The 57,109-nt window shown below is 63.2% G+C and carries 52 protein-coding genes and 3 pseudogenes; 30 read left to right on the top strand and 25 right to left on the bottom strand.

The window, feature by feature from the left end; translation table 11 throughout:
- The 12 genes from CN311_RS17585 to CN311_RS17530 form a co-directional block, all read right to left on the bottom strand.
- Window positions 1–1,941, bottom strand: a 1,941-nt coding sequence (locus CN311_RS17585) for a xanthine dehydrogenase family protein molybdopterin-binding subunit (protein ID WP_097575013.1), incomplete at its 3' end; no start/stop codon positions are given.
- Window positions 1,942–1,944: 3 nt separating this feature from the next.
- Window positions 1,945–2,403 carry a (2Fe-2S)-binding protein gene (locus tag CN311_RS17580; protein WP_097575012.1) on the bottom strand — a complete coding sequence of 153 codons (459 nt, stop codon included), beginning with the start codon at window positions 2,401–2,403 and terminating at the stop codon, window positions 1,945–1,947.
- Window positions 2,404–2,433: 30 nt separating this feature from the next.
- On the bottom strand, window positions 2,434–3,291 hold the full coding sequence (locus CN311_RS17575; RefSeq protein WP_097575011.1) for an FAD binding domain-containing protein: 858 nt from the start codon (window positions 3,289–3,291) through the stop codon (window positions 2,434–2,436).
- A gap of 69 nt (window positions 3,292–3,360) precedes the next feature.
- Window positions 3,361–3,963 (bottom strand): biotin transporter BioY, encoded by a 603-nt coding sequence (locus CN311_RS17570; RefSeq protein WP_097575010.1) that lies wholly within the window; start codon window positions 3,961–3,963, stop codon window positions 3,361–3,363.
- Between the two features lie 32 nt (window positions 3,964–3,995).
- Window positions 3,996–5,039 carry an ABC transporter permease gene (locus CN311_RS17565; RefSeq protein WP_097575009.1) on the bottom strand — a complete coding sequence of 348 codons (1,044 nt, stop codon included), beginning with the start codon at window positions 5,037–5,039 and terminating at the stop codon, window positions 3,996–3,998.
- Window positions 5,036–6,553 (bottom strand): sugar ABC transporter ATP-binding protein, encoded by a 1,518-nt coding sequence (locus CN311_RS17560; RefSeq protein WP_208866520.1) that lies wholly within the window; start codon window positions 6,551–6,553, stop codon window positions 5,036–5,038. Before CN311_RS17560 ends, CN311_RS17565 begins: the two co-directional genes overlap by 4 nt.
- Window positions 6,554–6,617: 64 nt before the next feature.
- The gene (gene torT, locus CN311_RS17555) at window positions 6,618–7,688 is read right to left on the bottom strand and encodes a TMAO reductase system periplasmic protein TorT (RefSeq protein ID WP_097575008.1); all 1,071 of its coding nucleotides are present in this window, start codon (window positions 7,686–7,688) and stop codon (window positions 6,618–6,620) included.
- Between the two features lie 77 nt (window positions 7,689–7,765).
- Window positions 7,766–8,737 (bottom strand): 5-oxoprolinase subunit C family protein, encoded by a 972-nt coding sequence (locus CN311_RS17550; RefSeq protein ID WP_097575007.1) that lies wholly within the window; start codon window positions 8,735–8,737, stop codon window positions 7,766–7,768.
- Window positions 8,727–9,602, bottom strand: coding sequence for a 5-oxoprolinase subunit B family protein (locus CN311_RS17545; RefSeq protein ID WP_097575006.1), 876 nt, complete (start codon window positions 9,600–9,602; stop codon window positions 8,727–8,729). Before CN311_RS17545 ends, CN311_RS17550 begins: the two co-directional genes overlap by 11 nt.
- On the bottom strand, window positions 9,602–10,987 hold the full coding sequence (locus CN311_RS17540) for an acetyl-CoA carboxylase biotin carboxylase subunit (protein WP_097575005.1): 1,386 nt from the start codon (window positions 10,985–10,987) through the stop codon (window positions 9,602–9,604). Before CN311_RS17540 ends, CN311_RS17545 begins: the two co-directional genes overlap by 1 nt.
- A complete protein-coding gene (locus tag CN311_RS17535; RefSeq protein WP_097575004.1) occupies window positions 10,984–11,226 on the bottom strand; it encodes an acetyl-CoA carboxylase in 243 nt (80 codons plus the stop codon). The genes CN311_RS17540 and CN311_RS17535 overlap by 4 nt, the downstream gene beginning before the upstream one ends.
- Window positions 11,223–12,053 carry a 5-oxoprolinase subunit PxpA gene (locus tag CN311_RS17530; protein WP_097575003.1) on the bottom strand — a complete coding sequence of 277 codons (831 nt, stop codon included), beginning with the start codon at window positions 12,051–12,053 and terminating at the stop codon, window positions 11,223–11,225. The genes CN311_RS17535 and CN311_RS17530 overlap by 4 nt, the downstream gene beginning before the upstream one ends.
- Before the next feature lie 267 nt (window positions 12,054–12,320).
- Between CN311_RS17530 and CN311_RS17525 the strand changes: the two genes are divergently transcribed.
- The gene (locus tag CN311_RS17525) at window positions 12,321–13,226 is read left to right on the top strand and encodes a LysR family transcriptional regulator (protein WP_097575002.1); all 906 of its coding nucleotides are present in this window, start codon (window positions 12,321–12,323) and stop codon (window positions 13,224–13,226) included.
- A 33-nt stretch (window positions 13,227–13,259) separates the two neighbouring features.
- On the opposite strand, the gene CN311_RS17520 is transcribed toward CN311_RS17525, so the two are convergent.
- From CN311_RS17520 to CN311_RS17490, 7 genes are all read right to left on the bottom strand, one after another.
- On the bottom strand, window positions 13,260–14,138 hold the full coding sequence (locus CN311_RS17520) for an SMP-30/gluconolactonase/LRE family protein (RefSeq protein WP_097575001.1): 879 nt from the start codon (window positions 14,136–14,138) through the stop codon (window positions 13,260–13,262).
- A gap of 35 nt (window positions 14,139–14,173) precedes the next feature.
- On the bottom strand, window positions 14,174–15,136 hold the full coding sequence (gene kce, locus CN311_RS17515) for a 3,5-dioxohexanoate:acetyl-CoA acetone transferase (protein WP_097575000.1): 963 nt from the start codon (window positions 15,134–15,136) through the stop codon (window positions 14,174–14,176).
- Complete coding sequence (locus CN311_RS17510) at window positions 15,133–16,080, bottom strand: 3-hydroxyacyl-CoA dehydrogenase (RefSeq protein WP_097574999.1); 948 nt, start codon at window positions 16,078–16,080, stop codon at window positions 15,133–15,135. Before CN311_RS17510 ends, kce begins: the two co-directional genes overlap by 4 nt.
- A gap of 11 nt (window positions 16,081–16,091) precedes the next feature.
- Window positions 16,092–16,898 carry an SDR family oxidoreductase gene (locus CN311_RS17505; protein WP_097575017.1) on the bottom strand — a complete coding sequence of 269 codons (807 nt, stop codon included), beginning with the start codon at window positions 16,896–16,898 and terminating at the stop codon, window positions 16,092–16,094.
- Between the two features lie 13 nt (window positions 16,899–16,911).
- Window positions 16,912–18,993, bottom strand: a complete 2,082-nt coding sequence (locus tag CN311_RS17500) for an ABC transporter permease subunit (RefSeq protein WP_097574998.1) — start codon at window positions 18,991–18,993, stop codon at window positions 16,912–16,914.
- A complete protein-coding gene (locus CN311_RS17495) occupies window positions 18,990–20,522 on the bottom strand; it encodes a sugar ABC transporter ATP-binding protein (protein ID WP_097575016.1) in 1,533 nt (510 codons plus the stop codon). Before CN311_RS17495 ends, CN311_RS17500 begins: the two co-directional genes overlap by 4 nt.
- 144 nt (window positions 20,523–20,666) lie before the next feature.
- The gene (locus CN311_RS17490; protein WP_097574997.1) at window positions 20,667–21,794 is read right to left on the bottom strand and encodes a sugar ABC transporter substrate-binding protein; all 1,128 of its coding nucleotides are present in this window, start codon (window positions 21,792–21,794) and stop codon (window positions 20,667–20,669) included.
- A 342-nt stretch (window positions 21,795–22,136) separates the two neighbouring features.
- Between CN311_RS17490 and CN311_RS17485 the strand changes: the two genes are divergently transcribed.
- Together CN311_RS17485 and CN311_RS17475 are read left to right on the top strand one after the other, a co-directional pair.
- Window positions 22,137–22,817 (top strand): GntR family transcriptional regulator, encoded by a 681-nt coding sequence (locus CN311_RS17485; RefSeq protein WP_097574996.1) that lies wholly within the window; start codon window positions 22,137–22,139, stop codon window positions 22,815–22,817.
- 167 nt (window positions 22,818–22,984) lie between these two features.
- Complete coding sequence (locus tag CN311_RS17475) at window positions 22,985–24,262, top strand: MgtC/SapB family protein (protein ID WP_097574995.1); 1,278 nt, start codon at window positions 22,985–22,987, stop codon at window positions 24,260–24,262.
- A gap of 6 nt (window positions 24,263–24,268) precedes the next feature.
- Here the strand turns inward: CN311_RS17475 and CN311_RS33460 are convergent, their stop codons facing one another.
- Window positions 24,269–24,535 (bottom strand): beta-propeller fold lactonase family protein, encoded by a 267-nt coding sequence (locus tag CN311_RS33460; protein ID WP_245440858.1) that lies wholly within the window; start codon window positions 24,533–24,535, stop codon window positions 24,269–24,271.
- A 310-nt stretch (window positions 24,536–24,845) separates the two neighbouring features.
- Here CN311_RS33460 and CN311_RS17465 point away from each other — a divergent pair, with 310 nt between their 5' ends.
- The 4 genes from CN311_RS17465 to CN311_RS32625 are packed head-to-tail and all read left to right on the top strand — an operon-like array spanning window position 24,846 to window position 27,790.
- Window positions 24,846–25,274: a hotdog family protein gene (locus tag CN311_RS17465; RefSeq protein ID WP_097574994.1), complete on the top strand. Its 429-nt coding sequence runs from the start codon at window positions 24,846–24,848 to the stop codon at window positions 25,272–25,274.
- A gap of 2 nt (window positions 25,275–25,276) precedes the next feature.
- On the top strand, window positions 25,277–26,437 hold the full coding sequence (locus CN311_RS17460; protein WP_097574993.1) for a CaiB/BaiF CoA transferase family protein: 1,161 nt from the start codon (window positions 25,277–25,279) through the stop codon (window positions 26,435–26,437).
- Window positions 26,434–27,594, top strand: coding sequence for an extracellular solute-binding protein (locus tag CN311_RS17455; protein ID WP_097574992.1), 1,161 nt, complete (start codon window positions 26,434–26,436; stop codon window positions 27,592–27,594). The genes CN311_RS17460 and CN311_RS17455 overlap by 4 nt, the downstream gene beginning before the upstream one ends.
- A gap of 37 nt (window positions 27,595–27,631) precedes the next feature.
- Window positions 27,632–27,790: a hypothetical protein gene (locus CN311_RS32625; protein ID WP_208866521.1), complete on the top strand. Its 159-nt coding sequence runs from the start codon at window positions 27,632–27,634 to the stop codon at window positions 27,788–27,790.
- Between the two features lie 19 nt (window positions 27,791–27,809).
- Here the strand turns inward: CN311_RS32625 and CN311_RS17450 are convergent, their stop codons facing one another.
- A complete protein-coding gene (locus tag CN311_RS17450; RefSeq protein WP_097574991.1) occupies window positions 27,810–28,649 on the bottom strand; it encodes an amidohydrolase family protein in 840 nt (279 codons plus the stop codon).
- Window positions 28,650–28,712: 63 nt separating this feature from the next.
- The gene (locus CN311_RS17445; RefSeq protein ID WP_097574990.1) at window positions 28,713–29,498 is read right to left on the bottom strand and encodes an IclR family transcriptional regulator; all 786 of its coding nucleotides are present in this window, start codon (window positions 29,496–29,498) and stop codon (window positions 28,713–28,715) included.
- Between the two features lie 134 nt (window positions 29,499–29,632).
- Here CN311_RS17445 and CN311_RS33875 point away from each other — a divergent pair.
- From CN311_RS33875 to CN311_RS17420, 5 genes and pseudogenes are all read left to right on the top strand, one after another.
- Window positions 29,633–29,860, top strand: a pseudogene (locus CN311_RS33875) (sugar ABC transporter ATP-binding protein); the annotation flags it as partial.
- Between the two features lie 51 nt (window positions 29,861–29,911).
- Window positions 29,912–30,098 (top strand): annotated as a pseudogene (locus CN311_RS17435) (mandelate racemase/muconate lactonizing enzyme family protein); the annotation flags it as partial.
- A 10-nt stretch (window positions 30,099–30,108) separates the two neighbouring features.
- Window positions 30,109–30,438, top strand: coding sequence for an L-rhamnose mutarotase (locus CN311_RS17430; protein ID WP_097574989.1), 330 nt, complete (start codon window positions 30,109–30,111; stop codon window positions 30,436–30,438).
- Entirely contained in the window at window positions 30,431–31,507 is a 1,077-nt protein-coding gene (locus CN311_RS17425) for a Gfo/Idh/MocA family protein (protein ID WP_097574988.1), read from the top strand. Before CN311_RS17430 ends, CN311_RS17425 begins: the two co-directional genes overlap by 8 nt.
- Window positions 31,504–31,965 carry a MaoC/PaaZ C-terminal domain-containing protein gene (locus CN311_RS17420; RefSeq protein ID WP_165779736.1) on the top strand — a complete coding sequence of 154 codons (462 nt, stop codon included), beginning with the start codon at window positions 31,504–31,506 and terminating at the stop codon, window positions 31,963–31,965. Before CN311_RS17425 ends, CN311_RS17420 begins: the two co-directional genes overlap by 4 nt.
- A 72-nt stretch (window positions 31,966–32,037) precedes the next feature.
- On the opposite strand, the gene tssH is transcribed toward CN311_RS17420, so the two are convergent.
- Entirely contained in the window at window positions 32,038–34,803 is a 2,766-nt protein-coding gene (tssH, locus tag CN311_RS17415; RefSeq protein WP_097574986.1) for a type VI secretion system ATPase TssH, read from the bottom strand.
- Between the two features lie 332 nt (window positions 34,804–35,135).
- Between tssH and tssA the strand changes: the two genes are divergently transcribed.
- The 18 genes from tssA (at window position 35,136) to CN311_RS17325 (ending at window position 55,903) form a co-directional block, all read left to right on the top strand.
- Window positions 35,136–36,317: a type VI secretion system protein TssA gene (tssA, locus tag CN311_RS17410; RefSeq protein ID WP_097574985.1), complete on the top strand. Its 1,182-nt coding sequence runs from the start codon at window positions 35,136–35,138 to the stop codon at window positions 36,315–36,317.
- A 6-nt stretch (window positions 36,318–36,323) separates the two neighbouring features.
- On the top strand, window positions 36,324–36,863 hold the full coding sequence (gene tssB, locus CN311_RS17405; protein ID WP_097574984.1) for a type VI secretion system contractile sheath small subunit: 540 nt from the start codon (window positions 36,324–36,326) through the stop codon (window positions 36,861–36,863).
- Window positions 36,864–36,866: 3 nt separating this feature from the next.
- Window positions 36,867–38,372 carry a type VI secretion system contractile sheath large subunit gene (gene tssC, locus CN311_RS17400; protein ID WP_097574983.1) on the top strand — a complete coding sequence of 502 codons (1,506 nt, stop codon included), beginning with the start codon at window positions 36,867–36,869 and terminating at the stop codon, window positions 38,370–38,372.
- Between the two features lie 48 nt (window positions 38,373–38,420).
- Window positions 38,421–38,882, top strand: coding sequence for an Hcp family type VI secretion system effector (locus CN311_RS17395; protein WP_008875170.1), 462 nt, complete (start codon window positions 38,421–38,423; stop codon window positions 38,880–38,882).
- Window positions 38,869–39,624 (top strand): type VI secretion system baseplate subunit TssE, encoded by a 756-nt coding sequence (tssE, locus tag CN311_RS17390; RefSeq protein WP_097574982.1) that lies wholly within the window; start codon window positions 38,869–38,871, stop codon window positions 39,622–39,624. Before CN311_RS17395 ends, tssE begins: the two co-directional genes overlap by 14 nt.
- A gap of 3 nt (window positions 39,625–39,627) precedes the next feature.
- On the top strand, window positions 39,628–41,502 hold the full coding sequence (tssF, locus tag CN311_RS17385; RefSeq protein ID WP_097574981.1) for a type VI secretion system baseplate subunit TssF: 1,875 nt from the start codon (window positions 39,628–39,630) through the stop codon (window positions 41,500–41,502).
- Window positions 41,466–42,569, top strand: a complete 1,104-nt coding sequence (gene tssG / locus CN311_RS17380; protein ID WP_097574980.1) for a type VI secretion system baseplate subunit TssG — start codon at window positions 41,466–41,468, stop codon at window positions 42,567–42,569. The genes tssF and tssG overlap by 37 nt, the downstream gene beginning before the upstream one ends.
- On the top strand, window positions 42,566–44,026 hold the full coding sequence (tagH, locus tag CN311_RS17375; protein ID WP_097575015.1) for a type VI secretion system-associated FHA domain protein TagH: 1,461 nt from the start codon (window positions 42,566–42,568) through the stop codon (window positions 44,024–44,026). The genes tssG and tagH overlap by 4 nt, the downstream gene beginning before the upstream one ends.
- 3 nt (window positions 44,027–44,029) lie before the next feature.
- Complete coding sequence (tssJ, locus tag CN311_RS17370) at window positions 44,030–44,485, top strand: type VI secretion system lipoprotein TssJ (RefSeq protein ID WP_097574979.1); 456 nt, start codon at window positions 44,030–44,032, stop codon at window positions 44,483–44,485.
- A 39-nt stretch (window positions 44,486–44,524) separates the two neighbouring features.
- Window positions 44,525–45,859 carry a type VI secretion system baseplate subunit TssK gene (tssK, locus tag CN311_RS17365; RefSeq protein ID WP_097575014.1) on the top strand — a complete coding sequence of 445 codons (1,335 nt, stop codon included), beginning with the start codon at window positions 44,525–44,527 and terminating at the stop codon, window positions 45,857–45,859.
- Window positions 45,860–45,863: 4 nt separating this feature from the next.
- Complete coding sequence (gene icmH, locus CN311_RS17360; protein WP_097574978.1) at window positions 45,864–47,186, top strand: type IVB secretion system protein IcmH/DotU; 1,323 nt, start codon at window positions 45,864–45,866, stop codon at window positions 47,184–47,186.
- A 1-nt stretch (window position 47,187) separates the two neighbouring features.
- Window positions 47,188–50,724, top strand: coding sequence for a type VI secretion system membrane subunit TssM (gene tssM / locus CN311_RS17355; protein ID WP_097574977.1), 3,537 nt, complete (start codon window positions 47,188–47,190; stop codon window positions 50,722–50,724).
- The gene (gene tagF, locus CN311_RS17350; protein ID WP_097574976.1) at window positions 50,721–51,248 is read left to right on the top strand and encodes a type VI secretion system-associated protein TagF; all 528 of its coding nucleotides are present in this window, start codon (window positions 50,721–50,723) and stop codon (window positions 51,246–51,248) included. The genes tssM and tagF overlap by 4 nt, the downstream gene beginning before the upstream one ends.
- A gap of 137 nt (window positions 51,249–51,385) precedes the next feature.
- Window positions 51,386–52,444, top strand: coding sequence for a DUF2169 family type VI secretion system accessory protein (locus CN311_RS17345; protein WP_097574975.1), 1,059 nt, complete (start codon window positions 51,386–51,388; stop codon window positions 52,442–52,444).
- Window positions 52,441–53,499, top strand: a complete 1,059-nt coding sequence (locus CN311_RS17340) for a beta-ketoacyl synthase N-terminal-like domain-containing protein (RefSeq protein ID WP_245440856.1) — start codon at window positions 52,441–52,443, stop codon at window positions 53,497–53,499. Before CN311_RS17345 ends, CN311_RS17340 begins: the two co-directional genes overlap by 4 nt.
- The gene (locus CN311_RS17335) at window positions 53,499–54,467 is read left to right on the top strand and encodes a DUF4150 domain-containing protein (protein ID WP_097574973.1); all 969 of its coding nucleotides are present in this window, start codon (window positions 53,499–53,501) and stop codon (window positions 54,465–54,467) included. Before CN311_RS17340 ends, CN311_RS17335 begins: the two co-directional genes overlap by 1 nt.
- 21 nt (window positions 54,468–54,488) lie before the next feature.
- Window positions 54,489–55,004 carry an SMI1/KNR4 family protein gene (locus CN311_RS17330; protein WP_097574972.1) on the top strand — a complete coding sequence of 172 codons (516 nt, stop codon included), beginning with the start codon at window positions 54,489–54,491 and terminating at the stop codon, window positions 55,002–55,004.
- Window positions 55,001–55,903 carry a type VI immunity family protein gene (locus CN311_RS17325; protein WP_097574971.1) on the top strand — a complete coding sequence of 301 codons (903 nt, stop codon included), beginning with the start codon at window positions 55,001–55,003 and terminating at the stop codon, window positions 55,901–55,903. Before CN311_RS17330 ends, CN311_RS17325 begins: the two co-directional genes overlap by 4 nt.
- Before the next feature lie 41 nt (window positions 55,904–55,944).
- Here the strand turns inward: CN311_RS17325 and CN311_RS17320 are convergent, their stop codons facing one another.
- Both CN311_RS17320 and CN311_RS33870 read right to left on the bottom strand, forming a co-directional pair.
- Entirely contained in the window at window positions 55,945–57,033 is a 1,089-nt protein-coding gene (locus CN311_RS17320) for a HEAT repeat domain-containing protein (RefSeq protein ID WP_245440855.1), read from the bottom strand.
- Window positions 57,033–57,109 (bottom strand): annotated as a pseudogene (locus tag CN311_RS33870) (DUF6484 domain-containing protein); the annotation flags it as partial. The pseudogene CN311_RS33870 and the gene CN311_RS17320, both read right to left, overlap by 1 nt.

Below are 57,109 nucleotides of genomic sequence, written 5' to 3'. Positions count from 1 at the left end.
CTGCACCACCTTGTAGCTCAGGATTTCGACATGGCCGGTCTCGGGGTCCACGGCGACCTCGCAGTCGTGGACGTTGAAGACGGGAATATCGATGGCGTCGATGAAATGGCCCGCCGCGCAGCCGGGCATTGCCGGAGCGCCGGGATTGGCGAACGAGCCGCTGCCGACCACCGGGCCCGTAACCTGGTGCGCGCGCTGGACGACCTTGGCAATGGTCGTCCCCGATCCCTCGATCCCGGCGATCTCGACCCGCCCGTCGCGCAGTACCAACCGGTCCGGCGGGGTTTGGAGCAACTCGCTCGCAATTTTCAGGATCTTGTTGCGAACGTCCGCCGCGGCGGCGACGCTCGCCGCGCCGACCGAGACGGTCGTGCGTCCGCCGCCAACGCCGAGATCGAAACCGGCTGCATCCGTGTCGGCGTTGCGGACGACGACATCATCCGGGTGGATGCCGAGTTCGTGGGCGACGATCTGCGGCAATGCCTGTACCATCGTGCCCTGACCAAGTTCCACGCCGGCGGTGATGAGCGTCGCGCTGCCGTCGGCATTGAGGTTGATGGTCGCCGTCGAGGGACCGACGAAGATGAACCAGGTCCCCACCACGGTGGCGCGGCCGTACAGGCGATCGCCCGCCAGATGTTTCCTGGAGGGCGACTTTTCACGTAGGCGTTCCATGCGGTCGAGCATCGGTCCGAGCACATCGCCCTCGAAGACCTGACCCGTCGCGCCGAGGTCGCCGTCGCCCAGCACGTTCCGCCGCTTGAATTCGAGCGGATCCATGCCTATGGCCTCGCAGATCTCGTCGGTATGGCACTCCAATGCAAAGGTGTTGTAGACGCCATTGCAGGCGCGAAAGGCACCATTGGGTGGGGTATTGGTATAGATGGCGCGTGTCGCCAGCTTGATCGATCCGAGCTTGTAGTTGCCGCCGAGCGTGTGCGCCGTCATCGTGGTCAGGAAGATCTGCTCGCCACCATAGGCGCCGCAATCCATCAGCACCACAGCTTCACGGCCGACGATCTCGCCTTCCTTCGTCACCGCCGAACGAATCTTGATGTCGGCATTCTCGCGGCAGAGGCAGGTCAGCATCTCCTCCTGCCTGGAATAGACGAGACGTACCGGCTGCCCGGACTTACGCGCCAGGATCGCGGCGTAAGGTTCGAGCGTGCAGTCGAATTTCTGGCCGAAGGCACCACCCACCGGCGGCACCGTGACATGCACCTGGGAGGCCGGAACGCCGAGAAGCTTCGAGGTCATGTTCCGCACCGTCCACGGCACTTGTGTCGACGTCTCGATGTGGTAGCGCCCGTCCTCGTAGGTGGCGACGACGGCCCGGCCTTCGAGCGAAACATGGTTCTGCCGGCCGACCCGAAAGCTGCTCTCGACAATGACGACGTCGTCTCGCGCAAATGCCGCGTCGGTGTCTCCCCGGATCACGGTCGCCTCCCAGGCGACATTGCCGCCGCGCGCACCGCCTTCGAACAGAATTTCGTAACTCTTCCAGTCGGGGTGAACCAATGGCGCGCCGGGCGCCAGCGCGTCGGCCATGGTGAGCACGGGAGGAAGAGGTTCAAGCTCAACCTCGATCGCGCGCGCGGCCGCTTGGGCCTGCTCGTAGGTGTCGGCGGCGACCGCGGCAATCTGCTCGCCGTGAAAGCGGATGACGCCCGAGGCGAAGAGCGGATGATCGGCGATGCCGATACCGTGCATTCCCGGCGCGTCTTCGGCAAGGGCTATGGCGCGCACGCCCGGCATCCGCCTGGCGCGCGTGGTGTCGATCCTTATGATACGCGCCGACGCGATCTCCGAGCGAAGCACCGCCGCGTGGAGCAGCCGTGGAGGCATACGGTCGACCGTGTAACGCGTGCGGCCGAGCAACTTGTCGCGCGCGTCGCGACGGGGCAGGTTCATCACGGCGCCTGATGGGTCAGCGGTCGCCATCTTTCAGCTCCGCCTCGCCAATGCAACGGCTGCATCGACCAGACGCTCATAGCCTGTGCACCGGCAGATATTGCCGACGAGCGCCGCCTTGATCTCGTCTCTTTCGGCGTGCGGGCGCTCTTGGAAGAAACTCGTGAGCACCATCAGGATGCCGGGAAAGCACATGCCACACTGGACGACGTCGTGCTCCTCCATGATCAGTTGCAGAGGCGACGGCTCGCCGGCAACCGCGAGCGACTCGACGGTGCGCACGTCCCGCCCCTCGACGGTACCGAGCGGCACCAGGCAGGACACGACCGGCCGGCCGTCGAGATGCACGGTGCATGCGCCACAGACCCCTTCCCGGCACGCCACCTTCGCGCCGGTGAGAAAAAACTCATCGCGCAGCACATCGATGAGCGGCGTCATCGAACCGCGAGACGAGATCCGGTCTTCGCCATTTATCACCAGGTTTGTCGGCATGGCCGTTCGCTTTCAAGCTTGTTCGTACTGCTACGCTGCAAGAGCGGCTTGCGCCGCCCGCCGCACCAGGGTCGACAGGACCTGTACCCGATACCATCCCGGCGCTTCGACGCTCTCACGCCCGGCGAAGACGCCGGCGCCGGCCTTGGCCAGTTCGTGCGCCCTGGCCGGGTCCAGCGGACGCCCCAAAAGCTGCTCCTCCAATTGCGGCCAGCGCCGTGCCGAAGCTTCGACGGAACCCACGGCCACCTTGATATCTTCGATCGACCCCTCCGACCCTAGCGCAACAGCCATGCTGACGATCGCCACGGGGTAGTCGCCCGCCTTGCGCAACGGCAGCCGGGCATGGCCGGTTCGCAGGGACTTGCGCGCGATCACCACGCCGGTCACCAGTGTGCCCGGTTCGAGCGTGCGGCGGACATCCAGCAGGCGGCCAACCGGCATGCGCTCCCGACCGCCCGGCGTGCGAAGCTCCACTGATGCGTCGAGGCACAGCAGAGCAGGCGAAAGATCGGAAGCTGGAAAGTCCGAAGCGCAGAGATTGCCACCCACGGTCGCCATCTGCCGTACGGCCGGGTTTGCGGCTCCGCCCGCGGCCGCGACCAGGCCGTCGCATCCCTCGACACCGGCCAGTGCCGCGATCAGGCCGGCATGGGTGACGCAGGCGCCGATGCGGATTTCGCCATCCGTCAATTCGACGGCACACAACTCTGCGATCCCACCGATGCCGACATAGGACGAGCGTAGCTCTTCACGCCGGATCGGCGCCCGCATGATCCATGTGGCGCCGGCAAGCGGTGCGCCGGCCGATCCCCGATCAGCCAACGCCGCAACGGCGTCGGCGAGCGACGTGGCGACGTAGAGACGCTCCCCTGTGCTGGCTGGCATACGGCGAAGTCCTCCTGCGGCATGTGCGGACGCCGCCGGCCCGGATCGGCGATCGGCCGGCGATATCGATCAGAGGCTGGCGCTCGGCTGGCCGCCGGAAAGCCGCCACGCCATCGGCAACACCGCCGCGGCAAGCGCGAGCTTGAGCAGGTCGCCGAGGACGAACGGATAAAGTCCCCAGGCAAGCACCGGCTTGTCCCATCCGACGACGGTGCCGAGCCAGGACAGACCGAAGGCGTAGATGACGACAGTCCCCACAAGCATGGAAAGCGCCATGGTCGCGATCCTGCGGTCCCAGCCGCGGCTGGCGAGGAAGCCGCACAAAGCCGCGGCGGGCAGATAGCCGAGCAGATAGCCGCCGGTCGGGCCGACCATATAGGCGAGGCCGATGCCCTTTTCGGGCGCTCCGGCGAAAACCGGAAGTCCGACCGCGCCTTCAGCGAGGTAAAGCGCCACCGTCGCCGCACCGAGACGCCATCCGAAGGCCGTTCCGATCACGAGGACGACGAAGGTCTGCATGGTCATCGGCACCGGATAGAACGGAACCTGCAGCTTGGCCGACAGCCACAGCGCCAGCGATCCGGCAACGACCAGCACGGCGTTGCGCAGTGCCGTGTTGGGCCCGGAGAAAGTTCTGTCGGCCAGTGTAGGGTAAAGCGTCGTGGAGGACATGTCTCGTTCCTTTCTGGATTGGGCGGATGCCGTCAGCGGCTGCCGACCAGCATGCGATAGCGGACCTGATCGAGGATGACGGCGAGCACGAGCAGCGACCCCAGCAGCACCATCTGCAGGTAGGAGCCGATCTGCGCGATGTTCATGCCGTTCTGGAGAAGCACGATGAAGAACGCGCCGAGCACAACATTCTCGACGCGGCCGATACCGCCGCGCAGCGACACGCCGGCAATGACGCAGGCGGCGATGGATTCAAGCGCGATGGTGCCGCCGAGATTGGTCTCGCCGGACTCGACGCGCGCCGTCATCAGCACGCCGGCAAGGGAGGCAAGCAGTGCACAGAGAGCGTAGGCGAAGAACAGCACCTTCCTGGTGTTGACGCCCGACAGATTGGCCGCCTTGAGGTTGCCGCCGACCGCATAGACATGGGCGCCGAAGATGGTGCGGTTCATGATCAGCCACATGACGATAATGGCGACGATGGCGAACAGCACCGGGACCGGCACGCCGAAAACCCGGCCAAAGCCGAAGAAATTGCCGAAATCGAACGGCAATCCCGACACCGGAACGCCGCCGGTCAGGAACAGGGCAATGCCCGCGCCGATCGATTGCAGCCCGAGCGTCATGATGAAGGGCGACACGCCGAACTGGGCGACGCCAAGCCCGTTGAGGCAGCCGACAAGCAATGCGGCGCCGAAGCCGGCGAACGCGCCGAGAAGGATCGCCAGCCAGACGAGGTCGGGCATTGCGGCGACAAGCGCGACCATGGCGAGCGCCGACACGACCGATGTCAGCGCAATCGCCGTGCCGACCGAAAGGTCGAACCCGCCGGTGATGAGCACCAGCATCTGCCCGAGCGAAACGAGCACGAGGTAGACCGACTGGCGCGCGACATTGGTCAGGTTCTGGATCGACAGGAACTGCGCCGAGACCAGAGCGAACACGACCAGCGTGGCGGCAAGGAAGAACGGCAACACGCCGACCCTCAGGAACAGGCCACGGATGGCCGCGAGCACAAGATTTCGTTTCGGCGCTTCGGTTTCGGTCAGGACCGGGGAGCCTTGGGAGACGGTCATGCCGGTACCCTCGTGTCAGCGAAGAAGTGTTTGAGGACGTTCTCTTCCGAGATGGCGGCGCCGGTCAGCTCGGCGGCGATCCGGCCCTTGGAGAAGACGACCAGGCGATGGGCCAGATGCATGACTTCCGTCAGGTCGGACGAGACGACCACGACGGCCTTGCCGGCCTCGGCGATTTCCTTGATGAGCCGGTAGAGCGCCGACCTGGTGCCCATGTCGACGCCTACGGTCGGCTCGTCGAAAATATAGATGTCGTGTTCCTTGGCGAAGCCCTTGCCGAACAGCACCTTCTGCTGGTTGCCGCCGGACAGCTTGGATACGGAACGGTTCAGATAAGATGGTGAAACATCGACGCGCGCGGCGATGCCGTCGGCAAGTTCGCGGCTGCGGCGCGGCGAGATGAAGCCGATGCGGTTCGAGACATCGTCGCGGCCGAGCAGCGAAAGCGCGATGTTGTCGCGGGCCGTCGCGGTCAGCTGCAGGCCTTCGGTCTTGCGGTCGGGCGGCAGGTAGAATACGCCGCCGCGCAGGAGCTCGCGCGTCGCCTTGCCGGTCACGTCCCTGCCCTTCAGTATGACGCGGCCCGCCCGTATCGGCTGGAGGCCGAGCACGCTGCGCCAGAGCCGCGACTTGCCGCTGCCCACAAGGCCGGCGACGCCGAGGACTTCGCCGGCGCGCACGTCGACGGAAACGCCATGCACGCCGGCGCTGACGATGTCGGTCAGGGACAACACGATTTCCCCATCAGTGCGGCGCGCGATCTCGGGATAAATCTGATCGATCGCGCGACCGGTCATCAGTTCGACCAGCGCGTGTTCGGAAGTCTCCTTGGCGGAGACCGTGGCGATCATCCTGCCGTCGCGCAGCACGCTGATCTGGTCGGCGATCTCGGCGAATTCCTGGATGCGGTGGGAAATATAGATGATGCCGACGCCCTCGGCCCTTGCCCTGGCGATGAAGCCGAACAGTTTGCGCGTCTCCTTTTCGGTCAGCGACGCGGTCGGTTCGTCGAGGATCAGGACGCGCGCCTTGGCCAGGAAAGCCTTGGCGATCTCGACCATCTGCTGCTCGGCCCGAGAGAGAGCAGAGACGGGACGCCGGACGTCGATCTCGAAGTCCAGTTCGTCGAAGAGATTTTGCGCGCCGGCGATCATGGCGCGACGGTCGAGGAACAGGCCGCGCCTGGGCTCGCGCCCGAGATAGACATTCTCATAGACCCGCAGTGTCGGCACCAGCGAGAACTCCTGGAACACGGTGCCGATGCCGAATTTCGCGGCATCGTGGACCGATTGCAGTTCGACCTCCTGACCGTCGATCCTGAGCGAGCCCGATGTCTGCTTGTAGACCCCCGACAATATCGAGATCAGCGTCGACTTGCCGGCACCGTTCTCGCCGAACAGCACATGCACTTCCCCAGGCAGAAGCCGGAAGTCGACATTGCTGAGCGCCTTGACGCTCAGGAACGTCTTGGTAATTCCGGTCATCTCGACAAGAGGCGGCATTGGGGGCGGCATCAGCGCATCCATCGGTTCCCACCGGAGAACCGGCCCCTCATGTGGGGGGCCGGCCCGTTTGGGATCATTCCACGTTGAAGACCGGTTTGTAACCTTCCGGCGGCAGGATATTGGTCTGCGGAACATCGTTGACGTTGGCGGAGTCGACCACGAAGATCTTGGGGCCGACATGCTTGATGTATTCCTTCTTCTCCAGGATGCGGACGGCCTGGTCGATCGCGATACGGCCCTGGATGACCATGGAGTCGGCGGGTGCTGCCAGGATGAGGCCGCGCTTGATGCCTTCATAGACGCCCGGCGTCATGTAGAAGGCCAACAGATCCACCTTGCCTTGCAGCCCTTGCTCACGAATGATGCCTTGCGCGGCTTCGGCGGTGACCGCGGTTCCGGCGATGTAGCGGATCTTCGGATTGGCCTGCAGCTCGTCCTCGACGAGTTTGAGTTGCACTTCCTTGCCGGTGTCGCCGAACTTCGGGTCAAGGACCTTCACGGCCGAACCCTTCACCGCATCGAGGAAGCCCTTGTTGGCGGCCTCGACCCAGCCCGCTCCAGCCGGTCCCGGAAACCAGCCGACCTCGACTTCCTCGCTGCCTGCGGGATGTTTCTTGGCCAGATATTCGCCGGCCGAGGATCCCATCGTGTAGAACGAGACCAGCGACTTCGCCGAGACATCCGGCGATGAGATGCCGTTGATGACGTCGATGACCGGGATGCCCTTCTTGTGGATCTCGGAGACGAGATTGTTGAGGCCATCGAAGGAGATCGCGCCGATGACGACGGCCTGCGCGCCGCTCGCCACGCAGTCCTCGATCTGCGAGATCTGTTTGTTGAGTTCGGTGTAACCGCCGGCCTCGACCAGATTCATCTTCACGCCGAGGCGCTTGGCTTCCTCGGCAACGCCATAGTCGACGCCCAGCCAGTAGGCGTCCTTCATGTGCGGGAATGAAACGCAGATCTTCCAGGGTTGCGAAGCCTTGTCCAGCGCCACGTAGGAGACGTCCATCGGCTTGCCATCGGCGGCGAAGGGCGGTTCGATCTTCTCGGCGTCATAGGGCGACCAGTCGGCGGCATAAGCGGCGCCCCCGGCGATCAAGGCTGCCGCCGTCACTAGCATCATTTTTTTGAGATTTCTCATGTCATTCCCCTTTCTTGTTATCGGCCGCCGCCTTCCGACGGTTCGGCCGCACTTACCCAAATGTCGGTTGCCCTTTCTCAGGCGAAAACGCTCCTGATCCTGTCGAGCAATGCTGCCCGGTCGGCGCGGGCTTTCAGCGCGCCGTCCATATCGACCTTGGCGAATCTGGTGGGCGTGTTCGGCTGCAACTGGCCGATCAGGTCCATGTCCGCTGAAACGACGGTGCCGACCATGAAGTAGCCGCCGCCGGAGACCGCGTCGCGATGCAGGATGATCGGCTCGGTGCCGCCCGGAACCTGGATCGAGCCGTAGGGGTAGCAGCTGTCGACGATGTTCGATGGGTCCGACCCGGCGCCGAAGGGCTGGTCGCGCTCGACGAACTGCAAGGGACGGCCGCCACGGAAACGATAGCCCATGCGGTCGGCCTCGGGCGCCACCTTCCATTGGTCATCGAAGAAGTTCCGGTGCGATTGCTCGGTGACCCGGTGCCAGTAGAGGCCAGGCAAGACCCGCAGTTCGGCCGGCATTCCCGGTCGCCGGCGCAACGCTTCGGGAATGCTGCGCCCTTCCTTGCCGCCAGCGGCATTGCCGACAGGCAATTCGTCGTCCTTGGCGATGGCGCGGCCCTTGAAGCCGCCCAGCGCACCGATCGGGTAGGTCGAGCGGCTGCCAAGTGCGAGCGGCACATCGATGCCGCCGGCGATCGCGATGTAGATACGCGCGCCAGTCTGCAGGAAACCGAAACTCAGCACCTGGCCTGCTCTGACCTTCAGCGCGGTCCAGGACGGCTTTTCCTCGCCGTCGAGCTTGATCGGCATGTCGGCGCCGGTCATCGCGATCACCGCGTCGCGGGTGAATTCGAGATGCGGTCCGACGAACACTGCTTCCAGGCCGGCAGCGCCCTCGTCATTGCCGACGAGCAAATTTGCCGCGCGCAGCGCCAGCCGGTCCATGGCACCACCGATCGGGATGCCAAGGTGAAAGTAGCCGGGACGGCCAAGATCCTGAACCGTGGTCGAAAGCCCCGGGTTGAGTACTTTAACGGCCATTGATCATGCCCTCCAGCCTGGCGTTGTAGCCGTCTATGTCCTTCTGGAATTCACGCAGGTCGAAAGTGACGTCGCTGATTGCGGGGGTGAACCGGCCTGCGGCGACTTGCTCGACGGTGTGGTCGTATTCATCGCGGCCGATCGGCTTGAACTTGACGATGTCGCCCGGACGGAAGAACACCATGAAGTCGCGGAGGTAGCTGGTCTTCTGCTCCGGATCGAAGATCGGCATCGGCGTGATGCCGAACATCTGGTAGCCGCCGGCGCCGCGGACCGAATAGATGCAGGAAAAACAGCCGCCATAGCCGATGGTCAGCTTTGGCGTATCGGTGCGCGGCCTGAGGTATTTCGGCACTTGGATCTGCCGTGGCCGATCGACCATCTGATACATGAACGGCAGTCCGGCGACGAAGCCGACCATCGAGACGAACCATGGCGATCCAGCATGGGCGGCGATGAAGTCGTCGACGGTTGCATAGTTGTTGATGCGGGCGGCGTATTCGAGATCGGTGGCCTTGGGATCCTGGTGGCGCTCGCGAAAGCGCATCAGCGTCTCGTGTGTCCAGGGATCCTGGTAGAACACCGGGATCTCGATGATCCTTGTCGCGATCACCGGATCGGTCTTGCTGGCCGCACTTTCAATGGCCTGCACTTCGCGCAGCATATCGTCGGGCCGGATGATGTCGGGATTGAACTTGATCTGGAACGAGGCGTTGGCCGGGCAGATCTCGGTCACCCCCTTGATCTGGCTGTCGCGCACGGCATTGGTCATCGACAGGCTCTTGAAGAATGCCTCCAGCGACATGCTCTCGTCGCACTCGACGAAGAGATGCTCGTCGCCTCCGAATGAATAGCGGTTCTTCATCAGGCCACCTCCCTCGCGCCGCTCGGCGAAGCGGCGAATTTCGTTTCCAGCCAGTTCTCGAGAAAACGCGTGTGGAAGCGTCCCGCCGCCACGTCGACATCGGCGGCGAGCGCCTCGTGCAGTGGTACGGTCGTCGGAATGCCGATGATCTTGAGACCGGCAAGAGCGGTGCGCAGCCTCGCCAGGCAGGCGGCGCGATCGGGGCCGTGCACGATCAGCTTTCCCAAAAGCGAATCGTAGAAAGGCGGCACCGTGTAGCCGGCAAAGAGCATGGTGTCGAAGCGGATGCCTTCGCCTTCCGGCACGGCAAGCGTCTCCACCGTGCCCGGACCGGGCATGAAACCCTTGTAAGGGTCCTCGGCATTGATCCGGCACTCGATCGCGTGGCCGGCAATTGCGATATCTTCCTGCCTGACCGACAAAGGCTGGCCGCCGGCGATGCGCAGCATTTCTTGGACGAGATCGAGCCCGGTGATCATCTCCGTCACCGGATGCTCGACCTGGATGCGGGTGTTGACCTCGATGAAATAGAAATCGCGGCTGGCGTCGTCGTAGAGATATTCGACCGTTCCCGCACCGCTGTAGCCGACCGAGCGCGCCAGGGCGACGGCGCTGTCGCAAAGACGTTTGCGCACGTCGGCCGGCAGGCCAACGGCCGGGGCTTCTTCCCAGACCTTTTGCCGCCGCCGTTGCAACGAGCACTCGCGTTCATAGCAATGAACGAAATTCGTGCCGTCGCCGAGGATCTGCACCTCGATATGCCGCGCCTTTTCGATCACCTTCTCGATGTAGAGGCCGCCATCGCCGAAAGCTGCCGCGGCCTCCGCCGAGGCCTGCGGGAAATGGCGCTCGAATTCCTCAAGCGAATGCGCGATGCGGATGCCGCGCCCGCCGCCGCCGGCCGCCGCCTTGATCATCACCGGAAAGCCGATGCGCGAGACGATCGCCGCCGCCTCGGCGAGGTCGGACACACGCCCATCGCTGCCCGGCACCGTCGGCACGCCAGCCCTGGCCGCGACCTGGCGGGCCGCGACCTTGTCGCCAAGCAGCCGGATCGCCGCCGCGTCCGGGCCGACGAACTTCATTCCCACCGCAACCACGGCTTCGGCGAAGTCGGCATTCTCCGACAGGAAACCGTAGCCCGGGTGGACGGCGTCGACCTTGGCTGCCTTGGCCGCGGCGATCACCGCCTCGACGTTGAGATAGGATTTCTTCGCTGCCGGCGGCCCGATGTCGATCGCCTCGTCGGCCAGTTGCACCGCCAGCGAACCGGCATCGGCCTGGCTATGCACCTGGACGGTCCGCAAGCCCAGGGCTTTCGCCGCGCGGATGATCCGCACCGCGATCTCGCCCCGATTGGCAACCAGGACGGAACGGATGGTCATGATTCGACCTCGGCAAGCGCCTGGCCGGCCATTATCGCGTCGGCGTCATCGACCAGGAAACGGATCGCCTTGCCGTCGATGCCGGCCGTCACTTCATGGAAGGACTTCATCACCTCTACGAGGCCGATCACATCGGCCGCGGAAACGCTGTCGCCATCGTTCTTGAACGGCGCGCTGTCGGGCGAGGGCCTGCGGTAGAACATGCCGGGCAGCGGCGATTTGATTTCGGCTTTGCTCATTTTGATCCCCTGATGGCGGCATAGGCCTGTTGGGCGGACACTTCCGACACCGGCGCGATGCGGATCCCGTTCGCGACCAGCGCGGAACGCATGTTGCCGGCGATCTCCAGGCAACCCGGCGTGTCGGAATGAAAGCAGATCGATTCGAAATCGATGTCGATCTCGGCGCCGTCGACGGTGCGAACCTTGCCCTCAAGACATGCGCGCACGACCTTGTCGGCAATTGCGGCCGGATCGAGTTTGCCGACGTGGCGCGTGAAGACGATCGAGCCGGAGCGGTCATAGTCCCGGTCGGCGTAGAACTCCCTTATCACCGGCTGGCCGGCTTCAATGGCGGTTCGATAGGTCTGCGACATCCCCATGCAGAAAACGAAAGCGTTGGGCGCCACGGTGCGCATCAGCTTGATGAAGGATCGCGACAGCGCCTCGTCGGCGGCAAGCTCCATGTAGAGCGCGCCGTGCGGCTTGACGTGCTGCAGATTGGCGCCGTGACGGCGGGCAAATTCGCGCAGCGCGCCGATCTGGTAGACGATGTCGTTGATGATCTCGTCGCTGCTGCCGTTGATCTTGCGGCGGCCGAAACCCTGCAGATCCCGATAGCCCGGATGGACACCGATGCCGACGCCGTGCTGGGTCGCGAGCCGCACGGTGGCGTCCATGAGATTGGGATCGCCGGCATGGAAGCCGGCGGCGATGTTGGCGGAGCTGATCAGCTCCATCAGGCTGGCATCGTCGGTCTCGCTCAGCCGCCATTGGCCGAACGCCTCACCCATATCGCAATTGATGTCGACAACCGTGACCGGCACGTTGCTCCCTTTGCAATTCATGCGCTGATTGCCAGCGCGGTTCCCGACTTCTTGTTTTTTTGAACGTTAGCGCGGGAAGACGGCATTGAAAAATTCTATTCTCAGAATTTGATATTCTGATTTTCAGATACCTGTTTTGGATGCATCCGGAATGGAAAGCGCAGAATACCGCCAGAAGCGCGCGTGTTGGCTGCGATGCAAAAAGGCAATCGCTGCTCAAAGAAATGCGTGTATCGTATTTTCGGAAAATATAACCTGCGGATATCAGATAAACGGAAAGCCACGTCCTTGCCTATCAGCCTGCGTCAAATCCGCTATTTCGTCTCGACCGCCGAGCAAGGCCAGATCTCGCAGGCGGCGGTCGACCTCGCAATTTCGCAGTCTGCGATCACCACCGCGATCAAGGAACTGGAGAGAGTGATCGGCGCCGACCTGTTCGTCCGCTCCCCCCAGGGCATGGAACTGACGGCGGCGGGGCGCCAATTCCTGTTCCACGCTTACGACATCCTCAACAAGGTGCAGGAAGCGACCAGCCTGAACGTGCCGGCCAACAATCTCGAAGGCAGCCTCACCGTGGCGGCCACCTATACGGTGATCGGCTATTTCCTGCCCAATCATCTGGAGAAGCTGAAGCGCAATTTCCCGAAGCTCGACATCCAGCTCTTCGAACTCAACCGCGAGGCGATCGAGGAGGGCCTTCTGTCCAACCGCTATGACATTGCAGTCCTGCTCACTTCCAATGTGCTCAATCCGGATCTGACGACCGAGACTTTGCTGGGCTCGCGGCGACGGCTATGGGTCGCATCCAAGCATCATCTTCTGCAGCGGGAATCCGTCGGCCTGAAGGAAATCTCGCAAGAACCGTACATCATGCTGACAGTCGACGAGGCGGCGCACACCTCACTGAAATACTGGAGCAAGACGCCCTATCAGCCGTCCGTGACGCTGCGTACATCGTCCGTCGAGGCAGTGCGCTCGATGGTCGCCAACGGCCAAGGTGTGGCAATCCTCTCGGACATGGTCTTGCGGCCATGGTCACTGGAGGGCAAGCGCATCGAAACCCTGGTGCCCAGCGACCCCATTCCGGCGATGGATGTCGGCCTGGCCTGGCGCCGCAACGCCCAGTTCACCCCAGCCATGGAGGCGTTTCGGTCTTATTTCAGGCAGACCTTCTATATCCCGAACAGTCGCTAGCGTTTGCTGCCAAAGCCTCGGTGAGACAAAAGATCAACCGCCAAATCTCGGTTCCGGTGTTCCGGTCACGCCAAGGCCGGTGATCGCGAAAAGGCTGCCGCGCAGGACGCCGTCGCCGGGAAAGCGCGGCAGCGGCGGCTTGGCCATCGAGGTGACGTAGAGGGTGTCCAGCTTCGGCCCGCCGAACATGACGCTGGTGATTTTCTTCACCGGCATGTCGATGATGCGATCGATGCTGCCGTCGGGCGCATAGCGCACCAGGCGACCGTCATAGACCAGCGCATTCCAGAGGAAACCTTCCGCATCGACCGTCGATCCGTCGGCTGCTCCGCCGCGGCTGGTGTCGACACGGGTGAAGGTGCGCCGGTTGGTCGCCGCACCCGTGGCGATGTCGTAGTCGTAGGCCCAGATCTCGCCAGTCCAGGTGTCGGCGAAATAGAAGGTGCGGTCGTCGGGGCTCCAGCACGGGCCGTTCGAGCAGATAATGCCGGAATCGATCCTGGTGACCGAAAAATCCGGATCGAGCCTGTAGAGACCGCCGGACGGCCCCTCCTCCATCGTATCCATGGAGCCGGCGAAGAAGCGGCCGCGCCGGTCGACCTTGCCGTCGTTGAGCCGGTTCATCGGTCTGTCCGGCTCCGGATCGTGGATCAAAGTCACATCCCCGGTGGCGAAATCGAGCAGATGGAAGCCGCGTTGAAGCGAGACCACCGCACCGCTGCCATCCTTGCGCAGCGCCATCGAGCCGATCTTCATCGGCACGTCCCATGACCGGATCTCACTTCCGTCGGCGGTGGCGCGGAACACGCGCCCGTCGAAACTGTCGATCCAGTAGAGGCGCTGCTGTTCGACGTCCCACAGGGGTCCCTCGCCCAGCGTGGTCTTCACGTCCACCACGACTTCGATCTTCATGTCGTTCTCCTTTGTTAGGCCCGCGCCGCGATTGGCTAGAAAGCGACCTTGTCGCCGCCTTTCAACGACAGGATCTCGCGCGCTTCGTCGGGCGTCGCCACCTCCATGCCGAGCCCCTCGATGATCTTGCGGGCAAGCAGCACCTGTTCGGCGTTCGACTTCGCCAGTTTGCCCTTGCCCGCCCAGAGGCTGTCCTCTAGCCCGACGCGGATATTGCCGCCAAGGGCCGCTGACTGGGCGGCTATGCGAAGCTGGCTGGCGCCGGCGCCCAGCACTGACCAACGGAACTGATCGCCGAACAGCCGGTCGGCGGTGCGCTTCATATGAGCAACGTCTTCGGGATGCGTGCCGATGCCGCCGAGCAGTCCGAACACCGACTGCACGAAGAATGGCGGCTTCACCAGCCCGCGATCGGCGAAGTGGGAGAGGTTGTAGAGATGGGCGATATCGTAGCACTCGAACTCGAAGCGCGTGCCGTTGTCGTAGCAGGTCGCCAGGATATACTCGATATCCCTAAAGGAGTTGCGGAAGACGAGGTCGCGCGTCGCTTCCAGATGCGGCTTCTCCCAATCGAACTTGAAGGTCTCGTATTTGTCGGCGAGATGATAGAGCCCGAAATTGATCGAACCCATGTTGAGCGAGGCTACTTCCGGCTTGAACTGGGCGGCGGGCCGCACGCGCTCCTCGACCTTCATGTAGGGGCTGCCGCCGGTGGTGATGTTGATGGCGGCATTGGTGCCTTGCTTGATGCGCGGCAGGAAGCGGGCGAAGGCCTCGGGCGTCTGGTCGGGCTTGCCGGTCTCAGGGTCGCGCGCATGCAGATGCAGGATCGCCGCGCCAGCCTCGGCCGCGGCAATTGCCTCGGAGGCGATCTGGTCCGGCGTGATCGGCAGATAGGGCGACATGGTCGGCGTATGGATCGCCCCCGTCACCGCGCAGGTGATGATGACCTTGCCGCTGGTCTGCACAGCGCCGGGCTTGCGGCTTGTCTCTCTCATTTTCCAAACTCCCGATCCGATTTTTTCTTGTGCGCCGCCAGCGCCATCAACCGGCGGTCGCGCCACACCTGCCGGTCGCCAAGGCTCGCCTTTGGCAAGCGTTTGCGGCGGTCGGCCTCGACCGTCGTCATCACCTCGCCCGCCCAGTCGACGCGCCGCAGCATCTGCGGGAAGATGTTCGAATAGATCGTTTGGTAGCGCTCGACATAGTCGCGCACACCGCCGGGCGCATTGAGATCGATCGTCTCGAACGGGCCCATGAACGACCAGCGCAGCGCCAGCCCGTCGCGAATCCCGATATCGACATCCTCGACGCTGGCATAGCCGTCGGCGACAAGCCGGAAGGCCTCTTCCAGCAGCGCACCCTGCAGGCGGTTCATGATGAAGCCGTCGAGCTCGCGCTGCATCACCAGCGGCGCATGGCCGGCGTCGACGAGGAAGGCGCTGGTCCGTTCGACCGTCTCGGTAGAGGTCCATGGCGCCGGTACGACCTCAGCCGCCGGGATGAGATAGGGCGGATTGATCGGATGCACGACGAGGCAGCGGTGCCGCCCTTCGAGATGGTCGGTAAATTTCGACGGCAGCAGCGCCGAGGTGGAACTGGCGATCACCGCCTGCGGACCGGCAAGCGCGTCGATCAGAGAAAACACCTCACGCTTGACGTCGAGGTTTTCCGGCGTGTTCTCCTGGATATGAACGGCCTCGGCCAGCGCCTCCTCCAGTTCCGCGACGACGGTGATACGATCAAGCACGGCGTCGACCGTCTGCCCGCGCAGCAGGTCGTTCGATGCGAGGTCATCCAGCACACCGCTGATATAGTCGCGGGCGCCGCCTGTCGCGGCCCGCGACTGATCCCACATGCGCACATCGTGGCCGGCGCGCGCGAAGCTGATCGCCCACGCCCGCCCGATAAAGCCACTGCCGACAATCGCCACCTTTGCCATCGATCGGTTCCTCAGAGTGTTTCGACATTGCCGTCGACGCCGAGCGACTGGCCGGAAATGTTGACGCCGGCATCGGAGAGCAGGAAGGCGACCATTGCGGCGACGTCGTAGGGGCTGGTCATGCGGCGCAGCGAGATGTTCTGGAGATAGCGCCCCGTCATCTCCTCATGGCTGATGCCGACCTGCCTGGCGCGCGCCGCAATGACGCCTTCGATGCGCGGGCCCTCGATGATGCCGGGCAGGATGGCGTTGACCCTGATGCCGTGCGGCCCGAGTTCCTTGGCGAGGCTCTGCGTGAAGCCGATGACGCCGAACTTGGCCGCCGAATAGGGCGTGCGGAACGCGTAGCCATGGCGGCCCGCCGCCGACGACATCGATACGATCGAACCGCCGCCCGCCGCCTTGATCAGCGGCACGGCGCGCCGGGCGCAGAGGAACTGGCCGGTCAGGCAGATGTCGATGCAGCGCCGCCAGTCCGCCGGATCGATCTCGTCGACGCCGCCGGTCGGCCCGGCGATACCGGCATTGTTGATCAGCGCGTCGAGCCCGCCGAGCTTTTCCTGCACCGTCTCGAACAGCCGGTCGACATCGTCCTCGCGCGAGACATCCGCCTTGACCGCGTCGACCAGCGCGATCCTGCCGGGTGCGGCGGCCAGCGCTTCGTCCGAAACGTCGCACACCATGATGCGCGCGCCGAGCCGCGACAGCGTGTCGGCGATGGCCAGGCCGATGCCGCCGGCGCCGGCCGTCACCAGTACGCGCTGCCCCTTCAGCCCACCCAGAAATTCGTCCGCCGTTTCAGGCGCCTTTACACTCATCATCCTGTCCTTCTCATTGCAGCCGCCGTTCGCGCAGCGCCATGACGGCGCCCAGAACGACCAGCCCGTATAGAATTGCCCTTGTGGCGTAGGGAAGCGTGGTGCCGGCCAACAGCATCTGCAACGCTGTCAGCAACAAAACGCCACCGAGCATGCCGAGATAGTGGCCGCGCCCGCCAGTGATCAGCGCGCCACCGACCACCACCACGGCGATCGACGGCAAGAGATAGTCATCGCCCATGCCAAGGCTCGCCTGGCCCGAAAAGCCGGTCAGCATGATGCCGACGATCGCGGCGCAGACGGCCGAAAGCATGTAGACCAGGATCAGCGTGCGCTCGACGCCGATCCCCGACAATCGCGCCGCGCGCAGGCCGTTGCCGATACCGTAGACCCGGCGCCCGAACGGCGTGCGCCCAAGCAGCAGCACCGCCGCCATGACGAAGACGATCATCAGCAGGACGACCGGCGTCACCAGACCAAGCCTGGCCGTCATGAACCAGCGCAACATCGGCGAGGAGAACCCTGCCGGTGTTCCCTGCGAATAGAGCAGCGCGCAGCCTTGCAGAATGCCGTTGGTGGCGAGCGTCATGACGATCGGCGAGATGCCGAGATAGACGATGCCAAAGCCGTTGGCGAAGCCAATGGCGCAAGCCATCAGGAGCACGGTCGGCAAGGCGTAGACGAGCGCCGCATCCGAGCCGTTGACCATGCCGGCCAGGATGATGCCGGAAATGCCGATCGTCCACGGCACGGAGAGGTCGAGGCCTCCGGTCAGGATGACGGTACCCTGCCCGAGCGCCAGGACGGCAAGGAAGGACGACAGCACGAGCAGCGAGTTCCAGTAACCCGGATTGAGGATGGTGCGGCCGAGCCATATCTGCGTGACGACCACGATGATGATGAGGCAGACATAGGCGGGCAGCGCATAGCGCAGCGTCTCGGCATTGCGCAGATGGAAAGCGGGGCGCGGCGATATCTCGCTGCGTTGGTCAGGCGATGGCCGGGCGATCCTGAGACGCCGATCCGCGTGCTCGAGCTGCGAGGGCAATATGCCGGAGCGCCAGGCGGCAAACCTGGCGCGCGCGGCACGCAGCTGCAACGCAAGCACCGAAGCGTGCGAGATCGAGCCGGCAAGAGCCGCCAGCACAAGTATGGTGCCTTCGGCGATGGTGGAATAGTAGGCCGATACGTTGAGCACCAGCAGGATGTTCACCACGATCATCAGGATATAGGCGCCGAAGACCGTGCCCACCGGACCACCCTGCCCGCCGCCGAGACGCGTGCCACCGACGACGACCGCCGCGAACATCGACAGCAGCAGCGGATTACCGACCAACGGATCGCCGCTGCCGGTCTGGGCGCTGATGAACACGCCGGCAAGACCGTAGCAGCCGCCGGCGATCACATAGACGGCAAAGCGCACGAGCACGACGTTGATGCCGACCGCCGCTGCCGAATCCGCGTCGCTGCCGACCGCATAGAGCGCGGTACCGAAGCGGGTCCCCTTCAGCCAGAACCAGGCGAGGAGCACTATCCCAATCACCACCAGCGGCATTGGCAGCCAGCCGGCGATCGCGTCACCGAGGTAGAAGGTGCCGAGATCGGGCGACACGAAGCCGCCGGGTTTGTCCATCACCAGCAGCGTCACGCCTTGCAGGATGAACATGGTGGACAGGGTCACCACGATGGGCTGCATACGCAGCACCGCGATGAAGAAGCCGTTGAAGGCGCCCACCGCCATGCCGACGCCGATGCCGACGGCAGTCCACAGGAGGATGCTGGCGCCAGGCGCCATCGGGTCCATGCTCGATGCCAGCACGACATTGACCAGCGATATCACAGCACCCGCGGACAGGTCGAAGCCGCCCGACAGGATCACGATGGTCTGGCCGATCGCGGCGAGCGCCGAGGTCGCGCCACCGCTCGACAGGAACGACACGTCGAAATAGGTGAGCGGCCCAGCGCTGACCCAGTCGACGATGAAAAGCAGGATCGCAAGGACGGCCGCGGCGATCAGCGCGCCACGATTTCGCACCAGCGCGCGGCGCAGCCCGACGCCGCCGGAGACGGGGGATGAAAGGGCTGCGCTGCTCATGCGGCGATTTCCCCGGCATGCCCGAGCGCCGGGCGCATGATGGCCGGTTCGGTGATGGCGTCACCTTCGAGCTCGGCCGCGACGCGCCCGTCATAAAGAACCAGGATCCGGTCGCATTGATGGACCAGTTCGGGAATCTCGGTCGAGTGCAGCAGGATCGAGCCGCCGGCGGCCACGTAGTTTCGCATCATCACATAGAGTTCGTGCTTGGTGCCGACATCGATGCCACGGGTGGGATCGAACAGAAGCAGGATGCGGCTCTGCGCCACCAGCCATTTGGCAATGGCGATCTTCTGCTGATTGCCGCCGGAAAACGCGCCCGCCCGCGTCCACAGCGCGCGACGGTCGACTTCGACAGTGGCGAAGGCCTCCTCGACTGAGCGCGTCTCGGCCTGCGCGTCGACGAGGCCGAGACGTGTGAAGCGCGACACCACGGGCAGCGTGGCGTTCTCACTGCCCGACAATTTCAGGAACAGGCCTTCGGACTTGCGATCCTCGGGCACCAGGCCGATCGCCATGTTGGGCCGCAACGCATCCGCGGGCGAACCAAGCCATACTTTGCGGCCGTCGACCAGGATGTCGCCGCGGGTGATTTCGGCCATACCGAAGCAGGCCAGGAACAGGTCCTGCTGGCCCATGCCTTGCAGTCCGGCGACGCCGAGGATCTCGCCCTTGCGCAGGTCGAAGCCGACGCCGTCGAGCTTGCGCCCGACCTTCAGGTCGCGCACGCCCAGAACCGGCGGCCCGAAAGCCTGGGCGCCGTCGGGCTTGGGCGGAAAGGTCTGCTCGATGCTGCGGCCGATGATCTTTTCGATCACGTCGGCATCAGAGACATCGGCGACCGGGGCGGTGACGATATGGCGGCCGTTCCTGAGAATCGTCAACGTCTCGCAGAAGGCGCGGACCTCGCGCATGCGATGGGTGATGAAGACGATGGTCGTGCCTTGCGCTTTCAACCTGGCGATGATGTCGCCGAGCCAGTCGACGTCGCGGCCGGCGAGCGTCGAGGTCGGCTCGTCGAGCAGCAGGATGCGCGGCTTGCGATAGACGGCGCGCGCGATCTCGATCTTCTGGCGCACCGAAAGCTCGAGTTCGCCGACCTCGGCATCGAGATCGACGGAAAAGCCGAGATCGTCGATGTGGCGGCGGACCGCCTTGCGCGCGGCGGCGCGACGGATCAGGCCGGAGACGCCGACCGGGGCATAGGGCAGCAGCATGTTGTCGAGGACGGTGAGATCGCGCACCAGGGTCATCTCCTGGAACGCCGTCTGCACGCCCAGCGCGTGTGCTGCGCGCGGCGCTCCGTAACCGATCTCCTTGCCGAAGACACGGACATGCCCTTCGCTCGGCCGCACCAGTCCCGACAGGAGTTTCACCAGCGTCGACTTGCCGGCGCCATTTTCACCCAGCAGCGCATGGACGCTGCCGGATGCAATCCGAAACGAGACGCGGTCGAGCGCGACGGTCGGGCCGAAAGCCTTGCTGATGCCATCGATCTCGACGGCGGGAAGCTCGGGAGATTCTGTCATTGTCCTCGATCGCCAGCCGTTGCCCAGATCGACGATGCACGGAAGCAATGTCCGTGCATCGTCACGATCGCCTGGGAGGCTTTACGTCTCTGTTTTGTGCATGTCGTTGCCCCAAAACCGCTGCACACTTTTGGGCGACATGCACTATTCTTCCGGCTGTCCCACGAGAGCAGCGGCGAGGCCGATCTCGGGTGTCTGGTCCGAGAAGATCGAGGCGAACCAGCCGGGGTTGGAGACCAGCGACGGCTTGAAGGCGTTGCAGCCAGCCTTCATTTCCGCCCAGGTGCCTTCGTCGCACAGCTTGATCGTCTCACTGGTGACCACCGGCAGCGGCAGGATCGTGGTCTTCGCCACATCCTTGCCTTCAATCGCTTCGACGGCCAGCTTCAAGGCGAGCGCCCCGGAATAAGGTGGCGAGGCGTAGGAAATGCGTTGCGCACCGAGCGCCGCATAGGGGGAAGCCGCACCTTCGACCTCGGTCCCCTCCGGCAGCATCTGGATGCGGCCGCCATTGGAGCCTTCGCCGGCGCAGGGCAGCAGTTCACTGGTCTTCTTGCCGGCCTCGAGCTGCATCGAATTGGCGGTGAAGCAGCCGACCTGCATCCACAAACCGTTGATGTCGTCCCAGTTGCGGGTGGCCAGGATCTTCGAAAGCTCGGTGCGGGCAACCGCCTGGCTCCACATGCCGACAGCCTCGCCGACGATCTTGATGTCGGGATATTTGGCGAAGACTTCCTTGGCGGCCTTTGTCCGTTGATCGTCAACGGATGTTCCGGGAACACCGGTGATGGCGATGATGTTGCCCTTGCCATTGAGCTTTTTTGCGAGCCATTCGGCGGTCACCCTGCCCGCTTCCAACTGATCAATGTGGACGTTGTAGGCGCAAGGCTCGGTGATCTCGGCATCGTAGGCAAAGACCTTCACACCCTTGTCGCAGGCATTTTTCACGACCTGATTGAGCGCGGTCGGCGAGATCGGGTACACGACGATCGCTTTGGCGCCGCTTTGCACCATTGCGTTGATCTGCTGGATCTGGCGCTGCGCGTTGGGTCCGGCGACCTGGACCTGCAGATCGACCTTGTCGGCCAGGCTTTTGTGAGCGGCCATGGCCTTGACCATGTTGGCCGCCTCCGCCTGCCAATCGTTGCCGATGTAGCTCATGCTGAGAAATATCTTGTGCTTTTCAGCCGCCTGCGCGGCGGACAGGCCAAAAGCGCATGCAGCCATGCCGGCCAGCAGCGTGAGCCGCCGGACTTTCAATCCGATACCCATTTATTCCTCCCAATCCGAACGACCGAATGCCTCCCAAGGGCACGAAACGTAACCCTTGTCATTCGATGTCATCGACCGTATCATTATTTGATCAAAGATCAATGATGAAATCGCTTGCTATCAAAACCGGTGCTCGAGGCGGCTTGACGCGGCAATCCGAACCTTGCATTCCGGAGACAAGCGGTGGCGTCGCCCTAAAGCGCGCCGCGTTTGTCCGGCCTCATGCGACGCTCTTCAGGTTGTTTTATGCATGTCGTTATCGCAAAACCGCTGCGCACCCTCGGTTCAAGCCCGAGGGCATGCTTTTGCGCGACATGCATTAGGCGGGAAGGTTGACGGGAGATGGCTGGATCGGCATTCAGGAAGCCGGGGGTCGAGATCACTCCCCTGTCCAGGGAAACCCTGCAGGACAGGGTCTACCGCCATGTCACCGAACTGATCCTCGACGGCAGCATCGTGCCGGGCGAGATGGTGACGGTTCAGAGCCTAGCCGACGCTTTTGGCGTCAGCCCGATGCCGGTCAGGGAGGCGTTGCGGCGGCTGACCGCCGCCAATGCGCTGATGGTGGTTTCGGGCCGATCGATCGGCATTCCGGCGCTCAGCCGCGCGCGTCTGATCGACCTCAGGAATGTCCGCTACGAGATAGAAGCGATCGCCGCCGCGTGGGCAGCGGAACGCATGGACGACCGCGGCATAGCGCTGCTGCGCCAACATCTCGATGCGCTCGAACAGGCCAATGCCGCCGGCGACGTCAAATCCTACCTCAGGGCCAATTACGCCTTTCATTTCTCGATCTATCGGGCGGCCGGTTCCGAGAACATGCTCAACATCATCGAGAATCTGTGGCTGCAGATCAGCCCCTATTTCAACATGCTGCACGATTCCGGGAACTATTCGACCGCCAACGAGCACCATCAGGAGATGTTCGCGGCGTTGCGCGACCGGAATGCGGAGGCGGTTCGGGCCGCAGTCCGTGCCGACATCGACGCGGCCTTCGACGTTCTGGTCGGTTTGCTGGGATAAGGATTTGGACCCTGGCACCTGAAGCCGGTCATGCCTCCCGTTGCCGACAGCATGCCGCATGTATTCTTCCGGATCCGCATCGAACAGTTGTCCAGCCGGCAAGCACTGGAATAGATTGCTTACGCCCTGAGATTGCCGGGATGGCCGCGGCTTGAAAGCAGCACATAATGGATTCGCTCATAACCCGGCTCGGACTCGCCCTGGCAATTGGCCTGCTCGTCGGGCTGGAGCGTGGGTGGCGGGAGCGGGACGCGCCCGATCGCAGCCGCACGGCTGGCATTCGCACGTTCGGCATATCCGGCCTGCTCGGCGGCATTCTTGCAGCGCTGGCCAATGCGCTCGGCGCGGTATCCGTGCTGGTTGGGGGATTTATCGCCTTTGCCGCGATCTTCGCCTGGTACAAGGCGCGCGAGGCGAAGCATGACGAGGATTTCAGTGTTACGAGCGTGATCGCGGGTCTTGCCGTGTTCGCACTCGGCGCACTTTCGGTCGCCGGCGACTATCGAGCCGCTTCTGCCGGAGGAGCAGCCCTCGCGGCGGTCCTCGCGAGTCGCGAGATCCTGCACGGCCTTCTGAAGCGACTGACCTGGATCGAGCTTCGTTCGGCCCTGATCCTGGCGGTGATGACGGCGATCGTTCTACCCGTGCTGCCAAACCGGACGATGGACCCTTGGGGCGGGTTCAATCCCTGGGAGGTCTGGCTCCTGACGGTGCTGATGGCGTCGATTTCCTTCGCCGGCTATGTCGCCGTTCGCGTTCTTGGAACCACGCGCGGCCTGCTCGTCAGTTCGACCATCGGTGCCATCGTCTCCTCCACAGCCGTGACCATGGCACTTGCCCGCGACGCGACGTCGGCAAGCAATCCCTTGCCGCTGGCAGGGGCGGCTTCGCTGGCAGCGATGGTCTCGCTGTTGCGTGTTTGCGTGGTGGTTTTGATCATCGAGCCAAGCGTATTCGTCCCGGCCGGCATTCCCGCGATTGCCGCAGCGTTCGTCTTCGCGGCCTGCGGCGCATTTCTGCTGGCGCGCGTCGGCGGGGATCAAAAAGGTGGCGCGCTTACGCGCAATCCATTCGAATTGGGTCCATTGCTGCTCTTCGCCCTGCTTTTTGCAGTTGTCGCGACCGCGAGCGCGGCGCTGGCGGCTCAATTCGGTGGACGCGGCCTCCTGGCGAGCTCGGCGCTTGCCGGCACGTTCGATGTGGATGTCTCGGTGCTCAGCGCGCTGCGCCTCGTCAAGCATTCGGTTGCTGTCGAGACCGTAGCCCAGGCAGTGCTCGCCGCACTGGCGGCAAATGCGATCGGCCGGCTATCGCTGGCGGTGTTTGCTGGCCCAGTCAAATTCTGGTTGCCGCTGGCCGGCGCAACCGTGGCTGCCATAGCCGCCGGCTACTGCGCCATGCTGCTGCCAAATATCGAGCTGTCCCGGAGCTTGGCTCTCCCTTGAGGTCATTCACTTACCGGTCGCCTCATCAATACCGATCCAGGTCGCACCATCAATCCGCAGGAACGTCTCGCCGATCTCGATAGCACGTCCGGTGTCGGTCGGCGTGCCGCTGTCGGCGTCCCCGACAACAGCTGTTCCACCGCCAATGGTTTCCGTCACGCTGTGGGCATGAGAGCGCTCCTGCCGAGTCGCGTTCGGGCCGGTGCCTTTATGCGATACGCTGGCCAGCGGCGCCGACAGCGCGCCGTTCTTCTCGAAACCATCGACCGCCACTGCCCGGTCCACCCTCGCCCATGCCGTAATTCGCCACCAGCACAGACCGTTCCTTCCCGCCAGGCGAAGACTTCCGAGTTGGCATCGATGTGCGCGCCGTCAGGAGTCACCGACAGAAATGTTGGATTGTCGATGTCATTGGCCAGTTTTCGCGTTTCCAGCGTTCCGCCTCTTCACGCTTGCAACGCAACCCCATATGTGAAAATACTATTTACAAAAGAAGATTGACGGAAGGAGACGTGCTTTTCGACGCTTTGCTGCATGTTCAAGCGATCGTGCGGTTCCGCGCCCGGGGCTGGCGGAGCCGGTCATGAACGATCTTGCGCCAACTGGCGGCGCGGCCTCGACACATCCGGCCAACATGCCCAGGGATCACACCGCCCTGCCAGTATGGAACACCGAGAACTGGTTTTATGAGGACTGGCCGGTAGGGCAGAAAATCCGCTCGCTGCACCGCACGATGGCCGAAAGCGACAGCCACCTCTTCAACACGCTGGTGCTCGATATCCACCCTTATGTGCAGGGCCAGATGTTTGCCGAGAGCGAAGGCATTTTCGGCAAGCGGCTGATCGCCGGCGCCTTTGTCTTCTCGGTCGGGCCGGGCCTGGTCGAGCTGGGGCTGATCCGCGCCAGCTATGAAGTGTTCAAGGGCGAAGGCGAACTGGTTCTCTATTGCGAGCATCTGCAGACGGTGAAGTACCGCAACCCTGCTGATTTCATCGGCAAGACGGAGAAATAGCAATGCAGGCAGCAGCCGAATTGCCGCTTGCCGGTCTCACCGTCGTCGACATGAGCCAATTCCTGTCCGGGCCCTATTGCTCGCTTAGGCTGCTCGACCTTGGCGCCCGCGTCATCAAGATCGAGCGGCCGGATGGTGGCGACCTGTCGCGCCGGCTCTACCTCAGCGACACCGAGATCGGTGGCGACTCCACGATCTTCCATGCCATCAACCGGGCCAAGGAAAGCCTCGCCATCGACCTCAAGAACGAGGCCGATCTCAAGGCGCTGCGCGGGCTTCTGGCCAAGGCCGACGTGCTGATCCAGAATTTCCGGCCGGGCGTCATCGAGCGGCTCGGCTTGGACTATGGTGCCGTGCGCGAGGTCAACCCGCGCCTGGTCTATGCCTCGATCAGCGGCTATGGCGAGGAAGGCCCATGGGTCAAGCGGCCCGGCCAGGATCTGCTGGCGCAGGCGCGCTCCGGTGTGATGTGGCTGAACGGCGACGAGGACCAGGGGCCGGTGCCGTTCGGTCTCGCCATCGGCGACATGCTGGCGGGCGCTGCCTGCGCGCAAGGCATACTGGCGGCGCTGGTGCGGCGCGGTATCACCGGCCAGGGCAGCCATATCGAAACCAGCCTGCTGGAAGCGCTGATCGACTTCGAGTTCGAGGTGCTGACCACGCACCTCAATGACGGCCGCCGCCTGCCCAGGCGCTCCAGCTTCCGCAGCGCGCATGCCTATCTGTCGGCGCCCTATGGCGTGTACCCCGCCAAGGACGGCTACCTCGCCGTTGCCATGACACCGATCCCCAAGCTGGCCGATCTGCTGTCGCTTGGGGAATTAGCGCCCTATCGCGACAAACCGGCATCGTGGTTCACCGCGCGCGACGACATCAAGGCGATCGTCGCGCAAAGGATCGCCACCAAGACGATCGACGAATGGCTGGCCATTCTGGAGCCGGCCGACATCTGGTGCGCCAAGGTGCTGACCTGGCCGGAAATGCTGGCAAGCGAGGGGTTCCAGTCGCTCGACATGCTGCAAACCGTGACGCGTGAGGACGACGTCTCGATCCTCACCACCAGTTCGCCGCTCAGGGTCGATGGTATCAGAGCCAAGGTCGATCGGGCAGCACCCCGCATCGGCGAGCACAGCGCGAAAATCCGCGAGGAGTTCGGCCTGTGAGCACGCACACGCTCAAAGGCATGACCTGGAGCCATCCGCGCGGCTACGACCCCATGGTCGCCTGCTCTTCTCTCTGGCACCAGAAAACCGGCGTGGCCGTCGAATGGGACAAGCGCTCGCTGCAGGATTTCGAATCCTTCCCGGTCAAGGAACTGGCGCGGGCCTATGATTTGATCGTCATCGACCACCCGCATGTCGGCCAGATCACGGCGGAACGCTGCCTCGAGCCGCTGGATATCGCCGGCCGCGAGGCGGAGCTTGCGGCCTTGGCCTCAGGCAGCGTCGGCCAATCCTATCGGAGCTACAACTGGCAGGGGCGGCAATGGGCATTTCCGATCGATGCGGCAAGCCAAGTCCAGGCCTGGCGGCCGGACGCGCTTGATGCCCCGCTTGCGCGCTGGAGCGAGGTGCTCGATCTCGCCAGGCAAGGCCGCGTGCTGCTGCCGCTGCGCCCGCCGCATTGCCTGATGGTGTTCTTCACGCTTGCCGGCAATCTCGGTCATCCCTGCGCGACCGATCCATCAGTTGATCTCATCGAGAGCGGGGCCGGCGGTAAGGTCTTCGAGACGATGCGCGAGATCGCCGCGCTGGTCGATCCCGCCTGCTTCGACATGGATCCGATCGCCGTTTCGGAACGCATGGCGGAAGCCGGTTCCAGGATCGTCTGCGCGCCACTGATCTATGGTTACGTCTCCTATGCAATGACTGGTTTCCGCGCCAACCGGCTGGCCTTTGCCGACATTCCAGTCATCGGCTCCAACGGCCCGATCGGTTCGGCGCTCGGCGGCACGGGCATAGCGGTCTCGGCCTTTTCCCAGGCGAAAGATGCCGCGATCGATTTCGCCTATTGGGTTGCCAGCGGCGATGTCCAGCGCGGCGCCTATGCCGCCTCGGGCGGCCAGCCGGGCCATGCGGCAGCGTGGGCGGACCAGAGCGTCAATGCCGCGACCGGCAGTTTCTACAGGGATACGCGCGCGACGCTGGAAGGCGCATGGGTGCGGCCGCGCCATGACGGCTACATGGCGTTCCAGCAGGCGGCATCCGATTGCATCATTTCCGGCATCACCTCCAGCCGCCAAGCCGCCCGGGTCGTTGCCGATCTCAATCGCCTGTTTCGGGACAGTGTCCCGGCGCAGGTGTCCGGCGCTGCCGGTTGAGGAGCCTGAGCGAAACCAACTGGAGGAGATGACAGGAATGATCCGCGGCCTGTTGGCCGCAACCGCCCTTACCTCGATTGCAGCGACTGCCCTGGCGCATGACGTGCAAGGCGCGGTTCAGGCCGCGCTTGCCTTCATCATCGTGCTGCTGGTCTCACTCTACGGCCGCGAACGGCACGTATCGGCAACGATCTGACGCTGCACAACCAAGCCGGCTAGGCGAGCCGCCAGAGCTTGCGGGCATTGGCGGACAAGAGCCTGTCGCGCTCCGCAATGCTGCAGCCCGAAAGCAGCGCGTGGGTCGCCGCCACCCAGGTCGACAGGCCGCCGCCAAGCGTACAGACAGGCCAATCGCTGCCCCAGACGACGCGGTCCCAGCCGAATTCACCGATTGTATGTTCGACATAGGGCCGCAATATCTCGGCCGTCCAGCTGCCGGGATCGGCATAGGCGACGACGCCGGAAATCTTGGCCATGACATTCGGGCGTCGCGCGATCTCGCTCATATGCTCACGCCATGGATGCTCGGCATTGCCCTTGATGTCGGGAACACCGCAATGGTCGAGGACGAACTGCACATCGGGCGCTAGGTCGGCAAGCGCGATCGCCTTCGGTATCTGATGCGGCAGCACGACGAGATCGAAGGTCAGGCCGGTGCCGCCGAGCCGCTTGATGTTGTCGCGGAACAGCGCGCCTTCCGATAGCTCGTCGGGCACGACATGGAGGACACGGCGGAAACCCTTGACGAAGGGATTTTCCTCCTGGCGTGCGAGATAGGATCGAAAATCCTCCTCCTCCGGCCGGCAGGAGGCGATCGCCCCGACCAGCACGCTGCCGGGCTGTCGCGACAGCCCTTCGACACGACCGGTTTCAGCCTCGATGTCGGCCGGATCGACGTCCACTTCCATGTGCAGCGCCTGCTCGACGCCGACACGGCGAGCCTCCACGGCGTATTCCTCGTAGGAAAAATCGCGGTTGAGGGCCGGCACACCTGCGAGCCAGGGATAGCGCAGCACCGAGCGGTCTATGAGATGCAGATGAGTGTCGATGATCATGATGGCGTATCCTTTAGGCTCGCAACACTATCTCGCTGAAAAATTCATTATTCAAATAGGAAATTACGACGATTGAGGTACGTCCGAACCGGCCAATCGCGACAACCGAGTCGCTGCGCCCTGCAGCAACTGGATCGTGAGTGTGATGTCAGGCGCGGCCGCCGCATTGACGAGGGCGATATAAGGAATGGTGAGGGCCGCGATGGCGCGGCCATCCGGTCCCAGCACCGGTGTCGAAAGGTTGTAGACGCCGGCCGTCTGCATCGAGGCCATCATCTCGTAGCCGCGGTCGCGAACCTGGTCGAGCCGGGCAAAGAACTCGGCCGGCTGCGCTGCCTTGTCGGTGCTGCGGACGTGCTCGGAGATCATCATCTGCCGTTCTTCCTGTGACCGGAAGGCCAGCAGAACATGTCCCGAACCAGTGTCGAACAGGCTGATATGGGAGCCGACCCGGATCGAGATGCCCCAATAGTTCGGGGCCTCCTGCTGAGCGATGACAACAGCAGAACCGCGATCAAAAACAACAAGTTGGTTTGCCTGCTGCGAAGTTTCGGCTAGTTCGCGCATCACCGGCGTGGCGTAGGAAACCAGTCGCCGCACCGGGGCATGCAGTTGCGCCAGCCCGAACAGCTTCAGCGTCAACGAATAACGATCGCCGTCCAGCCTGGTGACATAGCCGCGACGCACCAGCCGGTCGAGCATGCGGTAGAATTCATTGGGGCTGCGATCGAGTTTCTTGGCGATTTCAGCCTGGGTGAGACCGCCGTCCACGCCGGCCAGCAATTCCAGGATGTCGAGCCCCTTGTCCAATGCCGGGGCGCGATAGCGCTCGTCTTCGCTGTCATCCATGGCCTATCCCTCCAGTGAATTCTATTCTTCATATACGCAGGACGTGGCCGGCAGAAACAAATTTCGCCTTGACGTTCCCGTGAATGTTTTGTTTGTATATGAATGTGACGTTTCTTGTAGTTTGATGAGTTCCGGTCACCGCCGGCAGCGCTGCCGGTGTCCGTCAGATCGAACTGCCGATCACAGTCACCGAACCGCTCGGCAACGAGACGCTGGTGTTCGTCGAATTCAACAGCAGCGATTGGGGTTCGCGTATGCTGAACCCCAGACCGCTGAAGCCGGGCGAGCGGGTCGCCATGAGCCTCGACATGTCGCAGCCGCATCTGTTTGCCGCCGAGACCGGAAAGACATTTCGGAGCTGAAGGCATGGCTAGAATCGAGAAGGTCGAACTGCGGATGGTGGACCTTATACCTGCGCTGTTCAGAACGGCAGATATGTCGAGTACATTCCGCAACTCGACCAGTTGACCGGCAAGCATATGCGCATCGAGGATGGCCAGGCGCTGGCGCCCGACGAACCGGGCATCGGCGTCGACTGGGACTGGGATGCGGTGAAGGCCATGAGCATCGCCGAAATTCACCACGGCGATCAGCAGATAGGGAGACGGGCATGCAGCGGATGGGGATGGTGCTGGGGCTGAAGCCGGAAAAGGTCGAGGAGTATGTCCGTCTTCACGCCGCCGTCTGGCCTGATGTGCTGACCATGATTTCGGCCTGCAACATTAAGAACTACTCGATCTACCTGAAGCGGCCGGAGAACCTGCTGTTTTCCTATTTCGAATACCATGGCACCGACTATGCGGCCGACATGGCCAAAATGGCGGCCGACCCGAAAACCCAGGAATGGTGGGCCGTCTGCATGCCTTGCCAGGAGCCATTCGCGACCCGCAAGGAAGGCGAATGGTGGGCAGCGATGGACGAGGTCTTCCATCATGACTGAAGGCGGTTTCGACCCTGCCTCGCTCGTCCAGGCCTGGCACAAACCCTCGGCGCCCCGTCCGATCGTCACCTTCGGCGCGGGATCGATCGTCGGCGACGCGCATTTCCCGGCCTATAGGAAAGCCGGCTTCCCGGTCGCCGGCCTCTACGATCCGGACCAGGCCAAGGCGCACACCCTGGCCGAGAAATGGGACGTGACCATGTTCCGCTCGATTGAAGAAGCGGCCGCCGTCGAGGATGCGATCTTCGACCTCGCCACGCCGCCCGGGCGGCACGCCGAGATCCTGAAGGCTCTACCCAATGGCGCGGTCGCATTGATCCAGAAGCCGCTGGGCAACTGCCTCGGCGAGGCAACAGAAATCCTCGAAATCTGCCGCGCCAGGAGGCTCAAGGCGGCCGTGAACTTCCAGTTGCGCTTCGCGCCGATGATGCTGGCGCTCAAGGATGCCATCGCCAAGGGCTGGCTCGGCGAGATCGTCGACTTCGACGCCTGGCTGGCGCTGGCGACACCATGGGAGCTCTGGGAGTTCCTGCTCAAGGCGCCGCGCGTCGAGATCGCCATGCATTCGATTCACTACCTCGACCTGATCCGGCAATTGCTCGGCGACCCCAGAGGCGTGCACGCCAAGACGCTTGGCCATCCCAACCATGCGGTGGCGCAGACGCGCACCAGCGCCATTCTCGATTATGGCGACACTGTGCGTTGCGCGCTGTCGATCAACCACGACCACAAGTTCGGCCGCCGGCACCAGGCCTGCGAGTTCCGCATCTGCGGCACCGAGGGCGCTGCCTATCTCAAGCTCGGCCTCAATCTCGATTATCCACGCGGCGAGCCGGATGTGCTGGAGATCCATCCGAAAGGCGGGACGGACTGGGTCGCCGTGCCATTGGCCGGCGAGTGGTTCCCCGATGCCTTCGTCGGCCGTATGGCCAATGTCCAGCGTTTTGCGGCCGGCGAGGACGCGACGCTGATCAGCCCGGTCGAGGATGCCTGGAGCACGATGGCGCTGGTCGAGGCGGCCTATCAGTCGAGCGCAACGCCGGCGACGCCGATCGCGGAAAGACCCTGATGGAACAGATCCAGTACTTCGAAGACTACGAGATCGGTTCGTCGCGCCTCACCAGCGGCCGCACCATCACGGAGACGGACTTCGTCGTCCATGCCGGCCACACCGGCGATTTCTTCCCGCACCACATGGACGCCGAGTTCATGAAGACGACGCCGTTCGGCCAGCGCATCGCCCACGGCACGCTGGTGTTCTCGGTCGGCGTCGGGCTGACGGCAAGCGTCGTCAACCCGGTCGCCTTTTCCTATGGCTACGACCGGCTGCGCTTCATCAAGCCGGTGTTCATCGGCGACACGATCCGCACGCGCACCACCATTGCCGCCAAGGAAGACGATCCCAAGCGGCCAGGCTCAGGACGGGTAATCGAGCGTTGCGAGGTGATCAACCAGCATGGCGACGTCGTCCTGGCGGCCGACCATATCTACATCGTCGAACGCCGCGACAGGTCGCAGCAGGCTTGAATGCGCCCCATGCACGCTTCCGTCGGGAATTGATCAGCCGCCGCTCCCGTCTTCGTCAGAATTGGTCCTGAGCTATTCGAAAGAATAGGTGAAACCTCCTTCGGAGGCTCCAACCGTCACCTTCGTCATCTTTTCACCCTCGAGCGACCGGTTCAGCACCCCCCGGCTCAATTCCGGCAGAAGCGTGTTTGTCAAAATAGCGTCAATCATTCGCCCTCCGGATTCGATCTCGGTGCAGCGGGCCTTGACGAGATCCATGACACCGTCACCGATCACCAGTTCGGCATCGTTGGTTTCCCGCAACCGACGAGCGATCTTGGCGAACTGATGGCGGGTGATCGCTTCGATCATCGTGTCCGAAAGCGGGTAGTAAGGAATGGTGACGACGCGGCCGAGGAAGGCCGCCGGGAACACCTTCAGCAGCGGGCTGCGCAGGGCGGTGTCGAGATCGTCGAGCCCGGCGCGCACGGTGCCGTCCCTCGTCCGGTCCATGATGACCTCGGAGCCGACATTGGAAGTGAGCAGGATCAGCGTATTCTTGAAATCGATCCGGCGGCCCTCGCTGTCGTCCATCATCCCCTTGTCGAAAACCTGGAAGAAGATTTCATGCACGTCCGGATGCGCCTTCTCGACCTCGTCGAGCAGGATCACCGAATAGGGCTTGCGGCGGACCGCCTCGGTCAGGATCCCGCCCTTGCCGTAGCCGACATAGCCGGGTGGCGCGCCCTTCAGGGTAGAGACCGTATGCGCCTCCTGGAACTCGGACATATTGATCGAGATGAGGTTCTGTTCGCCGCCATAGAGCGTTTCGGCCAAGGCCAGCGCAGTTTCGGTCTTGCCCACGCCCGAGGGCCCGCAGAGCAGGAACACGCCTACCGGCTTTTCCGGAGCGCCCAGCCCCGCCCGGCTGGTCTGGACGCGCCTGGCGATCATCTCCATGGCATGATCCTGACCGACCACGCGTTCGGACAAGGTGGTGGCCAGCCGCAGCGCCTTTTCGGTCTGGCTCGACAGCATCCTGCCAGTGGGGATGCCAGTCCAGTCCTGAACCACGGCCGCCACCGCATTGCGGTCGACCGACGGCAGGATCAGCGGCGTCTCGCCCTGCGCCTCGGAAAGTTCAGCCATCAGTTCGCGCAGCCGTGCGAGATCAGCGGCCGGATCGGTCGGGGGAGGATCGGTGCTCGCTGTTGCCTTCACCTCGGTCGCAGGCGTTTCGCTCTCAGACACTTCGGTCTCGGTTGCATCCGGGCCTGCTGTTGCGGTGGCCACCTCCTCCGTCGCCACTTCATCGAGCGGCACTCCCTCGCCGCGCAGCCTTGCGCGCAGTTCGAGTATGTCGGCAACCAGCGCCTTTTCCCGCTCCCAACGTGCTTGCGCGGCGGCAAGGGTACCTTCGGTTTCGGCAAGTCCCGCTTCGACCCGGGCCTGCCGATCGGTCACCTCGATGCCGATCGCGGCCTCGCGGCCGATGATGCCGCGCTCGACATCCAGTGCCTGGCGACGGCGCAGAATATCCTCGACCTCGGCAGGGGTGGCATGCTGCGAAATGGCGACACGGGCGCAGGCGGTGTCGAGAAGGCTCACCGCCTTGTCCGGCAATTGCCGCGCCGGGATGTAGCGATGCGACAGGCCGACCGCCGCCTCGATCGCCTCATCGAGTATCTGCACCTTGTGGTGTTGCTCCAGGACGCCGGCCACACCGCGCAGCATGAGAACGGCCACCGCCTCGGACGGCTCGTCGATCTTGACCACCTGGAAGCGGCGCGTCAGCGCCGGGTCTTTCTCGATGTGCTGCTTGTATTCGGCCCAGGTCGTTGCCGCGATGGTGCGAAGTTCGCCGCGCGCCAGCGCCGGCTTCAGCAGGTTGGCCGCATCGCCCGTTCCAGCCGCGCCGCCCGCGCCAATCAAGGTGTGGGCTTCGTCGATGAAGAGGATGACCGGGGTTTCGGACGATTGAACCTCATCGATGACGGCCTTCAGCCGTTTTTCGAATTCACCCTTTACGCTTGCACCCGCCTGCATCAGTCCGACGTCGAGCATGCGCACGCTGACGCCTTGCAGCGTGGGCGGCACGTCGCCCTCGGCAATGCGCAGGGCAAAGCCCTCGACGACGGCCGTCTTGCCGACGCCGGCCTCGCCGGTCAGGATCGGGTTGTTTTGCCGGCGTCGCATCAGGATGTCGACAATCTGCCTGATCTCCGGATCGCGGCCGACGACCGGGTCGATCTTGCCGTCGCGGGCACGCTGGGTCAGGTCGGTGGCATATTTCGCCAGCGCCGAGTCCCCGCCCGGCGCCCGCCTGGGCGTCTCGGCGGCAGGCGCTGCGGCGGGTGCGCCAGCTTCGAGCGACCCCTCCACCACGTCGGCGAACCGCGCGATAACCCCGTCGGCGTCGATCTTGTCGAATTCGCCGCTGATCTTCGACAGCAAGCCTTCCAGCACCGGCGTCTTCAGGCAAGCAAGGATGATATGGCCGCTGCGGACCTCCTCGACGCTGAATTCCAGCCCCGCCAGGTTCCAGCCTTCCTGGATGGCGTGGAAGATATGGTCGGAGAATTCCTCGATCGAGGTGGCGCCGTAGGGCAATTTGTCGACGGCGCGGGTCATATCGGCCGTTAGCCGGCTCGCATCCACTCCCGCATCGGCAAGTATCATTTGCACATCCGAGCGGTCGGAAAGCACCAGTTGCTCGATGAAGTGGACGAGTTCGACGTAAGGATTGCCGCGCAGCTTGGCGGCGTCGGCCGCAGCCTTGAAGGCCCGCAGACAGACAGGATTGAGCTTGCCGACCAGTTCCTTGCGCTTGAAACTCTGCGATGACCGGCGCTGTTCCATTGAACCTGCTCCTGAAATCTGCCAGCCAACAACCTGCCACATTAGTGGCGACTTGACAAAGCGCATGATGGATAAGCGCTCGGCCGCCGGCCCGGCCGGCTTCCGTTTCGCGGATAAGTCCCACATTCGGATCGCAGACAACCACGGAATTGCCGGCGTCTATGCGATGAATTTCACATACAGGCCTCGTCGGTCACGCCACTGATCCCAGCGCTCAAGATTGGGTTGCGGACTTCTGTTAACTTTTAAGCAGCAACTAAATTGTGGTAAAGTGACGCAGTGTGATACCGTAGCGTCACGCGTGGTTTCAGGGCTGCCCGCTGGGGGTTTGTGTGATTGATCTCGCACTCTGGCTTGCTCCTCTCGACGGTGAAAATCCGTCCGGGAAGGATTTGCGCAACGATCCCGCTTTCCACGAGCTGGAGCGGCTCACCGAGCCCCAGGTCAAGGTCGTCCATGACGGCAACAATAAGCCCGCCTCGCAAAGCACCATACCGGTCGACTGGCCCGCCGTTCTCGGCAAGGTAGAGGAACTGCGCGCGCATGGCCGGGACCTGCGCTTGCTTGTCCTTGTCGCGCGCGCGCTGGCCAATGAAGAAGGCCTGGCCGGATTCGCGCAGGGCCTGACCCTGATTGCGAAGAGCTTCGACCAATATTGGGAAACCATCCATCCGGCGTTGCGGCCGAACGCTGCGCCACGCGATGCGGCCTTGCGGCGTCTCAACGCCCTCGCAGACCTCCAGAATGACCAGGACGGACTGCTGGCGGACCTGCGGCTAAGGACGTTCTTCGCGCCGCGCGCGATCGGACCGATCACCGGACGCGATCTGGAAAAGGGCGCGCTCGACGAGCGTGTCATGCTCCAGGAAGCCGCTTCGGGACTGAACGCGGCTGAAAAGGCGGCGCTGGCCAGCGCCCACAGCCAGCTTCTGAACCGGGTACGCGCCGGATGCGCGGCACAGGCGGACCAGGCCAATGCGGAGATGGTGTCGCTCCTCGCCGACGCCCGGGCAGCGATCGCCGCCCTCGATGCGGTCGAGACAGCGCTCAACGCCCACCTTGAGGGCAACGGCGGCGCCACTGCCCCGGAATTAAGGCGGTTTCTGCAGCGTCTGCTGACGACGCTCGAGCGGAATTCGGCCCCCGATGCTGCAACGAACGGCGCGGCGAAGTCTCCTCCCTCCCCCGCGGAACCGGCAACGCCTGCTCGAAACGGTCATGGAGCCGATACGATGGCAAGTATGGCAAGCTACGCGGAGTCCGGCAGCAGCGGCCTGCCCGACCGGATCTCGTCCCGCGACGACGTCGTCAAATGCCTCGACCTTGTCGTCGCCTTCTACGACCGCACCGAACCGTCGAGCCCGATCCCGCATCTGGCCCGGCGCGTACGCCGGATGGTTCACATGGATTTTGTTGAACTGATGGAAGATCTCGCCCCTTCGGGGCTGAAGGAATTCCGGCTCCTGGCCGGCGTTCCCGATGCCAAGAAGGCCGCTCAGAAGGATGAAAGGTAGCAACACATGCCAGCCGAAAGCAAAGCGAAGGTCATCGAACGAAATCGCGCGCCGCGGGTGCAGATCGCCTACGACGTTGAAACCTACGGCAGCCCGACGACAATCGAATTGCCGTTCGTCATGGGGGTGATGGCCGATCTTTCCGGTGCCTCGCAAACCAAGGAAGCGTCGAAATCGGTACTCGACCGCGCTTTCGTCGAGACCGACGCGAACCGCTTCCCCAAGTTCATGGAAGCGCTGGGGCCGCGGGTGAAGGCGCGGGTGAAGAACACGCTCCCGCAGGCCGAAGGCCAGGAGCGCGACGAGGAACTGGCGCTTGACCTCACCTTCACCAAGATGGGCGATTTCGCCCCGGACAAGATCGCGGAGCAGGTTCCGCAACTGGCCGAGATCCTCAAAATGCGTCGTCAGCTCGAGGAACTGCTCGGCTTCATGGATGGTCGTGTCGACGCCGAAAAGCGCATCGCGCAACTTCTGAACAACGAGCCGCTTCTCGGCAAGATCGCCAACCAGGCACTATCCGACGACGACAAGGCTGGGGAGTAAGTCATGGCCGAACAGCAAAAAACCGCAGCCGTCACCGCTGAGGCGGAAGCAATAGACCTCGGAGAATTCAGCGGGCTGCTGGAGAAGGATTTCAAGGTCAAGAAGGACGACAGCGAGAAGCTGCAGCAACTCGTGCGCAACCTTGCACTGGCCGCGCAATCCCGTTCCGACACCACGACCATTTCGTCCAATGCGATCAAGTCGATCAAGTCGCTGATCGCAGGCATCGACAAGATGCTGACGACGCAGGTCAACGAGATCCTGCACGCGCCGGAAGTGCGCGAGATGGAGGGCACGTGGCGCGGCCTCTGGTATCTCATCAACAACACCGAGACGGATCAGAAGCTGAAGATCCGGGTGATGAACATTTCCAAGGAGCAGCTCGCCGACACGCTTGAAGACTATGAAGGCCAGATGTGGGATCAAAGCCCGATCTTCAAGAAAGTCTATACGGACGAGTATTCGATGCTTGGCGGCGAGCCGATCGGCTGCCTGGTCGGCGCCTACGAATTCTCGAACCATCCGCGCGACGTCGGCCTGTTGCGCAACATGTCCGGCATCTGCGCCTCGGCGCACACGCCGTTCATCGCGGCCGCCTCGCCACGCCTGTTCCGGATGGACAGCTGGCAGGAACTGCCGAACCCGCAGGACCTGCAGATGATCGTCTCCAATCCTGCCTATGCCTCGTGGCAATCGCTGCGCGAGAGCGAGGACGCGCGCTATATCGGCCTGACCATGCCACGGGTGCTGGCGCGACTGCCGTATGGCACGGATACCGTTCCGGTTAAGGGCTTCACCTTCGAGGAAGAGGTACAGGCCGATCACAACAAATACGTTTGGATGAACGCCGCATTCCCGATGGGCGTCAATATAAACCGCAGTCACAAGCTCTATGGCTGGGGTACGCAGATACGCGGCGTCGAGAACGGCGGCACGGTGATAAACCTGCCTGTGCACAGCTTCCCGACCGACGACGGATCGATCGCGATGAAGTGCCCGACGGAAGTCGCCATCGACGACCGGCGCGAGGCGGAACTGGCCAAGCTCGGCCTGATGCCGATCCTGCACCGCAAAAACACCGATCTCGCTGCTTTTATCGGCGCGCATTCGTTGCAGGACGACGAGACGCGCGCCGGGCGGCTGGTCGATCCTGACGCCCAGTCGAACGAACGGCTGAGCGCCAATCTGCCCTATCTTTTCCCGGTCTCGCGCTTCGCGCATTACCTCAAGGCGATCGCGCGCGACAAGATAGGGTCATTCAAGGAGCGCTCGGACATGCAGATCTGGCTGACCGAGTGGATCAACCGCTACGTGCTGGCCAACCCGGCTTTCGCCGACGACAAGGCGCGCGCCAAGCGCCCGCTTGCCGCCGCGGAGGTCCAGGTGGACAGCGTCGAGGGGCGGCCGGGCTATTACAATGCCCGCTTCTATCTACGCCCGCACTACCAGTTGGAGGGCATCAACGCCTCGCTCCGGCTGGTGTCGGAACTACCGTCCGTGAAGACTTGATTTGCAGCAACATCATCTTGTTTTGATTGAAAGCGGTGGAGAAAGACAATGCCCACAACAGTGAAGATCGATGGCTTTTTAAAGGTTCCGGATATCAAGGGCCCAAGCGTTCGCGACGGCCACGAAGATGAAATCGAAGTCCACGGTGTCGATTACAAGATAGTCGCGCCTTACGATCCGAATTCGCTCTCGCGTCGCGGTCGTGTGTCCCTCGGCATGATCAAGTTCACCAAGCACTATGACAAGTCGTCGCCTTATTTGAAAAAGGCGCTGTTCGACAACAAGGCGCTGGACGAAGTTGTGTTCTCCGCACGCCGGACCATCGATGGCGAGACCAGCGACTACCTGGTCGTCACCCTGACCGATGCCTCGATCATGGAATACGACATGTCGCAGGCCGAGGACGAGGAAGACCTGATCCAGGAGGAGGTCAGCTTCGCCTACAAGAAGATCAAGTTCGTCTATGACAAGGACGACGAAATCGAAATGGATGTCTATGTCGGCAAGTGAGGCTCGGCGGTCCGGCGCCGACAAGCTGCAGGTTACCGGCAGTTCGCGGGCGAAACGCGAAGCGGTCCAGCCCTCTCTCTGGGACCGCCTCGTCAACGACCTGCCGGGCGTGACCTCGGAAATAGACGGGCTGCGCCAGGTCTTGCACGACGAGCTTGGCGCGGACCGGCTGGACATCCTTGTTGCGGGAACCCCGCGGGTCATCGACGCCGACGCCGAGCTCACATCCGATCAGAAGCAGCGCCTGCACCGCCTGATCTTTCAAACCCAGCATCGTGCGGAGATCGAAAGCCGTGGCGTGGTCGTATCGGCCCGTGTCCTCAGGGAGGCCGTGCGTCGCGACATCGAGGCGCTCTTCAACACCGAGCGCTTCGAGGCCATTCCACTTCTTTCCGATCTCGAAAGCGAACAGGCCGCCGACAATCCGCCGTCGCTTGCCGATTTTCCCGAGGTTCGCCGAAGTGTAGTCAATTACGGCGTGCCTTCGTTTTCGGGTCGTTCCTCCCGCGACTTCGATCGCGAAACCCTGGCGCGCGAGATCCGTTCCATCCTCGCCACGTTCGAGCCACGTCTCAAGGAAAGCGCAACGAAGGTTACGGTGACCCTTGGCGACAAAACCGTGGGCCTGAAGATCGAGATAGACGCTGTGCTGATCATGACGCCGACGCCGGAACGCATGCGGCTGCGCACCACGATCAATCTCGATAACGGCTTGGCGCGGACCGAATTTAGGGAAGCCTGAGAGATGGATCGGGTCTTCGTAGAATATTACGAGGAGGAACTGACCCATATCCGTGCACTTGCGGCGGAATTTGCCGACATGCATCCGGCTGTGGCGCGCAATCTTTCACTCGATACGGTCCCGTGTCCGGATCCGTATGTCGAGCGGCTGCTTGACGGCGTTGCCTTCCTCGCCGCGCGCACCCGGCTGAAAGTCGATGCGGAGCGCTCGCGGTTTTCACGCAGCGTGCTCGATGTCCTCTATCCCGATCTGGTTTCACCGGCGCCGGCAACGGCGATGGCGGTGCTGAAACCCGGCCAGCAGGTCCAGTCGATGATTGCCGGCCATGTCATCAAGCGCAACACGCGGCTGGTTTCCAGCCTGCAACCCGGCCTGTCGACGCGCTGCACATTCACCACCGCGCAGGAAATGACGCTGTGGCCGATAGCCATCACTTCGGTCGGCTATTTTCAGGATCGCAGCGCGCTGGCGGCGGCAGGCATAACGCCGATCGGCGGTGTGGGCGGCGAGGCAGCGCTCCGCATCACGCTGGCTCGAACCGGAAAGGGCAAGCTCAACGAATTGGCGCTGGACCGGCTTGATCTCTATTTTGCCGGGCGCACCAAGGCGCCGCTGCTGTTTGACGCGATTTTTGGCGCCTGCTCGGCGGTCGGTGCACGCGCGGAAGGCAAGACCAACCCGCTATCGCCTTTGCCGGAACCCGAAATGGTCGGCATCAGCGACGACGAGGCCCTGATGCCTCGTACCCGTCCGACATTCGAGGGGTATCGACTGCTGCGCGAATATTTCATGATGCCCGAGCGCTTCCACTATGTGCGGATTTCAGAGCTGCAACCCGTCCTGCGCAAATGCGAGGCCGGGATAGAGATCATCTTCATGTTCCGGCGTCCGGTGGCCGAGCTTGCCGACCTGACACCGGCCGATTTCGAACTGTTCGCAACGCCGATCATCAACCTCTTCGAGCGTGAGTGCAACGTCATCGAACTCGATCCTCGCAAGACGCGGCAAGTACTGCATGCCGACCGCACGCGGGCGCGGGACTTCGAGATCTATCGGGTCACCCGCGTCGAGGATGCCGACACCGAGGGGAACGATGCCGAAATCCCGGAACTCTTCAGCCTCGGTCAAAACCGCGGCAGTGGCTGGGTCTACTCCACCGAACGGCGCCCTCGCCGGGCCACCGAGGATGAACGGCGCGACGGCCTGACCCGCACCTCATACACCGGGGACGATGTCTTCCTGTCGATTTCCCGTCCGCTTGGAAGCCCGCCGAACCGTCCGCTGAAGCGGGTCGACATCATGGCGCTTTGCACCAACCGCGATCTGCCGATCCTCGACGACAATCCCACCTTGACGCTGGAGACAGGCGATCCCGTCGAGACGGTCAGGCTCCTGGGCGCATTGCGTTCACCGCAGCCGGCCATTCCTGCGGCGCTGCCGGCGGGCGCCGAAGGCGAATCCCGCGCCGACAATCTCGCCTGGCGTCTCGTGGCGCAACTCGCGCTCAACTTTCTCAGCCTTGCCAAGGAAGGTCGCGGCCTGGATCCGCTGCATGCGCTGCTCGATCTTTATGCCGACCGGGGCGATCCGAGCCTCGCCCGCAACGTGCACTCGATCGTTCGCATTGACTCGCGGTCGGTCATCGAGCGGCTGCAGATCGATGGGCCGATGTGCTTCGGACGGGGCACGGAAGTGACGCTGCATGTGGACCAGTCGGTCCTGGCGGGGCAAAGCACATTGCTGCTTTCGGCCCTGCTGGCGCGACTGTTTGCCCGTCACGCCGGAATAAACGGCTTTGTGCGGACCCGTACGCGGCTGCTGCAGAAGCAGGAGGATGTGCCATGGCCGATGACGCCCGGCAATCGCTACCTGATCTAGACACATTCGACCTGGACCGGGCCGAGGGGCTGTCAGAATCGTTCGACTTCTTCGAGCTGCTGCGCCGGCTCGAACGGAGGGGCGGTCTGTTCGGCTATTCCGGCCAGCCGGATCGCGAACCGGCAAGGCTCGGGCAGCATGTGCGTCTCAGCTTTACCGCCAAGGACGTGGTTGAGTTCCGCGACGCGAAGGACAAGACGCCGGGGAACGCCAAGTCCTCGGGGAACGACAGGGCGCCGGCCCGGGTCACGGTTGCAAATATCGGGCTGATGGGACCGGAAGGCCCCTTGCCGCTGCATCTGACGCGTTGGGTGCTCGATCGCCTGTCGCAGCGCTGGTTCACCGGCGTAGACGCGCGGCAGACCAGCGACACGACCTTCGTGGATTTCGTCAACATTCTTCAGCACCGCATGATTGCCCTGTACTATCGGGCCTGGGCGGATGCTCATCCTGCGGTGCAGGTGGAACGCGCGGTCGGCGGCCGCGTTCGCGCCATGCTTGAAGCCATGGCGGGGATCGGCCTGCCTGGCACTGGGAATCCCGATCTCGACACGGTGAAGCTTCGCCAGGCCGCTTCGCTCGCCAGTCAGGTCGACGGCCCGGAGCGCCTGACGCTGTTTCTGGCGGAAGCGTTCAAGGTGCCGGTCCAGCTCAAGGAATTCGTCGCCGCGTGGATAACCATACCAGCCCCGCTCCAGACGCGCCTTGCCAAGGCTTACGCCGCGCTCGGTCGCGGGGCGACGATCGGCCCACGCGTTTTCAGTCGCCAAAACAGGATCGAACTCCGCGTCGGCCCGCTCGGATATGAGGACTTCAAGGCGTTCCTGCCGGGTGGCCAGAGCCTGAAGTTATTCAAGCAGGCTGTCCGCGACATGGTCGGGGAATCGCTCGACGTCGATCTGCGGATCGTGCTCGCGCGCGATGCCGTGCCGCCGCCGCGTATCGGAGCAGTACAGCTCGGCCGGACCGCCTGGCTTGCGCGCCCCCCCGAAAGGGGAGATGCTGACGATATGCGGCTGCGGACGATCGTCGGATGGCGGCCGGAATTGGCGGAGGTCGCGGCATGAGCCTGCTGCTGACGCTGGAGCAAGGACCCCGTACCCAGGCGGTTAGGCAGACCCGGCTGGACGAGGGTGAGCTGGTGATCGGCCGCAGCGCGGACGCGGGCTGGCAGATCGACGATCCCGACATGTTCGTTTCGCGCGCCCATTGCAAGATCACCGGCGGGCGGGACGGATATTTCGTTACCGATACATCGAGCAGCGGGCTGTTCATCAACGACTCCAACAGTCCGCTCGGCGCTGGCCAGTCCGCGCGGCTGCAAAGCGGCATGCGGCTCAGACTGGGCGACTATGTCGTATGCGTCGACCTGCAGTCGCCGGTAGCCCAGGCACCGGCAAGCAGTCAGTCGGTCGCGGAACGCCCGCCGCCGGCGTCTCGTGTACCGATCAGCATCGGTCACGACGACTTTTTTTCAGCCAAGGTCGAAGAGGAGCCACGGCGACCGAGGCCGGCCGATCTGCCGAACCCGTTCGAGCAACCGGCGCCAGGAGCGTTCGAACGTGCCAACCAGCGCAGTTCGCCTGCCTTCGACGACCCCTTCAGCCTCGACCCGGTATCAACGCCCGCGCCGAAAGGCGCTGCCTATCCCGAACCACGTGGTGCGCCGGGCTCCGCTGACCCATTCAGCCTGGATCCGGTGCCTTCCCGCAACGGTGCAACCGAGTCCGTTCCAGGAAAGTCATCCGAATTCGATGACGATTTTGGTTTCGAGCCGGCCGCGACGCCCGATTTGAAAAACGGCGCCGGCCCGTCCGGTCAACGAGAACGCGCCGCCGTAAGGCCGCAATCCGCCAATCCGTGGGACCTGCCCGCGCAGCCGGCTGAGGCGCCTCCTCAACCAAGAACGGGCGCTGCCGCCAAAGCTGCCCGGCCGGCAGCGGCGGGGCTCAATGACATGGCGCTTCGCACGGCATTCCTGCGCGGCTTAGGCATTGAGGAAGCCGATTTTCCAGGGCGCGACACCGCTGCGGAAATGGAGAAGTTCGGCCGCGAATATCGGCTGATGATGGAAGGCCTGATGCAGCTTCTGCGCAAGCGAGCCGAGGAAAAGGGAAGCGCCCGTGTCGCCCAGACGATGGTCGGAGCCTCGGAGGTCAATCCGCTCAAGTTTCTGCCGACGGTCGACGACGCCATCGTGACCATTATCGCCGAGCGCAGCCCCGGATTTCTCGCTGGCGAAGCAGCAATCGCCGACGCGGTCCGCGACCTCGCGCAACATCACGTGCGCGCCTGGCGCGGCGTGCAGACCGCCTTGCGGCGGATGATTGACCGTTTTGACCCGGCGGCGATCGAGGAAGAGCTGAAATCGAATTCGGCGATCGGCACCCTGCTTTCAGGCGGGCGTGGCGCCAAGCTGTGGGAGCTCTACCAGAAACGCCATAGTGAAATCGCCCAGAGCGCGGAAACGAGTTTCCTTGGCGAAATCGGTGCTGATTTTCGGGACGCATATGAGGAGGAGTGAGACATGATCGATCGACGCGAATTCATTGTTGCCCTCGGCGCGACAGGGCTGCTTGCGGCTTGCAAGAGCGCCGGTCCGCCAAAGCCATCGGTTATCACGGTCAATGTGACAGGTGGTGCCGGCATGAATCCCGGGCCAGGCGGCGGAGACCGACCCGTGACGGTCCTGATCATGCGGCTGCGCAGCACCGGCAAGTTCAATTCGGCGGACTATTTCGCGCTGCAGGGCGATGCCGGATCCGCGCTCGGAGCCGACCTGATCGGTTCCGACACGATCTCGGTCGCGCCGGGAAAGACCGCGGCCAAGACCATCACCGTCGAGCCGGACGCGGCCGCACTGGGGTTCGTCGCCCTCATCCGCGAGCCTGGCGGGCGCAACTGGCGGACAACCAAGTCGGTGTCGGCGGGATCGACATTCACCATCAATGTAACGCTTGGCAGCGGTGGAATTTCCGCCTAGCGGCCAAGGCAAGGGGTGCTCGATGCAGAGAGTGGCGGCATGAGCGATGCAAACAGAGTGCTGTGGTCCGAAGGACTGTTTCTGCGGACCCAGCATTTCCAGCAGCAGGATCGTTTTTTCGAGGCGACTGTGCGCGGCGCTTTGCAGGCCGGGCAGTTGCACACGTTCGGCTTTCAGCAGCTGACGCTGGACCAGGCAATGCTCGATGCCGGCCAGGTCTCGATCCTGTCGGCACGGGGCATCTTTCCGGACGGGACTCCCTTTTCGATCCCGGACATGATGGACGCGCCGCGACCGCTGCTGGTGACGCCGGATACGGGCGCCGGAGCGGTGCTGGTCGCCTTGCCGCTCGAACCTCCCGGCGGCGTCGGCTTCGATCCGGCACACACGGCGTCCACCGGCGCGCGCTATCATGGGCGGATCGTTGCGGTGCGCGACGCCGTGCAGGGAGGTTCCGACCCCGAAGAGATCGAAATCGCCCGTCCGCAGGCGCTGCTGCTTGCCCCCGGAAAATCGGTTGGCGGTTACACCGCCCTGCCCATAGCCGAAATCAAGGGCGTTCGAGCCGATGGCGGGGTGTCCCTGGACGAGACGTTCCTGCCGCCGACCTTGGTTACCGGTGCCGTGGCCTGGTATCGGCAATTGCTTCTGGAAGTCGTTACCGGCCTCGACCAGATCGCCGAGGCGCATGGCAAGATGGTCATGGGTGGACCAGGGCGCAGCGTCGAAGATTTGTTGATGCTCAACCTTGCCAATGCGGCGCGTCCCCGACTGGCCCACATGCTGGCTCAGGATGTTTTCCATCCGGCCGAGCTTTATCTTGAGCTTGCCGGTCTCGCCGGCTCGATGGCGACTTATGGCTCCAGCGCGCGGCGGCTGGGCGAGTTGCCGGCTTACGATCACATGGCGCCTGGACCCGCATATTCGGCGCTGGCGGATGCCCTGCGTTCGCTTATCCTGAGCCTGCGCTACATCGAGCCGAAATCACGCGCCCTGCCCGTCATGCGGCATTCGACCAATGTCTGGAAAATCCGCATCGACAATCCGAAGCTCCTGGTGGCCAGCCGGATCGTCATCCGGGTCGGGTCCGAGCTGTCGGAGGACGCGCTGCGCAAGATATTCGTCAATCAGGCGACTGTCGGCGCAGCCGATCAGTTCGAGGGCCTGTGGAAGTCCCGCCTGCCCGGCATTCCGCTGAAACCGCTTCATTCGCAACCCCGTGAAATCCCCTACGATGGCGATCGGCTGTGTCTTGAGCTGGACCAGAAGAGCGAGCACTGGGCCTCGCTGCTCGATGCCCCTGGCTTCGTCATCGGCGTTTCGGGCGTGTTGCCGAGCGAGCCGCAGGTGGACTGCTACTCGGTGAACAGGTGAGATCATGAGCCGGGATGATCCTTTCGGACTGTCGGAGGATCGTGAACGCACTCGCATACGGCTGACCGGCGCGCCGATGCCGCGCCCGATGGCGCCACTCCTGCCAGGCGCTCCGATAAAGCGATCTCGCGCTCACCCGAACGCACTTGTCAACGCCTTCGCGCCCTTGCTCGAGTTCGCGCCCGAGCTTGAAAGCGCGCTGCCACCGGAGAATCCGGAAGCATTGCGCACCCGGTTGCTCGACGAACTGGTTCGGGCACGCGATACGGCGATGGCGGCGGGATCCTCGCTGGAGCGGGCCGATCAGGCAGCCTGGGTGGTGGCGGCGCTGCTCGACGATCTGGCGTTGAACACGCCATGGGGCGGTGCAAGCGCATGGCCGCGTCAACCGCTCGTGGTCATGCTGCGCGGCGATGTCGATGCCGGCACGCAGTTCTTCACCCGTCTCGACGAACTGGAGCGCCACCCGAACCGTGATCGCGAATTGCTGGAGCTGCAATATCATTGCCTGGCGCTCGGCTTCCGCGGCAAGTATCGCGTGCCCGGCCGGTCGGGCGACCGCTCGCTCAATGCCGTTCGCGTGGCGGCGGCACGCTTCCTGCGCGATGCCGACGCTGAAGGCGCGCCGCTGTCGCCGAACTGGAAAGGCGTGATCGCCTCCGACGAGCCGCAGCGCTTCATTGTTCCGATCTGGGTAATGGCGCTCGGCGCCGCTGTTGTCGCCACCGCTATCCATATCGGGCTCTCGATGGGGCTGAGCAGCCAGGCGGTCGAGCTTTCCGCCCTTGTCCGCGCGCTGCCGCCTCCCACCCGCGGTGATATCAGCCGCACGTCGCCACAGGTCGACGCGCCGCCGCCGGAGGCCGTGGATTTTGCACTGTTGCCGGAATTTCAGGCCGGGGCGCCGGCCAATCTCAGATCGGCCCTTAGAGGTACCGAGAGCGTTTCGCTGGCGAAGCTGGTCGTTCAGGCCTCCAACCCCGAACTGTTCCAATCGTCGCGAGCACAACTGACAGAAGGTTTCGAGCCCCTGATCGGTTCTATCGCCAAGGTGATCCTCGCCAATCAGGAACTGATCGGAAACATCACGGTGGTCGGTCACACCGACAGCGTTCCGCTGCAAAGCTCCAACCCGCTCTCCACCAACCAGCGGCTGTCCGAAGCGCGCGCGGCAACCATTGCCGACATGCTGGTCCAGAGCGGGGTGCCGCGGGACCGCGTTCGTTCCGAAGGCCGCGCCGCCACCGATCCCGTAGCCAAAGACAGCACACGCGAAGGCCGGGCCTTGAACCGCCGCGTCGAGGTGCTGGTCGAAAAGAGGCTGTGAGATGTTCATCCTGCGCTTCCTCTGGGCGGTTCTGACATCGCGCTGGCTGTGGACGCTGATCGGCATCACGCTGCTTTCCCTGGTTATCTGGGTGTTCGGCCCGATCGTCAGGGTCGGTGCTTACGAACCCTTCGCCTCGGAAACTGTGCGCATCGTCATTATTGCGCTGCTGGTCATCTTCTGGCTGATCTGGCTGATCGTCGCCCAGCGCCGGGCGATCCGCGCCAACCGCATGTTCATCGCCGAGATCGCCGCGCCAGTGGTGGAAAAGCCGCTTAGCCCGGGCGAGGAGAACGTCGCCGCTGTCGGTGCCAAGTTCGCCGAAGTGATGGCCGAACTGAAGCGCCGCAAGCTGGGCGGGCGCAAGTTCCTGCGTGAAATGCCCTGGTACGTGATCGTCGGGCCGCCGGCCACCGGGAAGACCACGGCCCTGCGGCAGTCCGGGCTGAACTTCCCGATCGATCTCACCGACGACCTGCAGGGGGTTGGCGGTACACGCAACTGCGACTGGTTCTTTTCGGAGAACGCGGTTCTGATCGACACCGCCGGACGTTATGTTCAGCAGGAGAGCCAGCCCGACGTCGATGCGGCGGAATGGCTGGGCTTCCTCGACCTTTTGAAGAAGCACCGGGGTCGCCGGGCGCTGAATGGGGTGATTGTCGCGCTATCGATCGACGTGCTTTCGGAGGGCGACGAAGCCATCAAGGCACATGGCCGCAAGATCCGCCGTCGGCTGGCAGAGCTCAACGACCGGCTCGAAATCCGCCTTCCCGTTTATCTGATGCTGACCAAGGCCGATCTGATCAAGGGTTTTGAAGCTTTCTTCGGCGGCCTGTCGACGGCCGCGCGCGAACAGGTGTGGGGGACGACCTTCGCGCTGGACGCGCGTGTCGACGCAAAGACCATAGAGCGGGAAATCGCCACCCTGGCCACGGAGCTCGAAAAGCGGCTGGTGCCGCGCCTGGAGGACGAGGACAAACTCGCCGCCCGCGCCGAGATTTTCCGGTTTCCCGCCCAACTCGCAAGTCTATCCGAACCAATCCAGGTGCTGATCGAGGCAATGTTCGGCGAAAGCCGGTACGAAGAGGCCGCCTGGCTACGCGGCCTCTATCTGACGTCGGCAACCCAGGAAGGCGCGCCCATTGACCGGCTGGCCGCGGCGCTGTCTTCTTCCTTCGGTCTTCCACCGCGACGGACCATGCCGGCGCAGCGTATCGAAAAACGCAGCTTTTTCCTGAAGAACCTGCTGACCGAGGTCATCTTCAGGGAAGCAGGCCTGGGGACGTTCGATCCGCTGGCACAGCGCCGCCGCGCCTGGATCTGGCGTGGCGCCGCCGCGGCATGTGCCGCCGCGGCGCTGTTGGCCGGCGCAATGTTCACCTGGTCCTTCTATGACAACCGCAATGCGATCACGGCGCAGGCGAGCCAGTTCGAGGCGCTGCAGACGCCGCTGACCTCGGCTGCGGCAAACCCGGCGTCGGTGGCGCAGCCGGCCATCGATGGCGCGCTCAATGCGATGACCGAGGTCGCCAATGCCCGGACACCACCGCCGAGCGGTGTCCAGGATTTGCTGGGACCATCGGCCTCGGCGGAACTGTTGCGGGCGCAGGCCGACACTTACGACCACGCCCTGCGCAACGTTCTCGAGCCGCATATGATCGCTCTGCTCGAGGCAACCATGTGGCGGCAGATCCGCGACCCGGATTTCATGCTGGGGGCGCTGAAGACCTATCGCATGATGACGGGCCTGTCACAGATGGATTCCGACTTCGTCCAGAACTGGTGGGTCAACGACTTGCCCGAATTCGCGCCGGCGGCGCCCTTCCCGACCGCCGACGCGGAAGAGCACCAGCTTGCCGCGATCCGCCGCATGGCGGTCGACGACAGCTATATCGCGCCGGATCAGGCCCTGGTTGCCGAGGCGCTGAAAACAGTCTGTACGATTTCGTTGCCGGCGCGTGCCTACAGGCAGTTGCTGGCCGACCCTGCGGTAGCCGGGCTCAAGGAATGGATCCCCGCGAATTTCGCCGGTCCCAATGGCGCCAAGGTTTTTGCGCGGCGTTCCGACAAGACGCTTCGCGTCGGCATTTCGGGAGCATTCACCTATTCCGGCTTCCATGATGCCATTCTCGACCGGGTCGAGGATGTCGCAGCCCAGGCGGCGCTGGATCGGGCCGTCTTCGCCGGAGGCTGTTCGGAGAATTCCGAAACCTCCGTCTCGGCGTTGTCCGAGGATATTCTGAAGCTCTATTACGAAGACTACATCGCGCAATGGGACAGTTTCCTGCGCGATATGAGGCTCGCGCCATTGACCGACCTGAATGTCGCCAGCGAGAATCTCAAGGATCTTTCAAGCGCCGATTCCGCGCTGAAACGCCTGCTTACGGCAGTCATTCAGGAGACAGACCTTACCCGATCCGATGAAGCGCCCGCCGATAACAAGGCAGCGGCCAAGACCGGCTCAAAGCTGCTGAGCAAACTCGGCAAGCTGGGCAAGGTCGTGAAGACAGGGGCGAAGCTCTTGCCGCGCGCGGGCTCCGCCGACCAGGTCGATATGACCGGCAGCCTTGTGGCCGAACACTTCAAGCCGCTCAAGGGTGCAATCGCCGAGGTTGACGGCCAGCCGCCCGCGCTCGACGCCGCGGTGGTGGCCCTGACCGCCCTGTCCAACGTGCTGCAGACGGTCACCGCCAATCCCGACCCCCAGGACGCCATCAAGAAGCAAGGCGGCCTCGCCGAGTTGACGGGAGCGGTCGCCAGGCAAGCGCAAATCCTGCCCGATCCGGTCGACGACTGGCTCGGCGGCATCGCCGGCGACACCAGCGGCCTGACGCAGAAGGCCGTCACCTCGGAGCTCAACGCCATCTGGCGCGCCGACATCCTGCCGTTCTGCCAGGCAGCGCTGAACGACCGTTATCCCTTCAGCCCCGAAAGCGCGGTCGACGTCAATGTCCGCGATTTTTCTCGTCTGTTCGGGCCGGCCGGAATGATCGACGCCTTCATCAACGATCACCTGATCAGCTATGTCGACACCGCCAGCCAGCCATGGAAATGGCGCGCCGATTTTGGCCTGGACGCTTCGGCTCTGGCGGCGTTCGAACAGGCCAGGCGGATCCGCGACGATCTCTTTCCCGGCGGTACGGGCCCGGTGATGAACTTCACGCTCGAGCCCAAGGATCTGTCTCCGAACGTCACACGCGTCACGCTCAATCTCGATGGCCAGAACCTCGTCTACTTCAACAATGCGACGCGCCCGCAGCCGATGACCTGGCCCGGCAAGGACGGCACCGGCGTCATCTCGCTTGCCTTCCAGCCGATCGACGGCTCGCCCGAAATCATGCTCAACGAGACCGGCAGCTGGGCATGGCTGAGGATGCTGCGCAGCGGCCGTTTCACCGGCACCTCGCTGTCCGATGTCTACAGCCTGCGATTGGGGACGCAAGGCATGTACGCCGACTTCGAGCTCAAGGCCGCAAGCGTCGAGAACCCCTACAATCTTCAGATGTTCAAGAAGTTCTCATGTCCGCCCCAGATATGATCCTGCCCGGCTTTTACGGCAAAATGCCTGCAACCGGCGATTTCGTCACGCGGCGGCTGCCGGGGGATTTTGTCCGCGTCTGGGACCGCTGGCTGGCGCAGCACATCGTCCCGCTGATGGGCCGAGAGGAGTGGCCCGGCAACACCGCGCTGCGCTTCCTGGCCGGCCGGGCTTCCTTCGGCGCATCGGCGGGCATCATCTTGCAGAGCGCCGACAGAGTGGGCAGACAATTCCCCTTGAGCATCATCGCGCGGCTTCCCGAAGCTCCGTTCCAGCTGGCTCATGCCGAAGAGTGGTTTGCCGAGATCGAAGAAGCGGCCATCGCCGCACTACACGGCGAGCTAACGCCCGACGAGTTGGACGCCATGCTGGCCGCACTGCCGGTACCGCCCGGGGAGCCGGGCACTGAGATCATTACCGACCTGGTGATGTGGACCGCGCATTCCGACATTTTCGATATCGATCCACAATCGCCTCAAGAGACGCTGGAGCAAATCTTGGCCGCCAGTTGGGAGACCAGTTGATGCAGGGGAATTTGACGACATCTAATAGCTGGAACGGACGCGGAGGCCGCGTAGGCAGGCTATCTCCAGGACACGGGTTATTCCAAGACAGTTGAAGGCTCGCCGTTTCACCATCGCGTAAGGATGCGTGGTTCCAAATGTGGATACTGTCCAATGAGACGCCATTTGCCGCCCAGGAAAGCTGGACGCGTGACGAGCGCGGCCATGAAATCTGGCTGGTCGCGATCAAGGCATCCTTCGAGATCGATCCCGATGGCAAGCAGCGGCTCTTGAAGGACCAGACGCCGGTGAACCTGGCACCCGTATACGGATCGGACCCCAATGAGCTTCTCGACGAGACGGACCTCAACCTGGAGAAGAAACATACGGACGTTCTAGTCGAAGGACACGTCTACACGCCCGGCGGGCGTCCAAATATCGAGAGCGCGGCGCGCTTAAAGGTGGGCGACGTGGACAAGACCATCAACGTCGTGGGCGACCGTGTGTTTATCCCTGGCACGGTATCGGTGCGGATGAGCCGGCCGGAACCGTTCACGAAAATGCCGATCAGCTGGCGCCGGACTTACGGTGGCACCGATATGGGGGCATCGACGCCCAATTGGGACCAGCGCAATCCAGTCGGTACCGGATTTGCAGTCGACCCGCAGCGGCTACTCAGCAAAACCGGGCCTAACTTTGAATATCCTGACGCACCCTATCGCGACCATAGAAGTGGCAAGCCGGCCGGCTTCGGTCCGGTGGCGCGGCACTGGCAGCCGCGCATCAAATATGCAGGCACCTATGGCGCCGAATGGGAGCAGACACGAGACCCGCTTCTACCGCGTGATTTCAGCCGAATGTACTACCAGTGTGCGCCGGAGGATCAACAGACCAAGACTACGTTGATTGGCTACGAGGACGTTCGGCTGGGGAACCTAACGGAGGATGGCTTCCTTCAGTTTCTGCTACCGCGCATCACCTTCGACATGACCACCGAGTTCTACAACCGCCCGGATCGCAAAAACGGCGAAGCCGTCATTCACACGCTGCGCATCAAGCCCGATCTCAGGCAGTTCTCGATCACCTGGATGTCGACCCTGCCGGTGCCTTACGACGAGGAGCGCCTGAAGATGACGAACCTTAGCGTCCGCGAGCGTACCGGCATTTCACCAACAATCGCGGCGACCGGCGTCTGGCTGGCGGATGAAGACGAATGATGGCCAAGGCAGACACGATTGTTGTCGTCGGTGTGGGCGCGCGTACGCCGCTGGGTTTCGATGCGGCCTCGAGTGCCGCGGCGGTTCGCGCCGGCATCTCCGCCATTCAGGACCATCCCTACATGATCGATCGGTTCGGCGAGCGAATGAAGGTGACCCGCGATATCGGCATCGATGTCGATCTGCGCGGGGTCGACCGGGCCGTCGACATTGCAGCATCGCCGGCGCTCGACGCGCTGCGGCCCTTTTTGGAGTCGGGCGCCACCGCTGCGGTGACGCTCATCCTGTCCACCGGCGAGCCTCGACCCGGCCAGCCGGATGGTTTCGCCGCCCAAGTCAATTGGCGCCTGCGCAAACACCTGGGGCAGCATATCGTCCTGGAAGGCGGCGGCTCGACCGCGGGCGGCCATGCCGGGGGCCTCCTTGCGATCCATCACGCCTGCAAATCGCTGCGTGACGGCAGGGCCAAATTCTGTCTTGCCGGCGGCGTCGACACCTATCTCGAGCCGGAAACGCTTGAATGGCTCGACGAAAACGAGCAGCTTCATTCGAACACCACGACATATGGTTTCTGCCCGGGTGAAGCGGCGGGGTTTGCCTTGCTAACAACGCTTGGCGTGGCGCGCACCCACGGGCTTCGTCCACTGTTGGAAATCGTCGGCACTTCGATTGCGAGCGAGGAAAACAGAATCAAGACGGAGACTGTCGTGTTGGGCGAAGGCCTGGGCGCGGCCTTCCGCTTCCTTTTCCAGGACGCGCCTATCGACAAGGTCGATCGCATCATCTGCGACATGAACGGCGAGCGCTATCGCGGCAACGAGTATGGGTTCGCGGTCATCCGCAATCCCAGCCGCTTCAAGGATGCCGCCGATTTCGAGACCCCTGCCGATTGCTGGGGCGATGTCGGCGCGGCGTCGGGACTTCTCTTCGTCAGCCTGATCACGGAAGCGGAAGCGCGCGGTTACCAGCCTGGCCCGCTATCGCTGATCTGGGCAAGCTCCGAAAACGGCGCACGGGCGGGCGTATTGCTCGGCGGCCCGAGAAGGGCCGGCTGATGACCACTCATATCGTCGTCAACAATCTGGGCCTGACCTACAAGGGCACGATCGGCCTTTCGATCGCTACTATTCCCGACGTCTGCAAGACCCCGAGTCCGGGCGGCCCGATCCCCCTGCCCTACCCCAATATCGCCAACCAGAGCACGCTCAAGGATGGCACCACGACGGTCTTTGCCAAGGGCGGCAAGATGATCGCTATCAAGGGCTCGCAGTATGGAATGAGTTCAGGCGACGAGCCGGGTACGGTCGGCGGCGTCAAGTCGAATGTCTTCAAGAAGGCGACCGATTGGATCACCTATTCCTTTGACGTCAAAATGGATGGCAAGAACACATGCCGTCACACAGACAAGAAATTCCACAACGACAAGAACACGGTGAACCTAGCCGGAGATGTCGATCCGCTTAAAGCAACTGATTGCTTCATGCTGAACATCCGTTGCGACAAGAAAATGAAGAAGCGCGGCAAGAAAAAATGGACACCGTGCATGTGCAAACAACTTTGCGCAAAGGTGGCCTCTCTTGACCGTGCTCGGCTAAACCGCGGTGTAAGCACCCCCAAAGGAAAATCCCTGCGCAGGGTAGACTATAGCCAATCCGATTATGATTCGTACAAGGCGACGTATACTGAGCGCTTTACCGCGCGTGCCGCCGACAAGAAAAACAAAATGGAAAGTCAATTCGCGCACCCATGCGCGGCCGAGGAATGGAACGCGATGGACCCCAGGCCCGCAAACCCGACAGAAGGCGGGTCAAGCGCTCCATTCAATGCCGATCATTTGCATGATGCGGCCCTGGGCGGCCCGCTCGCCAGCATGCGCAACTTCAAGATGCTAAATACGCGGGTGAACACGACGATTGGAGCCGCCATGGGCAGGTACAACCGCGATAACTCCGGCGACCATGATGGCTTGCCGATACGCGCGCATCCGAGTTGCAAGTGTCCGGACGGCCCTCCGGATGCATGATCTCTAGTAAGGAGAAACTCCATGTCCAATGATGAGACCGCACTTTCGCTCGTAAAACAGATAGCCGAGCGAGCCATTGAACATCGATCCTTTTTCAGGATCAAGCGAGAGCCTGTGTTCAGGCCGGGAGCGGACGAACAGGATATCAACAAGCTGAAAAGGCTTTGGCGTCACCCTCTCCCGGATGACTACCTGAACCTGTTGCGGACCCATGACGGTATCGACAATTTCGACGCACCTAATGTTTTCTTGCTGTCGACCAAACACATTCTCGACAACCCCGATATGGACGAGCTTTTTGTCGACGCGGAGATGTTTAGGGAGGGTGAGATCTTCATTTTCTGCCAAGCCGACAACGATGCTCATTCCGTCGCCTTCAGGGCCAGCAGGAAAGGTAAAATCGATGTTGTCGACATCGATTCCGGCGGCATCCGCCAGGAACACCAGGACTTCGTGGCCTATCTCGAATCGCGAAAGGCCGAACTCGAGAAAGACATCGCGCGTCACAAGGCAGACCGAAAAGGTCTGACGCGATGAGCCCAAGCTTTCGATCGTCGAACACTTTCTTCAAGGTCGAAACGCGTTTCGGCGAGAAAATTCCAAGGTGGGAACTTAAGCTAGTTTTCATTCTCTATTTCAATCGCGCGATTGAAATCGTCTACGTCAGGCGCATCTACGATCTATACATGTCGCGCTTCGGCAAAAGAATGCGCAGATACTTGGCGACGTGGTCGGACTCGTTCATCGAAGAATTCAACGAGGACGCGCATCGCAGATTTCTGGAGGAATATATCCCGGATTTGTACAAGACGTTGGAATGGGGCTACGCCTTCGATGACGACAAATCGCTCGGCGCATTTCTGTTCGTCTTCCACAGCTACAAACCAGTAAGCGAGCCCAACAAGTCGAGCTTCTGTCGCTTCGAATTCCCGCACGACTGCGATCAGGACGAAATCCAGGCCTTTGTGCTGGAGGTCGCGGCCATGGCTCCCTTCACAAGCGGAACGTGCGGGTATGTGCTTCAACCTTGGCCTGACGATGTCGAAGCGTTCGACCATATGTATTTCGTATGCCAGAGGTATTGGGGCGTGGAGGCCTGGAACCAGGACGTCACGGTCAACTGGCTCGCCGACCGCTTCAAATGCATATCCTGGCTCACGTTCCTGGGCACCTCGATCCTGCAGGAATTTCCCGACCTACATCCGGCGGCGAGCCGGGCCGCGCATGCCTATCGGGAACTTCCGACAGGCGCGATGTATCAAACCCGGCCCCGTGCGGCACTCATCGATCTCAACCGACGTGAGGATTTTCGGCCTGAGGCAAGCCTCGCCAGAGCGCTTCTGCCGGCACAGATCGTGAAACACAGCTCCTTTGGCGGGAACCGGTGGACCGATGAGAATTCGGTGCAATGGCTACACAGATTTACGCCTGACTAGCCTCCTGCCCTTGGCAGCATCGATTTGGCGGGCAGTTCTTGTCAGGACGCCGCCAGCCAGCCGCCGGCGTTGCCCCATGCCTTCACCTTGTCGGCGAACGGCACTTTCGCGACCTCATCCCCGAAGTGATCCTCGAAATCCTGGCCAACCTGGCTCGGCTCGGTTGTGAACAGGTCGGCCTCGCGCGCCTCCGGAAACAGTTCCAGCAGCGCGCTGCCGGCCGCAGCCGCAAGTGCCGGATTGCGCATTTGATGGATCAGCCAGTGCAGGAGGGTACGGTCGCCCAGCATTCCGGCGCCGCGCACCGCCAAGGGCGCCGTTTCAGGCACTTTGAGTAAGCCGCCCATCCAGGCGCGCACGTCCTTGTCGGGCGCAGCCCCGACCGCCGCACGCAGAGCCGTCATTGCGTCGGGACCGCCGGCGACCGCCACCTTCCGCAGCTCGGGAGTGGCCAGATCGCCAGAACCGAGTTCAGCCAACGCCCAAGCGGCCCAGAACCTTGGCCGCTCTTCGCCATCCTCCAGCGCTGCACGCAATTCCTTAGCAAGATCAGCTCGCCTCAGCTTTCCAGCGAGGCGCAGGCTGATGGCGCGAACGCGCGCATCCCGATCGCGGACAAGTCGCGCCAACATCTGCTTCGGATCGACGCCATGCTCGAGGCAGGCCGATACGGCAAGAAATCGCTTGAACGCGTCCTGCGCGCCGATCCAGTCCCGCACTTCGGCGGCGATCGTACCGGGCTTGTGCCATGCCAGCGCGCCGACCAATCCACGTGCGTTGTCCTCCCTTTGGCGACCGAGTTCGACAGCCTCGGATACACGGAGGCCGTCATTCTGCTCGATCGCCATCCATGCAAAGAGGAACAGTTCGCCCTTTTCGGGGAAGTCCTCATGTGCTGCGACGACGAACGGCCAGGCGGCCGGTCCGGCGATACGCAAACCATCGAGGTTGGCTTCCAGCCGCCTGTCGACGCCAGCGACCACATGAGGGTCAGGGGGATCGTCCGTCAGCAGCGTGTCGCGCTGTGCCCAGAAGAACGCTGCCTGCTCGACATGCTGCCTGACGACATCCGGGGCTATTGGCTGTTCCGGTGCGCCTTTCGATTTTTGATTTCGGGTTGCGGCCAACATCAGTTGAGATCGATCGAGCCGCCACGGATACGATTGGCGGCGCTCGCCTGGCTGGTGACAAAGGTGCCACGAATGG

The organism is Mesorhizobium sanjuanii (assembly GCF_002529485.1).
In the GTDB taxonomy this organism is placed as follows: Bacteria; Pseudomonadota; Alphaproteobacteria; order Rhizobiales; family Rhizobiaceae; genus Mesorhizobium; species Mesorhizobium sanjuanii.
This window is presented reverse-complemented; position numbering and strand designations above follow the sequence as displayed.

Bases quoted from the DNA above. Each gene is read 5' to 3' on its own strand.
- CN311_RS17580 (WP_097575012.1), bottom strand. From the start codon at position 2,403: ATGCCGACAAACCTGGTGATAAATGGCGAAGACCGGATCTCGTCTCGC.
- CN311_RS17575 (WP_097575011.1), bottom strand. From the start codon at position 3,291: ATGCCAGCCAGCACAGGGGAGCGTCTCTACGTCGCCACGTCGCTCGCC.
- CN311_RS17570 (WP_097575010.1), bottom strand. From the start codon at position 3,963: ATGTCCTCCACGACGCTTTACCCTACACTGGCCGACAGAACTTTCTCC.
- CN311_RS17565 (WP_097575009.1), bottom strand. From the start codon at position 5,039: ATGACCGTCTCCCAAGGCTCCCCGGTCCTGACCGAAACCGAAGCGCCG.
- CN311_RS17560 (WP_208866520.1), bottom strand. From the start codon at position 6,553: ATGCCGCCCCCAATGCCGCCTCTTGTCGAGATGACCGGAATTACCAAG.
- torT (WP_097575008.1), bottom strand. From the start codon at position 7,688: ATGAGAAATCTCAAAAAAATGATGCTAGTGACGGCGGCAGCCTTGATC.
- CN311_RS17550 (WP_097575007.1), bottom strand. From the start codon at position 8,737: ATGGCCGTTAAAGTACTCAACCCGGGGCTTTCGACCACGGTTCAGGAT.
- CN311_RS17545 (WP_097575006.1), bottom strand. From the start codon at position 9,602: ATGAAGAACCGCTATTCATTCGGAGGCGACGAGCATCTCTTCGTCGAG.
- CN311_RS17540 (WP_097575005.1), bottom strand. From the start codon at position 10,987: ATGACCATCCGTTCCGTCCTGGTTGCCAATCGGGGCGAGATCGCGGTG.
- CN311_RS17535 (WP_097575004.1), bottom strand. From the start codon at position 11,226: ATGAGCAAAGCCGAAATCAAATCGCCGCTGCCCGGCATGTTCTACCGC.
- CN311_RS17530 (WP_097575003.1), bottom strand. From the start codon at position 12,053: ATGAATTGCAAAGGGAGCAACGTGCCGGTCACGGTTGTCGACATCAAT.
- CN311_RS17520 (WP_097575001.1), bottom strand. From the start codon at position 14,138: ATGAAGATCGAAGTCGTGGTGGACGTGAAGACCACGCTGGGCGAGGGA.
- kce (WP_097575000.1), bottom strand. From the start codon at position 15,136: ATGAGAGAGACAAGCCGCAAGCCCGGCGCTGTGCAGACCAGCGGCAAG.
- CN311_RS17510 (WP_097574999.1), bottom strand. From the start codon at position 16,080: ATGGCAAAGGTGGCGATTGTCGGCAGTGGCTTTATCGGGCGGGCGTGG.
- CN311_RS17505 (WP_097575017.1), bottom strand. From the start codon at position 16,898: ATGAGTGTAAAGGCGCCTGAAACGGCGGACGAATTTCTGGGTGGGCTG.
- CN311_RS17500 (WP_097574998.1), bottom strand. From the start codon at position 18,993: ATGAGCAGCGCAGCCCTTTCATCCCCCGTCTCCGGCGGCGTCGGGCTG.
- CN311_RS17495 (WP_097575016.1), bottom strand. From the start codon at position 20,522: ATGACAGAATCTCCCGAGCTTCCCGCCGTCGAGATCGATGGCATCAGC.
- CN311_RS17490 (WP_097574997.1), bottom strand. From the start codon at position 21,794: ATGGGTATCGGATTGAAAGTCCGGCGGCTCACGCTGCTGGCCGGCATG.
- CN311_RS17485 (WP_097574996.1), top strand. From the start codon at position 22,137: ATGGCTGGATCGGCATTCAGGAAGCCGGGGGTCGAGATCACTCCCCTG.
- CN311_RS17475 (WP_097574995.1), top strand. From the start codon at position 22,985: ATGGATTCGCTCATAACCCGGCTCGGACTCGCCCTGGCAATTGGCCTG.
- CN311_RS17465 (WP_097574994.1), top strand. From the start codon at position 24,846: ATGAACGATCTTGCGCCAACTGGCGGCGCGGCCTCGACACATCCGGCC.
- CN311_RS17460 (WP_097574993.1), top strand. From the start codon at position 25,277: ATGCAGGCAGCAGCCGAATTGCCGCTTGCCGGTCTCACCGTCGTCGAC.
- CN311_RS32625 (WP_208866521.1), top strand. From the start codon at position 27,632: ATGATCCGCGGCCTGTTGGCCGCAACCGCCCTTACCTCGATTGCAGCG.
- CN311_RS17450 (WP_097574991.1), bottom strand. From the start codon at position 28,649: ATGATCATCGACACTCATCTGCATCTCATAGACCGCTCGGTGCTGCGC.
- CN311_RS17445 (WP_097574990.1), bottom strand. From the start codon at position 29,498: ATGGATGACAGCGAAGACGAGCGCTATCGCGCCCCGGCATTGGACAAG.
- CN311_RS17430 (WP_097574989.1), top strand. From the start codon at position 30,109: ATGCAGCGGATGGGGATGGTGCTGGGGCTGAAGCCGGAAAAGGTCGAG.
- CN311_RS17425 (WP_097574988.1), top strand. From the start codon at position 30,431: ATGACTGAAGGCGGTTTCGACCCTGCCTCGCTCGTCCAGGCCTGGCAC.
- tssH (WP_097574986.1), bottom strand. From the start codon at position 34,803: ATGGAACAGCGCCGGTCATCGCAGAGTTTCAAGCGCAAGGAACTGGTC.
- tssB (WP_097574984.1), top strand. From the start codon at position 36,324: ATGCCAGCCGAAAGCAAAGCGAAGGTCATCGAACGAAATCGCGCGCCG.
- tssC (WP_097574983.1), top strand. From the start codon at position 36,867: ATGGCCGAACAGCAAAAAACCGCAGCCGTCACCGCTGAGGCGGAAGCA.
- CN311_RS17395 (WP_008875170.1), top strand. From the start codon at position 38,421: ATGCCCACAACAGTGAAGATCGATGGCTTTTTAAAGGTTCCGGATATC.
- tssE (WP_097574982.1), top strand. From the start codon at position 38,869: ATGTCGGCAAGTGAGGCTCGGCGGTCCGGCGCCGACAAGCTGCAGGTT.
- tssF (WP_097574981.1), top strand. From the start codon at position 39,628: ATGGATCGGGTCTTCGTAGAATATTACGAGGAGGAACTGACCCATATC.
- tssG (WP_097574980.1), top strand. From the start codon at position 41,466: ATGGCCGATGACGCCCGGCAATCGCTACCTGATCTAGACACATTCGAC.
- tagH (WP_097575015.1), top strand. From the start codon at position 42,566: ATGAGCCTGCTGCTGACGCTGGAGCAAGGACCCCGTACCCAGGCGGTT.
- tssJ (WP_097574979.1), top strand. From the start codon at position 44,030: ATGATCGATCGACGCGAATTCATTGTTGCCCTCGGCGCGACAGGGCTG.
- tssK (WP_097575014.1), top strand. From the start codon at position 44,525: ATGAGCGATGCAAACAGAGTGCTGTGGTCCGAAGGACTGTTTCTGCGG.
- icmH (WP_097574978.1), top strand. From the start codon at position 45,864: ATGAGCCGGGATGATCCTTTCGGACTGTCGGAGGATCGTGAACGCACT.
- tssM (WP_097574977.1), top strand. From the start codon at position 47,188: ATGTTCATCCTGCGCTTCCTCTGGGCGGTTCTGACATCGCGCTGGCTG.
- tagF (WP_097574976.1), top strand. From the start codon at position 50,721: ATGATCCTGCCCGGCTTTTACGGCAAAATGCCTGCAACCGGCGATTTC.
- CN311_RS17345 (WP_097574975.1), top strand. From the start codon at position 51,386: ATGTGGATACTGTCCAATGAGACGCCATTTGCCGCCCAGGAAAGCTGG.
- CN311_RS17340 (WP_245440856.1), top strand. From the start codon at position 52,441: ATGATGGCCAAGGCAGACACGATTGTTGTCGTCGGTGTGGGCGCGCGT.
- CN311_RS17335 (WP_097574973.1), top strand. From the start codon at position 53,499: ATGACCACTCATATCGTCGTCAACAATCTGGGCCTGACCTACAAGGGC.
- CN311_RS17330 (WP_097574972.1), top strand. From the start codon at position 54,489: ATGTCCAATGATGAGACCGCACTTTCGCTCGTAAAACAGATAGCCGAG.
- CN311_RS17325 (WP_097574971.1), top strand. From the start codon at position 55,001: ATGAGCCCAAGCTTTCGATCGTCGAACACTTTCTTCAAGGTCGAAACG.
- CN311_RS17320 (WP_245440855.1), bottom strand. From the start codon at position 57,033: ATGTTGGCCGCAACCCGAAATCAAAAATCGAAAGGCGCACCGGAACAG.